Below are 57,455 nucleotides of genomic sequence, written 5' to 3' on the forward strand. Positions count from 1 at the left end.
ACGAGGGGTGGTGAAAGAAACTGCCAAGGAGCACGGATATCCAGAAAATAACTTCCGGTCAAGGGTCCGGACCGTTTTGAGCCCCTGCGGCGTGGGGGGGGGGGGTGGCAAAAACCCCCCCCCCCACCCCCCCCCGGGTTGCCCCCCCCCCCCCCCCCGGTGCGTCACCGAGGGCAATGTTGCATGATCATGCGAAGTGATGCATAGTCTTGCCATGTCCAAAGTCCTCACCTCCCTCCCCACCGGCGAGCGCGTCGGCATCGCCTTCTCCGGCGGACTCGACACCTCCGTCGCCGTCGCCTGGATGCGCGACAAGGGCGCCGTCCCCTGCACGTACACCGCCGACATCGGCCAGTACGACGAGCCCGACATCGCGTCCGTGCCCGGCCGCGCCTCCGCGTACGGCGCCGAGATCACCCGGCTCGTCGACTGCCGTGCCGCGCTGGTCGAGGAAGGGCTGGCGGCGCTCGCCTGCGGCGCGTTCCACATCAAGTCGGGCGGGCGCCCGTACTTCAACACCACGCCGCTGGGGCGGGCCGTGACCGGCACGCTGCTGGTACGGGCGATGCTCGAGGACGGGGTGCAGATCTGGGGCGACGGCTCCACGTTCAAGGGCAATGACATCGAGCGGTTCTACCGGTACGGGCTGCTCGCCAACCCGCACCTGCGGATCTACAAGCCCTGGCTGGACGCGGACTTCGTCACGGAGCTCGGCGGCCGCAAGGAGATGTCCGAGTGGCTGCTCGCGCACGGGCTGCCGTACCGGGACTCGACGGAGAAGGCCTACTCCACGGACGCCAACATCTGGGGCGCCACGCACGAGGCCAAGACCCTGGAGCACCTCGACACCGGCGTCGAGACGGTCGACCCGATCATGGGCGTGCGGTTCTGGGACCCGTCCGTGGAGATCGCCACGGAGGACGTGACGGTCGGCTTCGACCAGGGCCGCCCGGTCACCATCAACGGCAAGGAGTTCGCCTCCCCGGTCGACCTCGTCATGGAGGCCAACGCGATCGGCGGCCGCCACGGTCTCGGCATGTCCGACCAGATCGAGAACCGGATCATCGAGGCCAAGAGCCGCGGCATCTACGAGGCGCCCGGCATGGCGCTGCTGCACATCGCCTACGAGCGCCTGGTCAACGCGATCCACAACGAGGACACCCTGGCCGCGTACCACAACGAGGGCCGGCGGCTCGGCCGGCTGATGTACGAGGGCCGCTGGCTGGACCCGCAGGCGCTGATGATCCGCGAGTCGCTGCAGCGCTGGGTCGGCGCGGCCGTCACCGGCGAGGTGACGCTGCGGCTGCGGCGCGGCGAGGACTATTCGGTCCTCGACACCACGGGCCCGGCGTTCAGCTACCACCCCGACAAGCTCTCCATGGAGCGCACCGAGGACTCGGCGTTCGGCCCGGTGGACCGGATCGGCCAGCTCACCATGCGGAACCTGGACATCGCGGACTCCCGTGCGCGGCTGGAGCAGTACGCGGGCCTGGGCCTGGTCGGCACCGGCCACCCGACGCCGATCGGCGCCGCACAGGCCGCCTCGACCGGCCTGATCGGCGCGATGGACCAGGGCGGCGCCCAGGCGATCGCCTCGCGCGGCGAGGCCACGGACGAGGAGACGATGCTGGACCGTGCCGCGATGGAGTCCGGCACGGACTGACACCGGCCCCGGCCGTACACATCCGGGCAGCGGGCCCCGGCGGATTCCGTTCCGCCGGGGCCCGCTGCCGTGCGGCCGTGCTCGCGACAGCGGGCCGGGCCGGCGGGCTCCTCATGCCATGTTCCGGCAGGACGGACGCGGCTTCGACGTCACCGGCGGTTCACCCGCCGCTGATGAGGTGATCGTCGTCGGTGCTCCCCGCCGACCGGATCAAGGAGATTTCCATGCCCAGACAGCGCCTGTCCCGCAGTCACCTGACAGCCACCGGTGCGGTCCTCGTCGCCACTGCCACCGCCGCCGTCGCCCTCACGGCGACGGCCGGTGCGTACGGCACGAAGGAGCACGCGAGGGACGCCATCAAGGGCGGCAAGGCGAAGAACGTCATCCTGCTCATCGGTGACGGCATGGGCGACTCGGAGATCACCCTCGCCCGCGACTACACCGTGGGCGCGGCCGGCCGCCTGAACATGGACAAGTTCCCGCTGACCGGCGCGTACACGACCTACGCCGTGCACGCGGACGGCACACCGGACTACGTCACCGACTCCGCGGCCAGCGGCACCGGCTGGGCGACCGGCGTGAAGACCGTCAACGGGCGGATCTCCAAGACGCCGGGCACCGACAAGGCCGTGCCGACCATTCTGGAACTGGCGCAGAAGGGCGGCTACGCAACCGGCTCGGTGACCACCGCCGAGCTGACCGACGCCACCCCGGCCGTCCTCGCCTCGCACGCCACGGACCGCTCCTGCCAGGGCCCCGCCGACATGGCCAAGTGCCCCACCGACACCATCGCCAAGGGCGGCCCCGGCTCCATCGCCGAGCAGAGCGTCAACCACAAGGTCGATGTGCTCCTCGGCGGCGGCAAGCAGCGCTTCGACCAGAAGGTGACCGCCGGCAAGTACAAGGGCCTGACCGTCACCGAGCAGGCGCGGAAGCTGGGTTACCAGGTCGTCACCGACAACGCCTCCCTGAAGTCGGTCAAGGGCGGCAAGCCGGTGCTCGGGCTCTTCGCGCCCGGCAACGTTCCCACCGAGTGGACCGGCAGGACCGCCGCGGTCGGCGGGACCGCCCCGCAGCGCTGCGTGACGTCCAACCCGAACCGGCCCTCCGGCACCCCGAACCTCGCCGACCAGACCACCAAGGCCATCCAGCTCCTGGAGGCCAAGCAGAAGCGCCAGCACAGCAAGAAGGGCTTCTTCCTCCAGGTCGAGGGCGCGTCGATCGACAAGCAGGACCACGCGGCCGACCCGTGCGGCCAGATCGGCGAGACCGCGGCGTTCGACCGCGCGGTGAAGACGGCCCGCGCGTACGCCGCCAAGCACCCCGACACCCTCGTCGTCACCACCGCCGACCACGGCCACAGCAGCCAGATCGTGCCCCTGGAGGCCCAGCCGCCCGGCCTGTCCTCCACGCTGGTCACCGACGAGGGCCAGCAGATCAAGGTGAACTACTCGACCAACCCGCCCGGCGAGTCCCAGGAGCACACCGGTACCGAGGTCCGGATCGCGGCTCAGGGCCCGCAGGCCTACCGCGTCCTGGGCGTCACCGACCAGACCGACCTGTTCGCCACGATCCGCGAGGCGCTCCGGGTGCGCTGACCACTCGGGAAGACGTTCCCGGCCCCGTCGGCACGAGCAGCATGCCGGCGGGGCCGGGACGTGTACCGGGTCAGGCCGTCAGAGGTACGCCCGTGGCGCCGCACCCGCTCACAGCAGGCCGAACGACTTCAGCACCCGGCGCTGAGCCGATGCCCTGACCAGCTCTGCTCCATCTTTCAGCACTGTCAGGGCCTTCCCTGCTTGCACAGCGAAGTCCCTGGAATCTCCCCGGGACAGACGTGAAATTCCCCGAAGAGTCCCTGCGATGGTCGCGCCTCAGCGTGCCTTGGAGGCGCACCGAACCGCTTCATGGGTCTGCCCGTCTCCGGCTTCGGTGGCGGGGCAGGTCCACCGTGCCTTCTCTGAGTCGTCGACAGCGCTGAACCCCGAGACCAATGCATGACAAGTGCACCGACCTCGGACCGCACATACTCCACGCAGACCACGTCCTGCATCGCGGCAGTTACAGAACCGCCGGGATGAACATCGGACTGGTTACGCATCGCGGGTCTCCGAAGTGAGCGCTGCCGAAGCAGCGGACGTTCCGTCCCGTCGCCTGCGCGCCGAGAAGCTGCGCATGTCTACTGGCGAGGAGCATCGGAGTCCGGAGAAACAGCGCGCCGCGACGGCTCGGCCCTGACCCGGATCGGTCCCCCGACCGTGCGCGTCATCGACGCCGAGATCCGGCTTCACCACCGTCCTCGCCGCCCGCCCGGGACCAGCTCGTCCTCGCTACCGGCGTCATTTACGGCACCGACATCGCTCTCCTTGCGCGGGTGCTGGATGCGGCGGGCCGACGGCCGCAGGGCGTGGCGGGCAGCCGCGACAGGTCCGGAGGCCTCCAACCCGGCGCACCGCTTGAACAGGAGCGGGTTGGTCAGCCCCGCGAGCGACTCGCGCAGGGCGGCGTCGGCGGAGCGCCGGCTCTCCGGCCGGGCTGACGATCCGGCGTCTGCCAGGCGAAGTGCTGCAGGACGGCAGCGCTCGGCTCTCGTCGAAGCGGAGCGCGTGCTGGTGAACCGCCCGCCGCCCGCCCGCGCGGGGCCTGCGGCCGGCTCGCCGGAAAGCAGTTGCGCCGAACCTCTTGTCGGGTCGATCTGATCTCCTTAATGTGAACCTTCAAATCCCCGGAAAGTACGTGCAGAAAGCTCTGTTAGGGCAAATTTTTGAACGATCAAATACATCAGGCACCCGAAGCCGCAACCCCCGCGGCCCCCGGTCCAGCTCCCGCCCGCGGTCCGATGGTGGGCTACCTCGACTACGCCAGGGTCGGCCCGCTCTCCCGCCCGGCCGCCGCCGCGCTCGCCGACGCGACCGCGCTCGCCGCCCGCGTCGACCCCGCCGACCTCGACCGGCTGTTCGCCCTCGGCGACGCCGCCCTGGCCTCGGCGGCCCGGCTGCTCGACGCCCGTCCGCACGAAATCGCCCTCGCCCCGTCGACCAGCAACGGCCTGTTCACCGTGGCCGCCGCACTCCACGGCCCCGGCACCGTCCTGGTGCCCCGTGGCGAGTTCCCCGCCAACCTCTACCCCTGGCTCCGCTTCGCCGGCCGCGGCGGCCCCGCCGTCCGTCTCGTCGACCCGGCCGGGCAGCGGCACATCACCCCCGACCTCCTGCGCCGCCACCTCACTCCCGATGTCACCGCCCTCACCGTCAGCGCCGTCGACTCGCTCACCGGCCACCTGGCACCGCTCGCCGCCCTCAAGGAGGTCCTCGGGCCCGGCCGACTGCTGATCGTCGACGCCATCCAGGGCCTGGGCGCCGTCGCACTCGAAGCGGATGCCGCCGACATCCTCGTCAGCGGCGGCCAGAAGTGGCTACGGGCCGGCTGGGGAGCCGCACTGCTACTGATCCGCGACCGGTGCGCAGAGCGCCTGACTCCCGGGCTCGGTGGCTGGGCCGGCGTCGCGGAGCCCTTCGCGCCGCGGCATCCGGCGCAGCCGCTGCCCGGGGCCGCCGCCCACCTCGCCACCAACCCGGACTTCCCGGCCGCCGCGGCCATCGGCGCGGCGATCGACGACCTGGTCGGCCAGGGCGGACCGGCCGTCGTCGGCGGTCGCATCCGCGCCGTCCTCGACGAACTGCTGGATCGTGCACGCCAGGCCGGTGCCGAGGTCCTGCTGGACGGGCTCGGGCCCCAGGAGCGCGGCGGCATCGGCGCTTTCCGGCTGCCCGGTCATGATCCCGCCTCCGTCCACCGCGCCCTAGAAGCGGGCGGAGTCATCACCACCCGCCGCGACGAGTGGATCCGGCTGTCTCCCCACGCTTCGACCCCCGACGCCGCGGCGGACCTGCTCACCGAGGCGCTGCACGCCTTCACCCGCCCCACGTCCCACTCCATGTCCCACTCCCAGGAGCCCACATGTCCCACCAACTGAGCCGCCGCCGTCTGCTTCAGCTCGCCACCGCCTCCGTCGCCGGACTCGGCCTCACCGCCTGCGGCGACAACGGATCGGGCAGCGCCGGAGGCGACAGCGGCAGGATCACCGTCTGGAGCTGGACCACCGCGGCCGAGGGCCTGCGCAGCGTCGTCCCCTCCTTCGAGCGGGACAACCCCGGCATCAAGGTCGACGTCCAGGACGTCGGCAACCCGGCCATCTGGGACAAGATCACCGTCGGCCTCGCCTCGGGCGGCAAGGGCCTCGCGGACGTCCTGCACATCGGCGTCGACTACCTGCCCGGTTACCTGGACAAGTTCCCCGACGGCATCGCCGACCTGTCCAGGCTCGGCGCCGACAAGTACAAGGACGCCTTCGCCAAGGGTCTGTGGCCGACCGTCATAGGCAAGGACAAGGCCGCCCACGCCCTCCCGTGGGAGGTCAACCCGCTCGGTCTCTTCTATCGGCACGACCACTTCGAGAAGGCCGGTGTCGACCCCGCCGACATCAGCGACTGGAACGACATGACCGCCGCAGGGTCGAAGATCCTCGACGCCACCGGTGTCCGGCTGCTCGGGCTCGACAAGACCGGCGCCACCCAGGACATGGACTTCTTCCAGAACCTGATGCAACTCCAGGACGTCTTCTACTTCGACCAGGACGGGAAGATCACGCTCGCCTCCCCGGCCGCCGTCAAGGCCCTCACCATCATCAAGCGGCTCAACGACGCCGGCCTGATCGCCGACACCGCGGGCCAGGGCACCGAGAAGCGCCTGCTCAGCCAGGGGAAGCTCGCCACCTACGCGGAGGCGGCCTGGGCCGTGGAGTATCTGGCCTCCACGTTCCCCGAGCAGAAGGGGAAGTGGCGCTCCATGCAGCCGCCCGCCGCCGTTCCCGGGGGCAAGCGCAACGCCATCGTCAACTCCACCTACCTGACCGTCTCCGGCTCCAGCACGCGCCGCAAGGCCGCCTGGCAATTCATCGAGTACGCGCTCACCAAGCCCGCCCAGATCAACCGGATGTTCGCCTCCGGCGGCGTCTTCCCCGCCCTCAAGGCGGCGTACGACGACCCGAAGTTCAGCGCGCCGCACCCCTTCTACGGCGGCCAGAAGGTGCTGAAGCCCTTCGTCGAATCGCTCTCCGCCGACGCCCGGGCCACCAACTTCACCGGCGACTACGCCCGCGCCCTCAAGTTCGCCAGCGACGCCCAGAGCCAGGTGCTGATCAAGGGCGCCGACCCGGCCGACGCCCTCAAGAAGGCCGCCGAGCAGCTTGCCCAGCAGACCGGTCGGCAGCAGGCGGTCTGACCACCATGTCCCTCGCCCCGTCCGAACACGCTCCCGCCACCGCCACCCCGGCCGGCCGCGGCACCACCGACCGGACCGGCCGCACCCGCCCGGGCCGCCGCCGACTGCTGACCCCCACCTCCGTCCCGTACCTGCTGATCATGCCCGCCGTGCTGGGCTTCGCAATCTTCAAGGCGTACCCCATCGTCGCCTCGCTCTGGATCAGCCTCACCACCGGCAACGGCGCCGGTCGGCACTTCACCGGGCTCGACAACTACCAGCGCCTGCTGAACGACCCGCTGTTCTGGACCGCGCTGAAGAACACCGCGCTGATCCTGGTCGTCCAGGTGCCGCTGATGCTCGGCCTCGCCCTGCTCGTCGCCCTCGGCCTCAACTCCACCAAGGTCTGGCTGCGCCCGCTCTGGCGGCTCGGCGTCTTCGTCCCCTCGCTGACCGGTCTGGTCGCCGCGGGCGTGATGTTCTCCGTGATCCTCAACCGCGACGCCGGACTGTTGAACTGGGTCCTCTCCCTGTTCGGCATCGACCGGGTGAACTGGCTCGGCAGCCCCTTCTGGGCCCGCGTCGGCGTCGTCCTCGTCATCACCTGGCACTACACCGGCTACAACGCGGTGATCTACCTCGCCGGCCTGCAGGGCATTCCCCAGGAGCTGTACGAGGCCGCGAAGGTCGACGGCGCGGGACCGATCCGCCGCTTCGTCTCCATCACCCTTCCCCAGCTGCGCCCGATCCTGCTCCTCACCGTGGTGCTCTCCACCATCGGCACCCTGCAGCTCTTCGACGAGCCGTACGTCCTCACCGGCGGCGGCCCCGACAACGCCACCTTGACGGTCACCATGTACCTCTACAACAACGGCTTCAAATACTTCGACTTCGGCTACGCCTCGGCTCTCGCCTACGCGCTCGCGCTGATCGTGGCCGTACTCGGCTTCCTGCAGGTCCGCCTGATGGGAGAGCGCAAGTGAAGCGCCGCAGCCTCCTCCTCACCCTGCTCCTCGCGGGCGCCTTCGGGCTCTGCGTCGGTCCGTTCTACTGGCTCGCCATGGCCGCCACGCAGGAGAACAGCGACGTGTTCTCCTGGCCGCCGAAGCTGCTGCCCGGCGGTCACCTCATGGAGAACCTCCAGGGGCTCCAGGATTCCATCGGGCTCACCCGCGTCCTGTTCAACACCGTGCTGGTGGCGGGCGTTCAGACGGTCGGCGCGGTCGTCGTCTCGGTCCTCGCGGGCTATGCCTTCGCCAAGTTCGAGTTCCGCGGGCGCAATCTGTTCTTCGTCCTGCTGCTCAGCACCCTCGTCCTCCCCGACACGGTGATGCTCATCCCGATCTTCGAGATGATGATGAAGCTGGGCCTGATCGACTCCTACCAGTCCGTCATCCTCCCGGGCCTGGTCACCCCGTTCGGCATCTTCCTGATGCGGCAGGCACTGCGCTCCATGCCCGACGAACTCCTGGACGCGGCCCGCGTCGACGGCGCCGGCGAACTGCGGGTGCTGTGGCGGATCGTCATCCCGGTCAACCGGCCGGTCATCGCGGCGCTCGCGCTGTTCGTCTTCCTCGGCGGCTGGAACCAGTTCGTCTGGCCGCTGATCGCACTGCGCAGCCCCGACATGTACACGCTGCCCGTGGCCACCGCCACCCTGCAGGGCCTTGCGACCACCAACTACGCGCAGGTCCTGCTCGCCGCCGCCATCGCCGCCGTCCCCGTGATGGCCCTCTTCCTGGTCCTGCAACGCCAGTTCATCTCCGGCCTGCTGGCCGGGGCCACCAAGGAGTGACCACCATGACCACCGAAGCACCCGCGGTCCCGCAGCAGTCCGTCCCGGTCTGGCGCCCCAACACGCCGGCCGACGCGACCCCCGACACCGTCGTCCACCAGCAGCTCGCCACCGGGCTGCTCCACGGTGCCGACGCCCCGCTCACCGTCCACCTCACCGGGCTCGGCTGCGACCGGCTGGAGACTGCCCTCACCCCGGCCGGCGACGGTGTGGCCCTGATCGAGGTCACGGCGTCGGCCGCGGCCACCGTCCGCGCCGAATGGCGGATCCCCTGCGTCGGGGCCACCGCCTACTGGACCCCGGACACCAACGCCTCCCGCTGGCTGCCACCGTCCTGGGCCGCCCCCCGGACCGTCTCGCTCGCCCTGGGCGCCCCCGTCGCCAGTCTGGTCGGCGCCGACGACCGCGCTCTGTGCACCGCCGCCGCCGGCGAGACCTCCGCACCCGTGCGCGTCGGCGCCGGTGTGGTGGAGGAGAGCGGCGAGTTCGCCTTCACCGTGGAGCAGGACCTCACCCCGGACGGGCCGCCGCTGCGGCTGCGGATCGACCTCAGCGACCGCCACTTCGCCGCCACCCTGCAGGCCGTCACCGACTGGTGGGCCGAGGGCCTGGACCACCCCGGCATCGCCCCCGCCGCCCGGATGCCCGCCTACTCCACCTGGTACAGCCTCCACCAGAACGTCGACACCGCCGCCGTCGAGCGCCAGGCCGCCCTCGCCGCGGCCGTCGGCTGCGAGAGCATCATCGTCGACGACGGCTGGCAGACCACCGACCGCGCCCGCGGCTACGGCCACTGCGGCGACTGGGAGCCCAACCCGGCGGCCTTCCCGGACCCCGCAGCCCATGTCGCCGAGGTCCACCGGCTCGGCCTCGCCTACCTCCTCTGGTACGCGGTGCCGTTCATCGGCCGGCACAACGACGCCTGGGACCGCTTCCAGGGCATGATCCTGCGCGAGGAGCCCCACCTGGACGCGGCCGTACCCGACCCCCGCCACCCCGAGGTCCGCGCCTACCTGGTCGAGAAGGTCTCCCGCGCCGTCGAGCAGTGGGACATGGACGGTCTGAAGCTCGACTTCATCGACCGCTTCGCCGTCACCGACCCTCCGCCCGCCCCGGCCGGCGCCGACCGCACCGCCGTCCACGAGGGCGTGCTCCAGCTGCTCGCCGACCTCGACACCCGTCTGCGCCGCACCCGGCCGGACGTGATCGTCGAGCACCGCCAGCCGTACGTCAGCCCGGGGCTGTGGCCGTACGCCACCATGGTCCGCGCCATCGACTGCCCGCTCAGCCCCGCCGAGAACCGCCAGCGCACCGTCGACTGCCGGCTCACCGCGGGCCCGCTCGCCGTCCACGCCGACATGATCACGTGGCACTCCGCCGAAACGCCCGAGTCCATTGCCGTCCACCTCGTCAACGCCCTGTTCTCGGTGCCGCAGATCTCCGTCGACCTCGCCGCCCAGAGCCCTGACCAGCTCGCCACCCTGCGCTTCTGGCTCGGTGTCTTCCGCCGGTACGCCGATGTCCTCCAGCTCGGCGTCCTGGAACCCGTGCGGCCGGACCTCGGCTATCCCCTGGTCCGCGCCCGCGACCACCACACCACCGTGGTCGCACGCTACGCGCCGCTGCCCGTCGCCCTCCCGGACCGGCACGCCGCGGACGGCCCGCAGACCCTGCTCGTCGCCAACGCGGACGGCGACCCCGTGGTGCTCCTGACCGCCACCCGACCGGAACAGGACCTCGCCCGCGTCCAGGACTGCCATGGTGAGATCCTGTCCGAGACGGTGCTCGACCTCGTCGCCGGGGTCAACCCGGTGACCGTGCCGACCGGTGGCCTGCTCACCCTGACCCGCGAGCACTGACAACCGGGGGCTGGGGGCGGCCACCCCCCACCCCCCAGCCCGCCGACCACAGAGGAACGATGACCGCTCGACAGGTGACCATCGAGGATGTCGCACACGCGGCCGGAGTCTCCCGCCAGACCGTCTCGAACGCCCTCAACGCACCCCACCGGCTGCGCGCCACCACCCTCGCCCGGGTCACCGCCGCCATCGACGAACTCGGTTACCAGCCCGACCAGTCCGCACGCAGCCTGCGCACCGGCACCCGCAAGGTCATCGGCTATCCCGCCCCCGCCGACAACCCCGCCGACCCCAACCCCCTGATGGGCGGCTTCCTCCAGGCGCTGGTGACCGCCGCCGACGCCGTCGGCCACCGCATCCTGGTGTTCCGCTCCGACCCACAGCAGGGCGCCGGAGCAGTCGCCAGGTCCTTCAACGGCCTGATCGCGGCCCGCCAGGTCGACGGGTTCGTCCTCTCCGACGTCGTCCACGACGACCCCCGCGTCGACGTGCTCACCGAGGCCGGCTTCCCGTTCGCCGCCTTCGGCCGCACCGCCCCCGGCCGCCCGCAGAACTGGGTGGACATCGACTCCACCGCCGCCACCGCCGCCCTGGCCGGACTCCTGCTCGACCAGGGCCACCGCCGGATCTGCTACCTCAACTCCGCCGCGTCCCTGCCCTGGCTCGCCGACCGCAGGGCCGGCTTCCTGCAAGCCGCGGCCGCCGCCCCCGACGGTGCCTTCGAGGTCGGCGTCCCCGACGACGACCCGGCCGCGCTTTCCCATGCCGTCGAGCGCCTGCTCACCGGCCCCGACCGCCCGACCGCCTTGGTCTGCGCAAGCGACTGGCTCGCCCTGACCGCCTACCAGGCCGTCCGCGCTGCAGGCCTCGTCGTCGGCGACGACGTCGCCGTCACCGGCTTCAACGACATCCCGCTCTGCACGCTGCTCCAGCCCGCCCTCACCAGCGCGCGCCTGCCCCTGGCCGCCATCGCCCACGTCCTCGTCGACCGGCTGATCACCGCCGTCGAGGACCCCGCCGCCGTCCCGACGAGCGGGCTGCTGCTTCCTGCGGAGCCGGTCGTGCGCGGCAGCACGCCGGGGCGGTAGCGGCGGCCGCCGGCCGTCACACCAGCTCGGCGGCCTTGCGCAGCAGGACGACCGACCACCTGCGGTCCGTTCGCCCTTGCCAAGGCGACGGACCGGTTGAGCTCGACTACGGGCTGACGCCAATTGGAGCCGTGCGAGGTGCTCGCGGGGCATCGTCGAGGACGGCCGCTATGACCCACGTGATCGAAGCCCCCCACGCCGAGGACGCCGAGTCTCTGGGGCCTGTGCAGTTGAGAGCCTGGCTGCAGACGTATCCCAACGAGGAGGCAGGGATAGACGAAAGATGGATACGTGAGCACCGAGGCTCCTCCGCCACCCCGGAAGGGATCGCTCAGTGGCGGGAGTTCATAGTGGCGGCGAAGCAACGGCCGGACCTGCTGTTCTGCCGTGTCGTCCGCTCCGGTACGGAGATCGTCGGATTCCTCTGCGGCCGCCGGGACGACGTGGTCACCCTCGGGCCGATGTATCTGTTGAACGAGGCCCAGGGCGAAGGTGTCGGGGGGCGAATGATGAGCGAATTCCTGGCCTGGGCAGGAAGCGCACCCATGCGCCTATGGGTCACCGAGTACAACGAGCGCGCGGTCCACTTCTACGAGCGCTACGGATTCAAGGCCACAGGTGAACGAGAGATTTGGCGAGGAAGGCTGCCCAACGTGCGCATGATCCGCAACTCCACGTCGAGTGACAACCTCGGCTGAGCCGCCCGGTTCCGGACTCGCTGCGACGTGAAGGACAGCTTCGACCGGGTCGGGCTCTTCCACTTGGTGACTCGATGCCGTCTGCGGCACTGCCATGATCGCCCTGGCGCCCTACTTCCGCCCAGGGACTTTCAGCACTGCCCGAGGGACTCCTGAGGGGACTCTTCGCTGCCTGACGCGGCAAGCCCCTGAAAGCCCAGAAAGGGCCTCCGGCGCAGGCCAGAGGCCCTCTCGAAAGCAAAGCCGCAGGTGGCGGCCACCTCACCCAGGACGGCCGGGAACGCTGCCGTCAGGTGGTCGAGGCGGCCGTAGCTCCGCACATGCTCAGAGCAGGCCGAACGACTTCAGCACCCGGCGCTGAGCCGGTGTCGGCCGGGCGGGCCAGTAGAGGTAGCAGACGCCTCCCGTACCGCTTCTGACGTTGCCGTTCGCGTCGTAGCGCTTGGTGCGGAGCCAGATATTTTCCCACTCCCTGCGCTTGTAGACCCGGCGCACGGCCTCGTTGCTCGGCGAGGCCGGGTCGTTCGCGATCACGTCGCCGTCCGCGGTGAACCCGATCACGGTCATCAGATGGCCGGAGGTCCCGTATCCCGCGCCGGTCAGCTCCTCCTTGAGGAAGGACTGCGACGTTATGGCCGGGATGCCCGCGCGGATCAGCGTCTCCAGGTCCGCGAGCGAGTCCAGCCGGGTCACCGCCGCGCTCATCTCGTCGTACGTCGCGGCGTACGCGGCGTTGAACGGCCAGTTGCCGCAGCCCTCGTACTGATAGTCGTAGGTGAACCGGGCGGCGTGGCAGACCTGCGGGTCGGCCAGGCCGGGCTTGACCCAGGCGAGGTCCTCGGCGGTCGGGCGGCGTCCCCAGTACTCGATGATCATCTGCGAGGAGGTGGGGCTGCACCAGGCCTCGCCGCCGTTGTCGTACTCGGGGTACTGGCCCGCGTGGACGTTCTGCGAGTAGCGCGGCACCCGCAGCTCACGGGCGAGGCCGGGGATGCTGGCCGGCACGGTGAAGCGGTCCGGGATGTCGGACGCCATCGCGCCGAGCCGCCGGACGGTGGGCGTCAGGCGGCTGCCCGGGGTGCGGTGGAGGGTGAGCCGCAGCCGGTACGAGACCAGTCGCAGTCCGCTCGCGGGGTCGTCCACCGAGAAGGTGTCGGTCCAGACGGAGCTCTTGCCGTCGGTCTGGTCGTCGACGGAGGTACGACGGATGTCGCCGTCGCCGGAGGCCCAGCGGCCCATCACGTACCAGGGTGTCGAGGTGCTGTCCGAGTAGCGGCCCTGGAGCTCGATCTGGATCCAGGTGCCCGCCGGGGTCTCCGCGTTCCAGGAGGCGATCACCTCGGTCGCCGGGACGGTGGACCAGTGGACCGGAGAGGTCCAGGTCGCGTACTCCCAGGTGGCGGTCGTGCCGGTGTGCGGATCGGTGTAGTCGCTGCGCCCCTCGGCGTACCCGATCACCAGACCGGGGCGGCGGCCCGCCACGGCGCGCGTCCCGGCGCCGGAACCGGCGCGCCAGTCCGTGTAGGTGTGCCAGGAACCGTTGTCCACGGCAGGGCCCGCTGCCGTGGAGGCGTCGGACGGGACGGCGGACGGAACAGCGGCGGTCGCGGAGCCGGCGGACGACACCGCGCCGGCGGTGGCCGCTGCCGCGAGCGCGGCAGTCAGCACGGTTCTGCGTGAGGTCGGTCTGTTCATGGGCGAGACCCCCGGTCGTAAGCGGAGTGGGGCGGCAGGTGCACGACAGTGCGCCAACTATCGCGGGTCGTGGCCGGATCCGGCCAGCGATTCGACTCGCATCGGTAAACCAATATTGGTCTGGTCCACTGGCGTGACCTGCGGCTGCTCCGGAGCGGCTCGTAGGCTGGTGGACATGAACGACCTCTCGCCCCTCGCCGCGCGGCTGCGCGCCCTGCCGCCGTCCTGCGGACCGGTACGGCTGATCGCCGTCGACGGCCACGCGGGGTCGGGGAAGAGCACCTTCGCCGCCCGCCTGTCCGCAGCCCTCGACGACGCCCCGGTCCTGCATCTGGACGACCTGGCCGCCCACGGGTCCTTCTTCACCTGGGTGGACCGGCTGCAGGAGCAGGTGCTCGGGCCACTGGAGCGCGGCGAGTGCGCGCGGTACGCGCCGTACGACTGGACCGCGCGGCGTTTCGGAGCGCCGCGCGGGCTGGAGCCCGCACCGGTGGTCCTGATCGAGGGGGTCGGGGCCGGCCGCCGGGCGCTGCGGCCGCGGCTGGCCCGGCTGTTGTGGATGGATCTCGCCGCCGCGGAGTCCTGGGAGCGCGGCCGCCGCAGGGACGGGCCGGCGCTCTCGGAGTTCTGGGACGGGTGGACGGCGGCCGAGGCGGAGCACTTCTCGGCCGATCCCTCACGCTCCCACGCGGACGCCCTGGTACGGCAGTTGCCCGTGGGATACGAGTTGCTGGAGGGACCCGGAACGGAAGCAGGAGCGAACCATTCCGTCACCGAACGTGAGCGCAGCACTCCGTCGTATTGAATGGTGGGAAATCGCCTCGCAAGTGCCTCAACTCTGCTTGACCCGGGGGCGGTACAGGTCTTACGTTCTCAATGTGCGGCTTTTCGGAGCCCCCATGGACGCGAAGCCCCCGATTGTTCCCCCGTGATCGGGGGCTTCGTTCTGCCCTCGCGCCCCCTCCCCCACGCCGGTTCGACGGATTCCGCTCACCCTGGGTCACGGTCTCCCTTCCGCCTGCGGCGCACTTAGTCGCAAACTCCCTGCGCAGGTACGATGCCTCTCGGTGCGGTCAATTCCCGTCCGCGGCAAAGTGATTCGGCGCGCCCCGGTGGGCAGAATCGTGCGGCGGGACATCCTGGGGGCACGGTTTGTGGGGGACCAGATGGACATCGGCACGCAGGGCGCACAGGCCCCGGCCGACCTCGCCTGGCTGCGCGGCGTGGACGCCTACACGATGGGCGCCTACCCGCAGGCCGAGGAGGAGTTCAGGGCCGCGGTTCGCCTCGATCCCGGCATGGCGGACGGCTGGCTCGGCCTCCATGCGCTGAGGGTCGACACGACGACCGCGCTGCTGCGCATGTACCGCCATCGCGAGCGCTTCGGCGAGCAGCGCACCCGCCATCGGCGCACGCTCAACTCCTGGTACTGGCTCGGCTGGTGGGTGCAGCCGGTGCTGGAGAGCGCGCGCGATCTGCTGCTCGCGCACGCCTCGCACTGGCTGGACGGCCGCCATGTCCCCGAGCTGGACCGGGCGCTCGCGGGCCTGCCGCCGGTGGACGCGGACCCGCAGGTGCGTTTCCTGCATGCCTGCCGCTCGTATCTGGTCAAGGACTGGGAGCAGCTCGTACGCAACACCGAGCAGCTGACGGACGATCCGCTGCTCGGCATCGAGGCGGGGCTGTTCGGCGGCATGGCGCGGGTGCGGCTGGAGATGTACGGGCAGGCCGAGCCGCTGCTCTCCACCGCCCTGATGCGCTGTCGCAGCGAGCAGCCGCAGCGCAAGGAGCTTCGCTACTGGCTGGCCCGTGCGCACGAAGGCACCGGTCGCAGCGCCGCCGCCCTGCCGCTCTACCGGGCGGTGCACCGCATCGACCCGGCGTTCATGGACACCTCTGCGCGGCTCGCCGCCATCGCCGACTACGACGGCCTGGAGGGCTCCGACGAGGCCGCGGGGCTGGCCGCCGTGTCGCTGGCCGGGCTCGGCACGGACAACACCGTGTCGGAGGCCCAGCCGGAGGCTGATCCGCTGCTCGGCGCCGATCCGCTGGACGGCCGGGAGCTGCGGCCCGGCGGTGAGGGGCCCGGTCTTCCGGGCATCGGAATGCCGCCGCCGTCCGGCGGGGCCCGGCGCAGGGCGGCGGTGCCCGGACAGCCGCCGTCCCCGTTCCCGGCGGGGCCCAGCGATCCGGTGCTGCTCGCCGAGGCGCTGGCCGAGCTGGAGCGGATGGTGGGTCTGGAGCCCGTCAAGCGCCAGGTCAAGGCGTTGTCCGCGCAGCTGAACATGGCGCGGCTGAGGTCCGGCCAGGGGATGCCCGTGCAGCCGCCGAAGCGCCATTTCGTCTTCTCCGGCCCGTCCGGCACCGGCAAGACCACGGTGGCCCGCATCCTGGGCCGGGTCTTCTACGCGCTGGGGCTGCTCGGCGGCGATCATCTGGTCGAGGCCCAACGGGCGGATCTGGTGGGCGAGTTCCTCGGCCAGACCGCGGTCAAGGCCAATGAGCTGATCGACTCGGCGCTCGGCGGGGTGCTCTTCGTCGACGAGGCGTACAGCCTCGCCAACAGCGGTTACAGCAAGGGCGACGCGTACGGCGACGAGGCCCTGCAGGTCCTCCTCAAGCGCGCGGAGGACAACCGGGACCATCTCGTCGTCATCCTCGCGGGCTACCCGGAGGGCATGGACCGGCTGCTGGCCACCAATCCGGGGCTCTCCTCGCGCTTCACCACCCGGGTGGACTTCCCGAGCTACCGGCCGCTGGAGCTCACCTCGATCGGCGAGGTGCTGGCGGCGGAGAACGGCGACGCGTGGGACGAGGAGTCCCTGGACGAGCTGCGTTCCATCAGCGGCCATGTCGTCGAGCAGGGCTGGATCGACGAGCTGGGCAACGGACGGTTCCTGCGCACCCTGTACGAGAAGAGCTGCGCCTACCGCGATCTGCGGCTCTCCGGCTATGCGTCCGTGCCGGGCCGGGACGATCTGGCCACCCTGCGGCTGCCGGACCTGATGCAGGCGTACGGCGAGGTGCTGTCCGGCCGGGGGCCGACGGACCGGGGGCCGCAGGAGCCGCCGGGCCTGTGAGTCCCCGGTTGCCGGAGGGACCGGGCGACGGCCCCTCCGGCAACCCGGAAGGTGTTGCTAGCGGACCGACGCGGTGAGTTCGCCGTAGCCGGTCGTCGTGCTCGCGGGCTCTGCCGCCCGGCGCGGGACCCCGACCCGGTGGGCCGGGTCCCGCACCTCGCCGACGAGCATCTCCAGGACGTCCTCCATGGCGACCAGGCCGAGAATCCGGCCGGACGCGTCGGCGACCTGTGCCAGGTGCGTCGCCGCCCTGCGCATCACGGTCAGGGCGTCGTCCAGGGGCAGTTCGGCCCGTACGGTCGCCATCGGGCGCCATACGTGCTGGGGGACGGCCCGCTCGCCGTCCTCCAGGTCCAGGACGTCCTTGACGTGCAGATAGCCCATGAACGGACCGCCGCCCTCCGCGCACACGGGAAAGCGCGAGTAGCCGGTGCGTACGGTCAGCTCCTCGATCCGGTGCGGGGTGACGGACGGGTCCACGGTCACCAGGGAGGCTCGGCTGAGCAGCACGTCGGTGACCGGCCTGCTGCCCAGCTCCAGTGCGTCCTCCAGCCGCTCCTGCGCCTCCGGCTCCAGCAGTCCGGCCTGGCCGGAGTCCTCGACGAGCCGGTTGAGCTGCTCGCTGGTGAAGACGGCCTCCACCTCGTCCTTCGGTTCGACGCCGAAGATCCGGAGTACCAGCCGGGCGCAGGCGCCCAGTGCGGCGGTGACCGGGCGGCAGAGGCGGGCGAAGCCGACGAGTCCGGGGCTGAGCCAGAGCGCGGTCTTCTCCGGCGCCGCCATCGCGAGGTTCTTCGGGACCATCTCGCCGATGACGAGGTGGAGGAAGACCACGAAGACGAGTGCCAGGACGTAGCCGAGCGGATGGATGAGGCCCTCGGGCAGGTGGACCGCCTGGAAGACCGGCTCCAGCAGATGGGCGACGGTCGGTTCGGCGACGGCGCCGAGGGTCAGTGAGCAGACGGTGATGCCGAACTGGGCGGCGGCCATCATCTGCGGCAGGTTCTCCAGTCCGTACAGCACCTGGCGGGCCCGGCCCGACCCGGCCGCCGCGAGCGGCTCGACCTGGCTGCGCCGTACGGAGACGAGGGCGAACTCGGCACCGACGAAGAAGCCGTTCGCCAGCACGAGGAGCCCGGCGAAGAGCAGTTGGACCAGGCTCATCGCACGGCCTCCAGGAGCTCATGGGCCACCGGGGCCCCGGCACCGGCCGGCCCGGCCGTGCGCACGAAGCGGACCTTCTCGGCGCGGTAGTGGCCGACCTGGCGGACGGAGATCCGCCAGCCGGGCAGCTCGGCCCGGTCGCCGGGGGCGGGGATGCGTCCCAGCAGATCGGCGACGAGTCCGGCCACGGTCTCGTACGGTCCGTCGGGGACGTCGAGTCCTATCCGGCGCAGGGTGAGAACCCGGCAGCTGCCTTCGGCGTCCCAGGCCTGGCAGCCGTCCTCCGCGGTGGCGGGGGCCAGTTCGGGCCGGTCGGCGCCCTCGGCGTCGTGCTCGTCCCTGACCTCGCCGACGAGCTCCTCGATGATGTCTTCGAGGGTGACGACGCCGGCGGTGCCGCCGTATTCGTCGACCACAACGGCGATCGGCTGCTCATTGCGGAGTCGCTGGAGCAGCTGTTCGACGGGCAGGGTCTCCGGGACCAGCAGCGGCGCTACGGCGATCCGTCCGGCCGGGGTGCGCAGCCGGTCCTGGGCGGGCACGGCGAGCGCGTCCTTGAGGTGGATCATGCCGACGACCTCGTCGATCCGCTCCCGGTAGACGGGGAAGCGGGAGAGGCCGGTGGCGCGGGTGAGGTTGAGGACGTCCTGTGCGGTCGCCGAGGACTGCAGGGCGCTGACCTTCACCCGGGGGGTCATGACGTGCTGGGCGGTGAGCCCGGCGAGCGAGAGGGTCCGTACGAAGAGATCCGCGGTGTCCTGTTCGAGGGTGCCGGCCTCGGCCGAGTGCCGGGCCAGGGAGACCAGCTCCCCGGGGGTGCGGGCGGAGGCCAGCTCGTCGGTGGGTTCGACGCCCAGCAGTCGCACCAGCCGGTTGGCCACGGTGTTCAGCAGGCTGATCACCGGCCGGAAGACGGCGGAGAAACGGTGCTGGGGGCCGGCGACGAACCGGGCGACCTGGAGCGGCCGGGAGACCGCCCAGTTCTTGGGCACGAGTTCGCCGATCACCATCTGGACGGCGGAGGCCGCCATCATCCCGATCACCACGCTGATGCCGGGGACCGCGCCGTCGGGCAGGCCGGTCGCGGTGAGGGGGACCTCCAGCAACTGGGCGAGTGCCGGCTCGGCGAGCATGCCGACGACCAGTGAGGTGATGGTGATGCCGAGCTGGGTGCCGGAGAGCTGGAAGGAGAGTTCACGCAGGGCTTCGACGACGGTGCGGGCCCGCCGGTCGCCCTCGGCCGCGGCGCGCTCGGCGTCCGGCCGTTCCACCGTGACGAGCCCGAATTCGGCTGCCACGAAGAATCCGTTGGCGAGGATGAGAAGGAATGCCGCGCTCAGAAGCAGCAGGGGGGTGGTCATGCCGCCGCCTCCGGGGAAGGGGCGGCGCAGGTACTACCGGACGATCCGTCCATTGCTGGAAGGAGTCACTCCTTGGGTCGCAGGAAAGCCCCGCCGGTCTCGATTCTCGTGGACCTCTGGTCGCGGGGCGGGGTGCGCAGGGGCACCGCCGCCCTCCAGAGTAATCAAGAAGAGGCCGTGCGGGGCAGGGGGCTCAGCCGATGTCCGTTCCGGTGCCGTGGTTCTCGGCGAGGGCGCGGAGCGTACGGGCGTCGCGGATGGCCTGCTGCTTGGCGATTCCGGGCTGGATGCCGAGGGCGGGCATGCTGGTCCCGTCGCTCAGGTCGAGAAAGACCCAGGGGTCACCGACACGCAGGTTGACCCGGAGGATCTCCGCCCAGGACAGCCGGCGCGTCCGGGTGAGATTGACCACGGTCACCCCGTCCTCGTTCGCGACGACCTTCGGGCGGCTGAGCAGCGCGAGCACGCCGAAGAACAGCAGCGCCGTGAAGACGAAGCTGGCCCGCTCCCCCGGGCTCAACTGCTCCAGGGTCAGGGCGATGACGGTGATGACGACGAACATCGCCGCCCCCACGGTCAGCAGGACCACCCGGGTTCGGGTCGGCCGGAACGTGACCGGGAGGGTGGGGAGTTCGGGCCGGGGTGCGGGGGCGGACATGATGTTCTTCTGTCTTCCGGGTGGTCGCCCGGCCGTCAGAGGCGGCAGGCGTGGATGGCGGTGGTGAGGATGGCGCGGGCGCCGAGATCGTACAGATCGTCCATGATCCGCTGGGCCTCCCGGGCCGCGACCATGGAACGGACGGCGACCCAGCCCTCGTGGTGCAGCGGGGAGATGGTCGGCGACTCCAGGCCCGGGGTGAGGGCGACCGCGCGCTCCAGGTGCTCGACGCGGCAGTCGTAGTCCATCATCACGTAGGAGCGGGCGACCAGGACGCCCTGGAGGCGGCGGAGGAACTGCTGCACCTTGGGGTCGTCGTCGGGTGCGCCGGTGCGGCGGATGACGACGGCCTCCGACTTCATGATCGGCTCGCCGATGACTTCGAGTCCGGCGTTGCGCAGGCTGGTGCCGGTCTCCACGACGTCGGCGATGACCTGGGCGACACCGAGTTCGATGGCGGTCTCGACCGCGCCGTCGAGGTGGACGACGGAGGCGTTGACGCCGGCGTCGGCGAGGTGCTTGGCGACGATGCCCTCGTAGGAGGTGGCGATCGTCTTGCCGTCGAAGTCCTGCGGGCCCTCGGCCGTGCCGGGCTTGGTGGCGTAGCGGAAGGTGGAGCGGGCGAAGCCGAGCTGGAGGATCTCCTCGGAGTCGGCGCCGGAGTCCAGCAGCAGGTCGCGGCCGGTGATGCCGATGTCGAGGCGACCGGAGCTCACGTAGATCGCGATGTCGCGCGGCCTCAGGTAGAAGAACTCCACCTCGTTCTCGGGGTCGACGAGGACGAGCTCCTTGGACTCCTTGCGCTGCTGGTAGCCGGCCTCATGGAGCATCGCCATCGCAGGCCCGGAGAGTGAACCCTTGTTGGGGACGGCGATGCGCAGCATGAGGTCAGGTTTCCTTTGCGAGGAGGGAGTCTTGTACGGATGTGCGGAGTGCTACGTGGTGCTCAGGTCGTGCTCAGAGGTGGGCGTAGACGTCGTCGAGCGAGATCCCGCGGGCGACCATCATCACCTGGACGTGGTACAGCAGCTGGGAGATCTCCTCGGCGGCCGCGTCCTTGCTCTCGTACTCGGCGGCCATCCAGACCTCGGCGGCCTCCTCGACGACCTTCTTGCCGATGGCATGGACACCCTTGTCCACGAGCTCGGCGGTACGGGAGGTGGAGGGGTCGCCGTCGGCGGCCTTGAGCTGCAGCTCGGCGAAGAGCTCTTCGAAGGTTTTGTTCGCCATGATGGTCTTAGAGTAAGGGGTCCGTGCCCTGCGCTCAGCGCCAGGGCTCGCTGACCGTGCGCAGTGTGGCGGCGGTGGCGACGGCCGCGGTGACCGCTTCATGCCCCTTGTCCTCGTTGGATCCTTCCAGGCCGGCCCGGTCGAGCGCCTGCTCCTCGGTGTCGCACGTGAGTACGCCGAAGCCGACCGGGACCCCGGTGTCGACGGCGACCTGGGTGAGACCGTTGGTGACGCCGTTGGACACATACTCGAAGTGCGGGGTACCGCCGCGGATGATCACGCCGAGGGCGACGATCGCGTCGTAGCCGCGGCCCGCGAGGACCTTGGCCACGACCGGGAGTTCGAAGCTGCCGGGCACCCGGAGCAGGGTCGGCTCGTCGATGCCGAGCTCGTGCAGGGCGCGCAGGGCGCCGTCGACGAGTCCGTCCATGATCTTCTCGTGCCACTGCGCGGCGACGACCGCCACGCGCAGGTCGCCACAGTTGCGTACGGACAGTTCGGGTGCGCCCTTGCCACTCATGTCTCTCCTACCGCTCATTTCCGTGATCTCACTGGTTGCCGCAGGTCGACGCCGTGGCGGTGTCGAGCCAGGGCAGGTCGTGCCCCATGCGGTCGCGCTTGGTGCGCAGGTAGCGCAGATTGTGTTCGCCGGCCTGGACGGGCATCGGCTCGCGGCCGGTGACGGCGAGCCCGTGGCGCAGGATGGCGGCCGTCTTGTCGGGGTTGTTGGTCATCAGCCTGAGGCTGTGGACGCCGAGGTCCTTGAGGATCTGGGCGCCGGCCGCGTAGTCCCGGGCGTCGGCGGGCAGGCCGAGCTCCAGGTTGGCGTCGAGGGTGTCGATGCCGCGCTCCTGGAGTTCGTAGGCGCGGAGCTTGGACAGCAGTCCGATGCCCCGGCCCTCGTGGCCGCGCAGGTAGACGACGACGCCGCGGCCCTCCTCGGTGATCCGGCGCATGGACGCGTGCAGCTGGGGGCCGCAGTCGCAGCGCTGGGACTGGAAGATGTCGCCGGTCAGGCACTCGGAGTGGACCCGGACCAGGACGTCGTCGCCGTCGCCGAGGTCGCCGTGGACGAGCGCGACGTGCTCGACGCCGTCGGTGGTGGAGCGGTAGCCGTACGCGGTGAACGCGCCGAATCCCGTCGGCAGCCGTACTTCGGCCTCGCGGCGGACGGTCGGCTCCGAGCTGCGCCGGTAGGCGATCAGGTCCTCGATGGAGATGATCGTGAGGCCGTGCTTGCGGGCGAACGGGACCAGTTGGGGCAGCCGCAGCATCACCCCGTCCTCGCCGGCGATCTCCACGATGGCCCCGGCGGGCCGCAGTCCGGCGAGCCGGGCGAGGTCGACGGCGGCCTCGGTGTGGCCGTTGCGGACCAGCACCCCGCCGGAGCGGGCGCGGAGCGGGAAGATGTGGCCGGGCCGTACGAAGTCGCCGGGGCCGGCCTCGCCGCCGGCCAGCAGCCGGAGCGTGGTGGCCCGGTCGGCGGCCGAGATGCCGGTGGTGACGCCGTGGGCGGCGGACGCGTCGACGGAGACGGTGAACGCCGTGCGCATCGACTCGGTGTTGTGGTCGACCATCTGTGGCAGTTCGAGCCGTTCCAGCTCGTCGTTCTCCATGGGCGCGCAGATCAGACCGCGGCATTCGCTCATCATGAACGCGACGATCTCGGGGGTGGCCTTCTCGGCCGCGATGACGAGGTCGCCCTCGTTCTCCCGGTCCTCGTCGTCGACGACCACGACGGGCCGTCCGGCGGCGATGTCGCGGATCGCCTGCTCGACGGGGTCCAGGCGGAGGTCCTCGGCGGCGTCCTCGTGCTCCCGGTGCAACCAGGTGGGCTGGGCAGTCATGCCGTGGCTCCTTCCAGAGCGGGTGTCCGCGAACGCAGCCACCAGTCGCGCATGCCCCACAGGACGAGGGCGCCGTACACGACGTAGATGAGACCGGAGAAGGCGAGTCCGCTGTGGAAGTTCAGCGGTACGCCGACCAGGTCGACCAGCAGCCAGGCGAACCAGAACTCGACCATGCCGCGGGCCTGGGCGAGCATCGCGACGAGCGTCCCGGCGAATATGTACGCGTCCGCCCACGGGCTCCAGGAGAGCGAGGGGAACGCGGTGAACAGGCCGCCGACCGCGAGGGTGCCGAGTGCGGCGCCGCCCAGCAGGTAGCCGCGCTCGCGCCAGGTGGCGAACCGTACGGCGATGGAGCCGTCCTGGGCCTGCTGCCTGCCCCGGGTCCACTGCTGCCAGCCCCAGACGGCCACGGCGATGACGACGAGCTGCTTGCCGACGCTGCCCGCCTGGTGCACGGAGGCGTTGGCCGCGACCAGCACGACGCCGGACAGCAGCTGGGCGGGCCAGGTCCAGATGGAGCGGAGCCAGCCCAGGGTCAGCGCGATCAGACCGACGGTGTTGCCGATCATGTCGGACCAGATGATGTGCTGCCCGAAGACGGTGAACGCCTCCGAGTTCAGCCAGTGCAGGGCACTCACTTCACCGGCTCCTCGGGCTCCTGCGCGGGGTTGCCGAGCAGTCGCTCGACGTACTTCGCGATGACGTCCACCTCCAGATTGACCGGGTCGCCGGGCTCCTTGATGCCGAGCGTGGTCAGGGCGAGGGTGGTGGGGATGAGGCTGATGGTGAAGTAGTCGGGTCCGGCGTCCACCACGGTGAGACTGACGCCGTCGACGGTGATCGATCCCTTCTCCACCACGTAGCGGGTCAGCTCCGCGGGGAGGGAGATCTTCACGACCTCCCAGTTCTCCGAGATCCTGCGCTCGACGATGCGCCCGGTGCCGTCGACATGGCCCTGGACGATGTGGCCGCCGAGCCGGCCGCCGACCGCCATGGGGCGTTCCAGGTTGACCCGGGAGCCGGTGTCCAGGGCGCCGAGGCTGGACCTGTTGAGGGTCTCGGCCATCACGTCCGCGGTGAACTCGCCCTCGCCGAGGTCGACGACGGTGAGGCAGACACCGTTGACGGCGATGGAGTCGCCGTGCTTGGCGCCTTCGGTGACCACGGGGCCGCGGAGGCGGAATCGGGAGGCGTCGCCGAGCTTCTCGACGGCGGTGACTTCACCCAGTTCTTCGACAATTCCGGTGAACACTCAGTTTCCCTTCCGGGCAGGGCCGGGGACGGCGGTGATGCGCAGATCGGGGCCGATACGGACGGTCTCGGTCACATCGAGGCGCAACGCCTCGGCAATGGTGGAGATTCCGGCATCGGCGAGGGCCGCGGGGCCCGCGCCGAGGAGCACGGGGGCGAGATAGCCGACGACCTTGTCGACCGTTCCCGCAGCGACGAAGGCCCCGGCCAGGGTCGGGCCGCCTTCGAGGAGTACGGAGCGGACGCCGCGCCCGTACAGGGCACGGAGCAGGGCGGGGATGTCCAGGCCGGGGCCGGTGGCGGCGCGCGGCAGCCGCAGGACGGCCGCTTCGGGCAGGTGCCCGGCGTCGGCGTCCTCGGCGACGGCGACCAGGGTGGGCGCGGTGCCGTCGAGGACCCGGGCGCCGGGCCGTACGGCGGTGGCGCCGGTGTCGACGACCACCCGCAGCGGCTGCACGGCGTCCTCGATGCCGCGTACCCCGAGCTGCGGGTCGTCGGTGCGGGCGGTGCCGGAGCCGACCACGACGGCGTCGGCCTCGGCGCGCAGCCGGTGGACGTCGGCGCGGGACTCGGGCGAGGTGATCCAGCGGCTGGTGGCGTCGGCGGCCGCGATCCGGCCGTCGAGGGTCGCCGCGTACTTCCACAGGACGTACGGGCGGCCCAGGCGCACCGAGGTCAGCCAGGCCGCGTTGCCCGCCTCGGCCTCGGCCGCGAGGAGCCCCTGCTCGGCCTCGGTCCCGGCCGCGCGCAGGGTGTCGGCACCGCCGGTGGCCTGCGGATTCGGGTCACCGACCGCGTAGACGACCCGGGCGACCCCGGCCTCGATGAGCGCCTGGGCGCAGGGGCCGGTGCGGCCGGTGTGGTTGCAGGGTTCGAGGGTGACGTAGGCGGTACCGCCCCGGGCCCGGTCGCCCGCGCCGCGCAGGGCGTGGATCTCGGCGTGCGGTCCGCCGGCCCGCTGGTGGAAGCCCTCGCCGGCGTGGCGGCCCGCGGCGTCGACGATGACGCAGCCGACGACGGGGTTGGGGCTGGTGGAGCCGAGACCGCGGGCGGCAAGCGTGATCGCACGGCGCATGGCGGTGATGTCGGCTGCGGTGTCCACCGGGTCCTCCTGCCTCTTCGGGCACGGACTCCGGGGCCTGTCGATGACGACAGATGAAGCGGGAACGCCAACGGGGGAACGCCGAAAATGCCGGAAAACACGGATGGATCGGTTGCCCGAAGACCATCCGCCGACGGCGGCGTACCCGCGAAACGGCCCGCCGCGCACTGCCTCCCATCCGGACTTTAACCGTCGGTCCAGGAATCCCACCTGGTCAACCGGCCGCTGGATGCGGACGGGTCGCGGACTATAACCGCCGGTTCGGAATTGCACCGACCCCGGAGTGCGCTGCTGCTGGTACACGATCAGTGTGCCACGCCCGGCGGAGGACCATATGGGTGAGTGCTTGTGGACTGGCTCACAGGATGGCCGCGGCGAGGGGTGCGGCCGAAGAAGTTGACGCTTAAAGGTCCAGACCTATTGACGCACTGGTCCAGTCCTTTTAATCTCTGCGTCACCTCCGAGGAGCGGTCCCGCGGTGTGCGCGCAGCCGGGGCATCAACACGACCCACCCCCTTGCCAGTTGCGTTCTGCCGAACCTCCCCGGGAGGAACCGAACGTGCTGTCCCCCACCCGTGCGAGAGCCACCCTGCTCGCAGCCGGCGTAGCCGTCGCCGGACTGCTGATGGGCTCGCTCGCCGCCACCCCGTCGGCCGCCGCCGACCAGGAGTCCTGTCGCCCCGACGGGCTCTACGAGACCCCCGGTGTCGCCGTCCCCTACTGCTCGGTCTACGACACCGAGGGCCGCGAGAAGACGGGCGCCGACCACCAGCGGCGGGTCATCGGATACTTCACCGACTGGCGGACCGGCAAGGACGACAAGCCCGCCTACCTCGCCTCCGACATCCCCTGGGACAAAGTCACCCATTTGAATTACGCGTTCGCCCACGTCGACGGCGGCAACAAGATCTCCGTGGGCGCCGACGGGCCGGACAACGCCTCGACCGGCATGACCTGGCCGGGAGCCTGGCTCCCGGCGCCTCGGTGCAGGTCGACTTCGTCTACTACCTGCCCACCTCCACACCGTCGAACCGGACGGTGGCCTTCGGCGGGAAGTCGTACGCCCTCACCGCCGACCTGGCGCGCGGCACCACCCCGGTCGACCCCGGCGCGGGCACGTCCTCACCGTCGCCGGACCCCTCGACCGGCACCGGCCCGACGCCCGGTGGTGACTGCGCCGCACCCGCCTGGAGCGCGGGCTCCGAGTACGGCGCCGGTACGACGGTCAGCCACGGCTCGCACCAGTGGAAGGCCAAGTGGCGGACGAAGGGCGAGACGCCCGGCTCCACCGGTGACCGGGGTGCCTGGCAGGACCTCGGGGCCTGCTGCCCCCCTCCTCCCGTACCGCCCGGCGGTGACCGGATCGCCCCCGGTCGCCGCCGGGCTCACCCATGCTCCGCGGAACGGCGGCGCAGCGCCCGGCTGCGCCCCGAACGGGCCGCGGGGAGCGCAGTGTTCGGGGAACTCCCCGCCCGGCGGTTCAGCCGGACGGCGTGAACAGCTCGTCCTGAGCCGCCTCCCGGGCGGCGAGCAGCGCGCCGCGGAGCACCGCCGCGCCGCCCAGCCGCCCGGCCCTGACCTCGGTGCGCAGCGGTGACATCAGGGTCAGCCGCTCCTCGACCCGTGCCGCGAGCGCGTCTGAGCCCGCGTGGCCGACCTCGCCCGCCAGCAGCACACAGCCAGGGTCGAGGACCGAGGCGATGGCGGCGGCGCCGACCGCGAGACGGCCGGCGAGGGCGTCCAGGAACGCCTCGCCGTCCCCCTCCCCCGCCAGCGCGGCCCGCACGGCGAACGCCGCGCCCGGTTCCTTGTCCCCCTCGGCGGTGCCCGGAGGCACGGCGATGCCGTGGGCGGCGGCCAGTTCACAGACCGGGGCGGAGCCCACCAGCGCGTGGAACCCGCCGTCGCAGTTGACGGCCGACGGCGTGCCTGCGATGCCGGGCACCGGCAGGAAGCCGATCTCGCCCGCGCCGCCGGAGGCTCCCCGGCGGAGCTTCCCGTCCAGCATGACGGCGGCGCCGACGCCGTGGCCGAGCCAGAAGAGCACGAAGGTGTCGCGGTCGGCCGCCGCGCCGCCGCGGTGTTCGGCGACGGCGGCGAGATTGGTCTCGTTCTCGACCAGCACGGTCGCGGGCAGCCGTTGCTGGAGCACCCGCACCAGTCGCCGGTGCCAGGCGGGCAGCCCGGTGGTGTCGCGCAGCTCGCCGGTGGCCGGGTCGATCAGACCGGGCGCGCCGATGCCGACGCTGTGCAGCGGGCCGGCACCGGCCTCGCGCGCCGTGCGTTCCAGCAGTGCGGCGGCCTGTTCGGCGGCGGCCTCGGTGTCGGTGTCGCTGCCGATGGGCAGGGTGGCCTCGGCGAGCGTGGCGCCGAGGAGATCGGCGACGACCACGGCGACGCTGCCGGTGCGTACGTCGAGGGCGGCGAGATGGGCGCGGTCGGCGGCGATCCCGTACAGCCGGGCGTTGGGACCGCGGCGCTCGGCACCGGCCTCGCCGACGACGCGGATCAGACCGGCCCCCTGCAACCGGTCGACGAGGTCGGCGACGGTGGGCCGGGAGAGGCCGGTCAGGGTCTTCAGCTGCGTGGCCGTCAGCGGGCCGTCCTGCTGGAGCAGTCGCAGGGCGAGCCGGTCGTTGATGGCCCGTGCGGTGCTCGGTGATGCGGGCATGCCGGGATCCTTCCAGATCGCTGACGCACTGGATGCCCAGGCGCACTATTTATCAGGCAGGGTTCCTGATAGTTTACGGCGCGCACCGTGGAGACGGGCGCCGGGACCACCGGCAACAGAGAATTCCCCAGGGGAGGGCACGGAGGTATGACAGCGGATTCCACAGACACGGTCTTCGGCACGGAGCAGGTGAGGCGGGCCAGGTTCGCCGTCGCCGCCGTCTTCACCGTGCACGGCGCGGTGACCGGCAGCTTCGCCACCCGGGTGCCCTGGATCCAGGACCACGCCGGGGTCAGCGCCGGTCAGCTCGGCCTCGCCCTCGCCTTCCCGGCGATCGGCGCCTCGCTCGCCATGCCGCTGGCCGGTGCGATCAGCCATCGCTTCGGCGCCAGGACCGCGCTGCGCGGACTGCTCGCCCTGTGGACGCTGGCGCTGATCCTGCCCTCGATGGCGCCCAACCTGCTGACGCTGTGCGCCGCGCTCTTCGTGTACGGGGCGACGGCCGGTATGTCGGACGTGGCGATGAACGCCCTCGGCGTCGAGGTGGAGAACCGCCTCGACAAGTCGATCATGTCCGGGCTGCACGGGATGTGGAGCGTGGGCGCCCTGATCGGTTCGGCGGCGGGCACGGTGGCCGCGCATCTGGGCACCGACGCCCGGCTGCACCACACCCTGGCCGCCCTCGTGCTCACCACGCTCGGCCTGATCGCCTGCCAGGGCGTGCTGGACCTGCACAGCCGGCCGGACGAGGAGCCGCCGCCGCGCTTCACCCTGCCGCCGAAGTCGGCGCTGATCATCGGCGCGGTGGGCTTCTGCGCGGTGTTCGCCGAGGGGGCCAGCCTGGACTGGTCGGCGGTCTACCTCCGGGACGTCATGGACACCTCCGCCGGGCTCGCCGCGGCTTCCACGACCGCGTTCGCGCTGACCATGGCGGTCGCCCGGATCGCCGGCGACAAGGTCGTCGACCGCTTCGGCGCGGTCCGGACCGTACGGGTCGGCGGCGTCCTCGCCACGGTCGGCGGGATCCTCGTGGTCGCCTCGCCGGACGCGGTGCTCGCGATGTGCGGCTTCGGGCTCCTGGGCCTCGGTGTGGCGGTGGTCGTTCCGCTCGCCTTCGCGGCGGCCGGGCGCAGCGGCCCGAACCCGAGCCAGGCGATCGCGGGCGTCGCCACGATCACGTACACCTCGGGGCTGATCGCCCCGTCCGCGATCGGCTCGCTGGCCGAGGCGACCTCGCTGGTCGTCTCGTTCGGCCTGGTGACGGTGCTCGCGTTCGGTCTGGTGCTGGGGGCCGGGGTGCTGCGGGCGGGCGACCGCAGGCAGATGTCGTCCTCGGACGCCGGTGCCCCGAGCACGAAGTCCGCCGAGCCGCGTCCCTGACCGGCCGGGCCGGCGGACGGCCGGGGCCCGTTCCCCTCCGTCGCCCGCATCCGCCGTGCTCAGGGGCCATGGCCCGGCCGCGAGCACGCCACGATCCGGCATTACCATGGCGCTGATTATTTTTGCGGCAGCGACGTGCCCGGCGAGGCGCTCGGCTCCGCACCTACACAACAGGGAGCGACCATGGGCCTCGGCGTGCGCTGGACCTTGCACGGCGACGGAAAGACCCCCGCACCGGGGGCCGTGGTCCGGCCGGACGAACGGCTCTCCTGGCCCCGTACGTTCGGACTGGGCGCCCAGCACGTGGTCGCGATGTTCGGCGCGTCGTTCGTCGCCCCGGTGCTGATGGGCCTGGACCCGAACCTGGCGATCATGATGTCGGGTGTCGCGACGGCCATCTTCCTGCTGGCCACGCGCGGCCAGGTGCCCAGCTACCTCGGCTGCTCGCTCTCCTTCGTCGGGGTCGCCGCGACGATCCGGGCGAGCGGCGGCAGCAGCGCGGTGGTCACCGGCGCGGTCTTCGCCGTCGGTGTGGTGCTCTTCCTCGCCGGTCTCGCCGTGCAGCACTTCGGCGCCCGGATCATCCACGCGGCCATGCCGCCGGTCGTCACCGGTGCCGTCGTCATGCTGATCGGTTTCAACCTGGCTCCGGTGACCGCGTCGACGTACTGGCCGCAGGACCAGTGGACGGCGCTGCTGGTGATGCTGTTCACCGGATTGGCCGTAGTGTGCCTGCGCGGTTTCTTCTCGCGCATCGCGATCTTCCTCGGCCTGGTCTTCGGGTACGCGCTGTCCTGGGTCCTCGACCGGATCTTCGGCAAGATCCACTCCCCGGCCGGCGGCGCCGGGGCCGTGGACCACTGGCGGCTCGACCTGTCGGGCGTGGCCAAGGCCGACTGGATCGGGCTGCCCTCCTTCCACGCGCCGAGCTTCGAGTGGTCGGCGATCCTGGTCGCGCTGCCGGTGGTCATCGCGCTGATCGCGGAGAACGCCGGGCATGTGAAGGCCGTCGGCGAGATGACCGGCGCCTCGCTGGACGACAAGCTGGGCACCGCGATCGCCGCCGACGGCGCCGCGTCGATGCTGTCGACCGCGGTGGGCGGTCCGCCGAACACCACGTACTCGGAGAACATCGGCGTGATGGCCGCGACCCGGGTCTACTCCACCGCCGCGTACTGGGCCGCCGCCTGCTTCGCCCTGCTCTTCGGCCTCTGCCCCAAGTTCGGCGCGGTCGTCGCCGCCATCCCCGGCGGTGTGCTAGGCGGCATCACCGTCATCCTCTACGGCATGATCGGCCTCCTCGGCGCCCAGATCTGGCTGAACGCCAAGGTCGACCTGCGCAACCCGCTGAACCTGGTGCCGGCCGCCGCGGGCATCATCATCGGCGTCGGCGGGGTCAGCCTGAAGATCACCGACAACTTCGAACTGAGCGGGATCGCGCTCGGCACCATCGTGGTGATCACCGGCTATCACGTGCTGCGCGCCTTCGCCCCGGCACACCTCAAGACCCAGGAACCCCTGCTGGACTCGGGCACCTCGGCGTACGACGAACGGCCGGCGAAGGACGAGGCGTAGTACCGGAAGGGCGAGCTCGGCCGCCGCACAGCCGGCACGTGTCGCGGCCGTTCCCCCGTCGCGCTGGCCGGCATCAACGCGCACATCGGCCACGATCTGCCGCTCGCCGTCGTGGACGCCTGCCGCACACTCGGCTGCGCCCCGCCGGCCCTGGAGGACGAGTTCGACCGGGTGGGCGATCTCCTCGTGATGCTGGAGGAGCGGATCCGCGAGGATCTGATGCCGGGCCCCGATCTGCTGGAACTCGCGGACCCGCTCACCCATCTGCTCGGCTCGTGGAGTCTGGAGCGGGCCCGTGAGGCGGCCTGGTCGGCGGCGCTGGTGCTGTGGCGGCTGCGTGATGTGCCGCTGCTGGCCGAGGAGTTCAGAAAGCGGATGGACGCGGGAGCGGGGCTGGTGGGGCGCTGTCTGCTCACTCCGCATCGCTGACGGCGCCCCGCCCGGCCCTCAGAAACAGTCTCCGTACCAGTGGACCGCACCGGGTGCCGTGACCGTGGCCCGGACGGCGTCTGCGGAGGCGTGCAGCGGGCGTGCCATGCCCACCTGCTCCGCCACCGGCCGGGCGTCCGCCAGCAGGAACGACAGCGCCGCCCGGACCCCGGGAGCGTCGGGGAGCCGGACCCGGGCCCGGCCCAGGCCCGCCGCCCGGCCCCGTTCGCCGACGGCCGCGAACAGCTCGCCCAGACATTCGGGGGCGCCCGCGAATTCGCGCACCTCCACGCACTCCCCCTCGTACTGGGCCACCATCCAGCCGACGAGCGCTCCCGATCCGGGGTCCTCGGCCACGAGCGACCGGTCGAGCGGGCCGTACCAGGCGGGCACCCGCACCGCCCAGTCCTCCGGCGCCCGCAACGAGCTGAGCGGCCGGTTCGCGTTGTACGCGTGGTGCAGCGCGGCCACCTCGGCGGAGTCCCGCGCGGTGGCCTCGCGGATCCGGTACGTCCCGGCGGCGGGCGCGGGCGCGAGCGCCCCCTCGGTGTACGTGCTCTCGAACTCCTGCCATCCCGAGCCCCGGTAGACGCCGGGCGTCCCGGTGAACAGCAGCGACCAGGCGCACTGTTCGGCCCTCATGGTGTGCTCCGCCGCCACGAGCAGCCGCCGCACCAGCCCCTGTCCCCGCGCCTCGGGACGGGTGGCGACGCTGCCGATGCCGCCGACCCGCCGCGGAGTTCCGTCCGCGTCGCGGATCAGCCTCGGTACGTAGACGACGACCGCGTCGATCCCGTCCCCCGAGGCGTTCTGCGCGACGAAGGTGTGCCGGTGGCGGTCCGGGTCGAGGGCGTGCAGGGCGACGATCTGCGGGGCGTCGAAGCACCGCTGCCACAGGGCGGCCAGGGCCGGGTCGTCGGCCGCCGTCGCGGTCCGGATGACGGCGGTCACAGGGTCAGGTTCCCGTCCGTGCGCACCTTGTCGCTGTTCGCGGGCATCGCGCCGCGCTTCGTCCCGTCCTCCACGCACGAGGTGTGCAGGACCGAGTCCAGCGCACCGGGGGCGAGATGGAGCGTGCCGCCGGTGAAGCGGCTCCCGGTGGCCGCGTAGTGGTTGGTGCCGTCATCGATGCGGACATGGGCGGTGTCCGCGTCGGAGGCGGCGCTGCTGAGCGCGCTGATGTCCCAGGTCACCTTTCCCGGACCGGCCGCACGGCCGAGCAGCGCCTTGGCCTTGTTGCTGCCGGTGAGACGGGCGCCGCCGGTGACGGTGATGCGCTGGTCGCGCACGGCGCTGAGTTCGATGCCGGTGTTGTCGTAACTGCCGCCGTCGATCCGCAGATCCGCGGATCCGACCGAGAGCGGGGCCGCGTTCTCGGCGCCGGTGATTGTGCAGTCGGTGAAGTGGACGGGCCCCGCCCCGCGCAGGATCGCGCCGTCGACGCCCTTGAACGTGCAGCGTACGAAGTGCACGGGCGCGGTGACCGGGGTCTGTACGAGGACGGCGCCCGCGGGCGGCTCGAAGGAACAGTCGCTGATGGTGGTCGGCCGGGTGGAGCGGGCGGAACGCTGGGCGACGGCGAAGGTCTTCGCGGTGCAGCCGCGCACCTGGGCGCCGTCGGCGTTGACGGTGAGGGTGCCGGCCTGGTCGAAGGTGGGGCGCGCGATCACCGTGATGTCCTCGAGGGTCAGATCGGTGATCTTGGTGTTGGCGGTGAACCAGGAGCAGACATGTCTGCGCACGGTGATCCGCTTCGCGGAAATCCCCCACTGCGCACCGGAGTTGGCGATGTCCATCAGTCCGGAGTTGCCGTCGAAGAGCAGATCGTGCTCGTACTGCCCGTGCGTCGTGAAGGGGTTGCCGCCCGCGTCGTCGCCGTCGCCGTGGCAGTTCACGACGGTGCAGTAGGCGGAGGCGGTGAGGTCGTTGAGGTGGCGCACATTGCTGGTGGTGCAGTCCGCGACCCGCCCGTACAGGCAGTAGATCTGCTGGGTGAGATAGCCCGCGCCGCCGTACTCGACGGTGGGCGGGTTCTTCAGCGAGCACTCCTCGGTGCGGAAGCGGGTGCACCAGCGGCGCATGATGACCGGCCAGAAGGTGCCGGTGGCATGGATCCCGGAGACGTCGCAGCCCACCGCGTACTCGAAGCTGACGGGGTGCGAGCCGGTGTACTCGTCGGGGCCGGCGCCCTCGAAGACCATGTTGCGGATGTGCGTGTTGCGGACCGGTTCGACGCGGGTCCAGGTGAGGTTGCGGCCCGCGGCGAGTTCCCAGCCGTTGAGGTAGCCGATCCGGATGTGTCCCGCGTCGACGATCTCGGTGATCTCGACCAGCTTCTGCAGTTCGCGCTCGTCACCGCCGCCGCCCGCGGCCGGGTCGACCTGCACGGCCCACCACTGACCGACCTCGAACGCCTTGGCGTCGGGGACCGGGAAGGTGTCGGTGAGCTCGATGACCTTGCCGGAGAGCGCGTGCCTGACGGTGGTGTCGGTGACGGTGCCGCGGAAGGAGAGGACGGCGCCGAAGGGGTTGTCGTGGGTGTTCTTCTCGATGCCTTCGGTGCGTATGTGGTGGCCGCCGAAGTCGAGTTCGATGTTCGAGCGGTCGAAGAGGTGGCGTTGGGTGAAGAGGAGGTCGGTGTGGGCTTCGATGCGGTGGACGCTGTTGTCGGCGATCATGGCGTCGAGGGCGGCGTCGGCGGGGGTCTTCGCGTCGAAGTGGCCGAAGGTGCGGAAGTCGAGGGTTCCGGTGTGGAGCTGGTGCCAGCGGCCGGTGCTGTTCTTGGCGGGGGCGATGACGGTGCCGCCGTTGTGTGCGGCGTCGGACTTCTTGTGCCAGCGCACGGCCATGGAGCCGCCGTCGCCGGGGGTGCGGTAGCCGGCGATCAGGACCTGGGTGCCGTCGTCGAGCGGCTTGGTGTTCAGGGCGCGCAGTGCGGCGACCGTGTCGACGCGGAGCACATCGCCGGTGTGCGAGGGTGCGGCCTGCGCGGAACCGGCGGCCACGGCCGAACCGGCCATGACCAGACCGGCCAGACCCGAAGCCCGCAACAGATTCCGGCGGGACGAAGCGGAGGACGGAGCAGGGGACGAAGCATTGACGGACATGACGGAGGCGCTCCTCGCGTTGTCGATGCGTGCTCGGTGAGAACCGACTGCCGGTCGGTCGCGGTCAGATCGTGTTGAGGTACGGCGGCATGAAGCGCATACGCGGCATCTGGTCGGCCAGCACTCCCCCGTCGACGACGATGCGTGCCCCGGTGAGATACGCCCCGGCGTCCGAGGCGAGCAGCAGCAGCGCACCGACGCACTCGTCGGGCTGCGCGTACCTGCCGAGCGGGATGCGCTCGCGGTAGGCGGATTCGAAGGCCTCCCGGTCGAAGGGGAATTCGCCGTCGATGGGCGTCTCGACCATGCCGGGGGCGAGGGTGTTGGCGGTGATGCCGTGCGGGGCGAGTTCGACCGCCAGGGTCTCGGTGAGCAGTTGGGCGGCGGCTTTGGAGGCGTTGTAGTGGGCCAGGCCGGCCTCCGCCACCAGGGCGTTCTTCGACGTGATGGTGATGATGCGGCCCGCGACCGAGTCCGCCGTCATGTGTTCGGCGATGCGCTGGCTGAGGAAGAAGACGGCGTCGACATTGACCCGCATGATGTGCGACCAGCTCGCGGGGGTGATCTCGTTGAAGCGCTCCAGCGCCGCCGTGCCCGCGTTGTTGACCAGGATGTGCAGCGGTCCCGCCTCGGCGCGTACGGCGTCGACGAAGCCGGGCAGCGCGTCGATGTCCGCGAGATCCTGTCCGTACGTCCGGCAGCCGCGGCCGAGTGCTTCGATCGCCGCCGCGGTCTCGGCGACGCCCTCGGCACCGGGCAGGTCGACGAGGACCAGATCGGCGCCCGCCTCCGCGAGGCCCACGGCGAAGGACCGGCCGAGGCCCCGGGCGGCCCCGGTCACGACCGCGGTGCGGCCGGTCAGATCGAAGCGGTCGATCCCGCGGGGCGGAACGGCTGCGGTCATGGCGGGGGTTCCTCCAGGCGGAGAGGTACGGAGAGGCGGAGAGGTACGGAGGCGGAGGGGGTGGGTCGGGTCCGGTCCTGATCGCCGGACGGGTCCGGGCCGCCGCGCTGGGACACATGGGTGATGGCGCGGCGGCCCGGCTGCCGGTCGGTGCCGGGCGACAGGGGGATGACCCCGGCACCGTACCGGCAGGTTCGGGGGAACGGCCGGGTCAGCCGTTCAGGCCCAGCAGGTCCAGCGACGGCCGGTGGATGATCTCCTCCACCGCGTCCGCGTCGAGCGGCGGCAGTCCGGGGATGCCGGGGATCCGGGCGATCTCCCGCAGCCCCTTCACCGAGTCGTCGACCGTCGTGAACGGGTAGTCGCTGCCGAACATCAGCTTGTCGAAGACCCCGTAGTCCTGGACCAGCCGGAGGCTGTGCCAGAGCTGGAAGGGCCGGTAGTGCAGGGCGCTGATGTCCGCGTACACGTGCGGGTGCTTGCGGATGACCGCGATGCACTCGCCCTCGAAGGGGTGGCCGAGGTGGGCGAGGACCATCCGCAGTTCCGGGTGGCGGATGGCGACCGCGTCCAGGTGGCGGGGCATCGCCCACTCCAGCGGCGCGCTCGACACGAAGGTGGTGCCGGTGTGCACGAGCAGCGGGAGTCCGTGCCGTTCGGCGTACGTGTACAGCTCGTCGTACTCCTCGGCGGCCGGGTCGAAGCCCGCGTACATCGGCATCAGTTTGATGCCGCGCAGGCCCAGTTCCTGGTGGCCGTACCTGAGTTCGTCCTGCCAGCCGGGCTGGGTGGGGTCGAGGGACAGGTAGCCGATGAGCCGGTCGGGGTGCTGTGCGGTGTACGAGGCGACGGCGGCGTCGTCGACCCAGAGGCCGCTGCGCCGGGCCTTGCCGCCGACGACGATCGTGCGGGTGCCCTCGGGGGCGGTGGCGGCGTACTCCTCCCACTTCACCGTGAGGTCGACCTCGCCCGCGTGGGCGCGGGCGGAGTCGGACTTGAACGGGTCGGTGAAGTCGTGGCTGTGCCGGAAGAGATGCGAGTGGACGTCGACGATCATGTCCGGTTCCGCTTCTCCCAGCCGTCCGCGAACATGTTCCAGAAGCGGTGGCTGGGCGGGTGTTCCTCGAAGACCTCGTCGACGAGCTCGACACCGAGGCCCGGTGCGGTCGGCAGGCCGATGCGGCCGTCGACGATCGGGAGGGTGCCCTTGAGCGCGTCGAAGACGTAGTCCTCAAGGAGTCCGTCGAAGGTTTCGAGGATCTTGAAGTTGGGGATTCCGAGCGTCGCGTGCACCGAGACGGTGGTGCAGAGCGGCGAGTTGGAGTTGTGCGGGGCCACGAGCATGCCGTGGGTATCGGCGGTCGCGGCGAGCTTCCTGACCTCGGTGAAGCCGCCGGCCATGGAGAGGTCGGGCTGAATGATGTCGACCGCGTTGGTGGCGAAGAGCTGCTTGTACTCGTAGCGGTTGTGGAAGTGCTCGCCGCCGGAGATCGGGAACGCGGCGCGCTGCCGGAGTTCCGCGTAGCGCTCGATGTGGGTCCACGGCATCGGCTCCTCGAACCAGCCGATGTCGAAGGGTTCCAGCTCCCGCACCAGTCGGGCAGCGGTCGGCATGGCGAACCGGGCGTGGCCCTCGATGAAGAGGTCGATGTCCGGTCCGATGGCCTCGCGGACGGCGGCCACGAGGTCGACGGAGCGGCGCAGCTCGGCGCGCTCCAGCTCGTGCAGTCCGGGGCCGAAGGGGTCGAACTTGAGGGCGGTGAAGCCCTTCGCCACGGTCTCCTTCGCCTTGGCCGCGAAGGTCTCGGGCTCGCGTTCGCCGGTGTACCAGCCGTTGGCGTACACCCGTACGTCGTCCCGGCAGGCGCCGCCGGTCAGCCGGTACGCGGGGACACCGAGCGCCTTGCCCATCAGGTCGTACATCGCCTGGTCGAGGCCGGACAGGGCGACGCCGCCCATGTCGCCGCCGCGCAGGAAGTCGCCCTGGTAGACGCGGAGCCAGAGCTCCTCGATGTCGAAGGGGTCGGCGCCGATGAGATGGCGCTGGGCCAGCGCCTCGGTCAGCGCGCAGACCTCGCGGACGCGGTAGGGGTGGGTGATCTCGCCGATGCCGGACAGGCCCTCGTCGGTGTGGACCCGGACGTAGCCGAAGTCGCGCCAGGAGGTGCCGAGCATCAGGGTCTCGACACGGGTGATCCGTCCGGCGGGGCCGGCCGGGCGGGTGCGGTTGACAGTCAGCATCAGCGGGTCGCCCCGCCCATGGTGGAGGTGTTCTCCAGGTCGCGGGCGCCGCCGTCGGCGAGCACGGCCTTGACCGCGGCCTCGGTGCCCTCGACGAGACGGTCGACGTCCGCGTCGGTGTGCGCGTAGCTGATGTGGCTGCGCTTGAGGTTGAGCGGCAGCTCGAACAGGCCGTGGTCGAGGAGCTTGCGGCGGTAGCCGACGAACAGCGAGGCGTCGTTGTTCAGCAGGTCCGCGTAGGTGCGGGGGGCCTCGCCCGGCATGAAGTAGCTGACGAAGACGGAGCCGTAGCCGGTGACGACCGCGGGGACGCCGAGGCGCTCGTACAGTCCGGTCAGTTCGGTGCGGACACGCCCGCCGAGCCGGAAGACGTGCTCGTGGACCGGCTCCTCGCGGAGCTTGCGCAGGGTGGCGAGGGCGGCGGCGACGACGGACGGGTGGCCGTTGTACGTGCCGGCGAAGAAGGCGGGGGCGCCGGGACGGGTGGAGAAGAGGTCCATCAGGTCGGCCCGGCCGCCGATCGCGCCGACGGGGGCGCCGTTGGCGATGGCCTTGCCGAGGGTGGTGAGGTCGGGGGTGACGCCGGAGATCTTCTGCCAGCCGCCGATGTCGTGGCGGAAGCCGGTGATGACCTCGTCGAAGATCAGGACGCTGCCCGCCTTCGTGGTCTCCTCGCGCAGCGTGGTGAGGAACTCCTGGTACGGCAGGAGCGCCCCGACGTTGTGCGGGACGGGCTCGACGATCACGGCGGCGATGTCGGAGCCGTGCTCGGCGAAGGCACGGCGGACGGCCTCGCTGTCGTTGAACGGCAGGACGAGGGTGGCTTCGAGGACCTCGGGCAGGATGCCGGTCGAGATCGGGTCGTGGCCGCCGACCTTCTCGGGTGCGGAGATGACGTTGAGGCTGACGGCGTCGTGCCAGCCGTGGTAGCAGCCCTGGAACTTGACGACCAGGCGGCGGCCGGTGGCGGCGCGGGAGACACGCAGCGCGTGGAACGTCGCCTCGCTGCCGGTGCTGGTGAGCAGCACCTTCTCGATCGAGGGGATCAGCTCGGCGAGCTGTTCGGCGAGGAGGACCTCGCCCTCGGTGACGCCGACGCCCATGTGGCCGAGGGTGGCACCGGCCTCCGCGGTGGCGCGGGCCACGTCGGGGTCGTTGTGGCCGAGCAGGGGCGGGCCGAACGCCGAGTGGAAGTCGGTGTACTCGCGTCCGTCGGCGGTACGGAACCGTGCGCCGTCCGTCCCCGTGACGACCAGGTCGGTCAGTCCGGGAACACTGCGCTGACCGCTGTTCACGCCGCCGGGTACGACCTGGCGGGCGCGCTCGGCGAGTCGGGCTCCGGATTCGTTGCCTACCGGGCCTGAACTCATATCGCTTGCTCCTTGCGTCGAGAGTCGTCGGTCTTCGCAGGCCCTGCCCGGCCCGTGAGTCCCTGGCGCCATCCGCCCGGCAGTCGCCGCAGGAAGAGGATGATCCGTGGTGCTTGAGGTGGTGCTTGAGGTGGTGCTTCAGGTGGTGCGTTCGCTTTTTCTGAACACTGTTCTGTAGAGCAGAACAGTGCCTGGATATTACGTGCAGCTCCGGGGCCGGTCAAGACCCTTTCGGACCCCGGAAGGGCCGTTTCCGCGCTTTCTTCACAGAGAAAGCGCGTTCGAGCCTTCCCTGAGGCACTACGCTGTTCTGCTATGACGAACAGTGCTGCCCCAGAAGAACCGAAGTACTGGGTCAAGAGCGTGGCCAGGGCAGCGGACATCCTCGAGGCGCTCGCCGCCCCCGCACAGGGGAACGGCCTGAGCGTCACGGAGGTCGGCCAGGCCTGCTCCATCTCCAAGAGCGCCGCCTTCGGCATGCTCCAGACCCTCCGCGCCTACGGCCTCGTCTCGGACGACGGCGAGGGCATGAACCGCCGCTACCGGCTCGGCATGAGCCTGGCCAGACTCGGCGACCGGGCCCGCTCCCAGGTGTCCCTGCGCGGGGTCGCCCACCCGGTCCTGCGCGAGCTGACCCGGGCCACCGGTATGGCGTCCAGGCTCGCCGTGCCCGAGGACGGCCACGCGGTCGTCGTGGACCAGGTCGGGCTCGACCAGCGCGTCCGGCTCGATCTGCGGATGGGGCAGCGCGAGCTGCCGCACTGCACGGGCCTGGGCAAGGCGCTGCTCTCCGCCGTGCCGCCGGGCGAGGCGGCCGCGGTCGTCGAGCGGTTCGGGCTGCCCCGGCGCACCTCCCGCACGATCACCGACCCGGCGACCTTCCTGTCGCATCTGCGCGACATCGCCCGGGTCGGCTACGCCCTGGACGACGAGGAGGACGCCGAGGGCATCATCTGCATCGGCGCGCCGGTCTTCGACGACCGTTCGGTATGTGCGGGGGCGGTCTCCATCACCGGCCTCAAACTCGGCCTGCCGGCCTGGCGCTACCAGGAACTGGGCGGCCAGGTACGGGACGCGGCCCGCCGGATCAGCCTCTCGCTCGGCTGGGTCGACGACTCGGACGGTGCCTCGTCCGACACCGACACGTCGCATTCCGACGGAATCGGGTCTTGACCAAACGGCGTAACCCGCCGTAGGTTCCCTGCCAACCGCGGTGACACTCCATGGTCACCGGCGATTTACCCCTTCCGGCCTGGTTCCGGCGCCTGCCCATCGCGCCGTGGACATCCGGCGACCGGACCCTTTTCAGCCATCCGCCTCATGGCAGTCCCCCGCAGGAACGCTCCCTCACTTATCGCACTTCTCGGAAGGCGAAGTCCGCATGAGCGTTCCGCACCACCACACCCCCGCTTCGTCCCGCCGGAATCTGTTGCGGGCTTCGGGTCTGGCCGGTCTGGTCATGGCCGGTTCGGCCGTGGCCGCCGGTTCCGCGCAGGCCGCGCCCTCGCACACCGGCGATGTGCTCCGCGTCGACACGGTCGCCGCACTGCGCGCCCTGAACACCAAGCCGCTCGACGACGGCACCCAGGTCCTGATCGCCGGCTACCGCACCCCCGGCGACGGCGGCTCCATGGCCGTGCGCTGGCACAGGAAGTCCGACGCCGCACACAACGGCGGCACCGTCATCGCCCCCGCCAAGAACAGCACCGGCCGCTGGCACCAGCTCCACACCGGAACCCTCGACTTCCGCACCTTCGGCCACTTCGACGCGAAGACCCCCGCCGACGCCGCCCTCGACGCCATGATCGCCGACAACAGCGTCCACCGCATCGAAGCCCACACCGACCTCCTCTTCACCAAACGCCACCTCTTCGACCGCTCGAACATCGAACTCGACTTCGGCGGCCACCACATACGCACCGAAGGCATCGAGAAGAACACCCACGACAACCCCTTCGGCGCCGTCCTCTCCTTCCGCGGCACCGTCACCGACACCACCGTCGAGCACACCCTGGGCGCGGCGATGCCGGACCTCTCGGACCTCTTCGAGGTCGGCGACTCGTCGAAGTTCGCCGTCGGCCAGTGGTGGGCCGTGGAGATCGACGCCCTGGCGGGGAAGTACGAGAAGGAGATCCAGCGTCTCGTCCAGGTCACCGATGTCGTCGACCCGACGCACATCCGGGTCAACTACCAGATCGGCTGGGACCTGGCGGCGGGCCGCACGCTGACCTGGACCCGGGTCGAGCCCGTCGACCGCGCCCACGTCCGCAACATGGTCTTCGAGGGCTGGGGCGAGGACGAGATGACCGGCTCGCACCCGGTCGCCTACGAGTACGCGGTGCGCTGCGACGTCTCCGGGATCGAGGCCATCGGCACCTTCTGGCCGGTGGTGATGCGCCGCTGGTGCACGTACTACCGCACCGAGCAGTGCTCGCTGACCAACCCGAAGTCCGTCACCTACGGCGGCGCGGGCTACCTCACCCAGCAGATCTACTGCCTGTACGGGCACGTGGAGGACTGTCACACCTCCAACGCCCGTCACCTCAACGACTTCACGGCCTCCGCCTACTGCTACGTCACCAACTGCCACGGCGACGGTGACGACGAGGGCCCGTTCGTGACGCATGGCCAGTTCGAGCACGACCTCGTCTACACCGGCAACTCCGGGCTGATGACCTTCGCCAACTCCGGTGCCGCCTGGGGCGGCAGGGCCAAGCGGATCACCGTGCGCCGGCACGCCTGCTCCTGGTTCGTCGCCCGGGTCAAGATCACCGATCTGACCCTGGAGGACGTGCTGGTCATCGGCAAGAAGTCCCTTGCCGGCTCCGGAATGCTCTGGGTCAACGCCGACGGTGTGCAGATGCGCGGCTGTACGGCCACAGGTCCGCTGATCGTCTCCCGGGCCTCGGACCTCTCCGCCCGCCCCAATGTGATCGCCGACTCCTCGTTCGCGTTCGCGGCGGGCGCGGAGATCACCCAGGCCAATGTCACCGCGCCGCTCACCATCCAGCGCAGCACCCTCAAGGGCGTCGACGGCGCGGTCCTCAACGGCACCGGACCGCTCACCCTGGACCAGTGCACGCTGACCGGTTCCAAGGACACCGCCCCGGTCTCGCTCGCGCACGCCGACATCACCGTGCTCGGCGGCGAACTCCGCGACACCGGACTGAAGCTGACCTCGGCGAAGGACCAGCGGCTGCGCGTCGACGGAACGCGTCTGGGCGGCACCAACAAGGACGCCGCCCTGCTCGCCCGTACCGGCTCCGGACGGACCGTCGACTGGCAGCTCACCGGCCTCGACTCGACCGCGCCCAAGGGCACCGCCCATGTGCTGGTCACCGAGGGCCCCAACCGCTACCGGGCCACCGGCTCCACCTTCACCGGCGGCCGGCTCGAACTGCGGCCCGCGGCGTTCGGCGGCACCTCCAGCCATCTGCTGCACACCGGCTGCGTCGAGGACGGCACCGAGCGCACCGCGCTGCCGGACGAGGGCGACCGCGTCGCCCACACCGCAGCCACGCTGCGGTTCTGACCACCTCGGGGCCTCTCGTTCGGATCAGGCCGGGCTCGCGGGGTCCGGCCTGATCCGAACGAAAGACCCCAACCCATCGAGCACCAGGGATTCCCGTGTCCACGCATACCCCGATCACCGACCGGCCCGTACGGGTCGCGCTCGTCGGCGCCGGCAACCGCGGTCTGACGTACGCCGAGTGGATCAAGGCGCACCCCGAGCGCGCCGAGCTCGTCGCCGTCGCCGATCCGCGCCCCGCGGCGCGGGCCGCCGCCGGCGCACCCGTCGAGTTCGACGACTGGCGGCCGCTGGTCGAGAACCGCATCGCCGACGCCGTCGTCGTCGCCACCCAGGACCGCTTCCATGTGGAGCCGGTGCTGGCGCTGGCCGAGGCCGGTTACGCGATCCTCGCCGAGAAGCCCCTCGCCCCGACCGAGGAGGAGACCCGGCGGATCGTCGAGGGCGTGGAGCGGTCCGGGGTCCTGTTCGCGGTGTGCCACGTCATGCGGTACACCCCGTACACCGACCTGGTGAAGGAGGTCGTGGACTCCGGCGTGCTCGGTCAGCTGGTCTCCCTCGACCATCTGGAGCCGGTCGGCTGGTGGCACTACGCCCACAGCTATGTGCGCGGGCCGTGGCGCAGCGAGAAGGACTCCTCCCCGATGCTGCTCGCCAAGTCCTGCCACGACCTGGACTGGATCACCTACGTGATGGGCGGCCGGATCGAGCAGGTGTCGAGCTTCGGCGGACTGAAGCACTTCCGGCCGGAGAACGCTCCGGCCGGGTCCGCCGGGCGCTGTCTCGACTGTGCGGTCGAGGCCGACTGCCCGTACAGCGCGCTGAAGCTGTACATGCCGACGCTGCGCGAGAAGGGCGCGGTCTGGCCGGTCACCCATGTCACCGAGGCGACCGACGAGGCCGGTCTCGTCCAGGCGCTGCGCGAGGGCCCGTACGGCGTCTGCGCGTACCGCAGTGACAACGACGTGGTCGACCACCAGGTCCTCGCCATGCAGCTGACGGACGGGGTGACCGCGACCTTCCAGATGGTGGCGTTCACCGAGCAGACGCACCGCCAGACCCGGATCTTCGGCTCGCACGGCTGGCTGATCGGCGACGGCGAGCGGGTCACGGTGCAGGACTTCCGGACCGGCGAGTCCACCGTCCATGAACTCGGCACGTCCGGTTCGAACGCGGCCGACGGGCACGGTGGCGGGGACGCCGCGCTCGTCGAGGCGTTCGTCACCGCCGTCGCCACGGGTGATGCCGGGGCGGTCCGCTCCGGTCCCGCCACCTCGCTCGGCAGTCATCTCGCGGCGTTCGCCGCCGAACGTGCCCGGCACACCGGCACCGTCCAGACGGTCCCGGCGCAGTGACTCCCCCTGAAGGGCCTGTCGTTCGGACCGGACCGGGCTCCCCCTCTTCCCGCCCCACCCTCACGTCCTCGGAGGACCACCTCATGTCCCGTCTCCTCACCCGCCGTTCCAGAGTCCGTGCCCTGGCCGCCCCCGTGCTGGCCACCGCGCTCGCCGCCGGTGTGCTGGCCGGCTGTTCCGGCAGCGGCAGCGACGGCAACACCGTCACCATGTGGACCTACCCGGTCATCTTCGACGAGGCCAAGAACAAGGCGTACTGGGACGGCCTGATCAAGGCGTTCGAGAAGGAGCACTCGGGCGTCGAGGTGAAGGTGGAGACCTTCCCGTGGGCCAACCGCGACACCGCGCTGGCCACCGCGATCGCCTCCGGCAAGGGCCCGGACGCGGTCTACCTGATCCCCGACCAGCTGCCGAAGTACGCCAAGAGCATCGTCCCGGCCGACGACTACATGCCGGCCGACGCCAAGTCGGACTACACGGACTTCGCCCTGAAGTCCGTCACGGTCGACGGCAAGGCCCTCGCCACCCCGATCCTGACCAGCGCCAACCCGCTGATCTGCGACAAGCGGGTGTTCGCCGCGATCGGCGAGAAGACCTACCCGACGAGCTGGGCGGAACTGGAGGCGCTGGCCCCGAAGCTGAAGGAGAAGGGCTACTACGCCACCACCTACTACGGCGACACCCAGCAGACACTCAACATGACCTTCTACCCGCTGCTGTGGCAGGCCGGCGGCGACGTCTTCTCCGAGGACGGCAAGAACGTCACCTTCAACGACGCGGCCGGTGTCAAGGCCCTGACGTACCTGAAGAAACTCGTCGCCGGCGGCTACACCGACAAGGACCTGGTCACGACCACGCCCAAGCTGGAGCAGACCCCGACCGCCAAGGGCAAGGTCGCCTGCACCTGGCAGAACACCCCGGCGGACGTCGAGCCCTTCTGGGGCAAGGAGAACATCGTCGTCCAGCCGCCGATGAAGGACGCGAAGTCGGTCGGTTACGGAACGGTCGGCGCGCTGTCGATGCTGAAGGGCGCCGACAAGAAGAACACCGGTGACTGGCTGAACTTCGTCGCCGAGTCGAAGAACGCGGCCGGCCTGCAGAAGGCCGCGGGTTACTTCCCGGCCCGCAAGTCCGGCGGCGACCTGTACCCGGGCGACGCCCTTCAGACGGCGGTCGGCGCCACGCTGCCGAGCATGACCGTGGGCCCGCTCCAGGACAAGGCCCGTGAGGTCCAGGGCGTGCTCGCGCCGGAGATCCAGGCGGCGCTGCTGGGCAAGAAGAGCCCGCAGGAGGCGCTGAACGCCGCGCAGAAGGCCGCTCAGGCGATGCTCGGCCGCTGATCGGGCGGGTTCCGGGATCCGGCCGCACCCGGATCCCGGAACCGCCCTCCCCCGGGCTTCGCCCCCCGATCCCCCGTAATTCCCCCGTACCGCAAGGAGATCCCCGTGGCAGTCGTCGCGGAACCAACCCGCCGGGGCCGTCGCAGCGGGCCGCAGGCGCGCCGCGAGGCCCGGATCGGCCTGCTCTTCGTCCTTCCGTGCTTCCTGCTCTTCCTGGCGTTCCGGTTCGGTCCGGGCATCGCCGGGGTGCTGATGAGCTTCACCGACTACACCCTCACGGGCGGCGGCAGCTTCATCGGGCTGGACAACTTCACCCGCCTCTGGGACGACCCGCTGTTCTGGCAGGCGCTGAAGGTCACGGTCCTCTACACCGTGCTCGCGGTGCCGGGCACGCTCGTCGCCTCGGTGTCCCTGGCGCTGATCACCCGCCGCGCGTTCCGCGGCGCCAAGTTCTTCCGGTCGGTGTTCTTCCTGCCGGTCGTCACCTCGCTGGTGCTGGCCGCCACCGTCTTCGTCTGGATCTTCTCGACCGGTGGGCCGTGGTCCACCCTGATGAGCTGGTTCGGGATGTCCGAGGGCTCCTGGCTCTCCGACGACGTGCTGGTGCTGCCCGCGCTCGCGATCGTCGGCGTCTGGTCCCGCTTCGGGTACGGGATGCTCATCCTGCTGGCCCGGATGCAGGACATTCCGCGTGAGCTGGAGGAGGCGGCCCTCACCGACGGCGCGGGCCCCTGGCAGCGGTTCCGGTACATCGTGCTGCCGCAGCTCAAGCCCGCCCTGTTCTTCCTCGCCGTGATCGAGACGACGGCGTCGTTCCAGGTCTTCGACGCGGTCTACACGATGACCGGCGGCGGCCCCGCCAACGCCAGCTACACGCTCGTCTTCCAGCTCTACGACGCGGGCTTCAAGTACTTCGACCTGGGTTACGCCTCCGCCATCGGCGTCGCGCTCTTCGCGCTGACCGTGGTGGTCGCGGTGATCCAGCGGCTCGTGATCGGGAAGGACCAGTGACCATGACCGCAGCACCCGCAGAGACCGAGACCCCGCCCGCGCCGAAAGCCCCCGCGGCCCCCGACCGGGCCGCGCGCCGCGCCGAACGCAAACTGCGCAAGCTCTCGGAGCAGGACACCGTCCCGTACGGCATGCGGCCCACCCGGGCCGGCCGGATCGGCCGCGCCGTGCTGCTGACGGTGGCCGCGCTCGTGACGGTCTTCCCGTTCTACGCGATGGTCGTGCTCTCCCTGAAGCCGTCCGCGGCGGTCGAGTTCCCCGGCAGTCTGCTGCCGTGGCCACTGACCGGCGAGGCGTACGACACCGTCATGAACTCCCAGGACGTGCCGCGCTGGCTGTTCAACACGCTGATCTACTCGGTCGTCTCGGTCGTCGGCGTGCTGCTGCTCGCCTCGCTCGCCGGGTACGCCTTCGCCAAGAAGCGCTTCCCGGGCCGGGAGACGATGTTCTGGTCGTTCCTGTCGATGGTGATGGTCCCGTACCACGTCACGATGATCCCGACCTTCGCGATGATCGCGAAGCTGGGCGGCGTGGACACGTACTGGGGTCTGATCGTGCCGACCCTCGCCAACGCCCAGGCGGTGTTCCTGATGCGGCAGTTCATCCAGGGGCTGCCGGACGAACTCTTCGAGGCGGCCCGGCTCGACGGCTGCAACGAGTGGCAGATCTTCTACCGGATCGTGCTGCCGCTGCTGAAGCCGATCCTGGCCACGCTCGGCGTCTTCGTCTTCCTGTGGCACTGGAACGACTTCCTGTGGCCGCTGGTCATCGGCCAGTCCACCGACATGCGCACCCTCACCGTCGGCATCGCCTCGCTCCAGCAGCAGAACGTGCCGCTCAATGTGGTGCTCTCCGGCTCCGTCATCGCGTTCGTGCCCATCTTCGCCGCGTACATGGTGGGCCAGCGCTACTTCACCGAGGGCGTCACCGCGTCCGGAATCAAGGGATAGCCACCAATGTTCACCGATGAGGCCGCACTCGAAGAGCGGCTCGCCACCCCCTCCCCCGCGCTCGTCGCCGATCTCGGCCGCCTAGAAGGCGATCTGCTGGTGCTCGGCGCCGGCGGCAAGATGGGCCCCAGCCTGTGCCGGCTCGCCCGCCGGGCGCTGGACGCCGCGGGCCGCCAGGACGTGACCGTGTACGCGGTCTCCCGCTGGTCCGACAAGGCCGCCGCGGACGAGCTGGAGGCCGCCGGGGTCTCCACCGTGGCCTTCGACCTGATGGACCCGGCCGCCGATCTGGCCGAACTGCCGGACGCCGGGAACATCGTCTTCATGGTCGGCGCCAAGTTCGGCTCCGCCGGGGCCCCCTCGCACGCCTGGGCGGTGAACGCCGCGATGCCGGACCGGGTGGCGCGCCGCTGGTCGGGGGCACGGATCGCCGCGTTCTCCACCGGCAATGTGTACCCGCTGGTGCCGGTCTCCTCCGGCGGCTGCACCGAGAGCGACCCGGTCGGCCCGGTCGGCGAGTACGCCATGTCGTGCCTGGGCCGGGAGCGGATCTTCGGCCACGCGGCGCTGACCCGCGGCACCAGGGTCGCCAACATCCGCCTCAACTACGCGGTCGACCTGCGCTACGGTGTCCTCGCCGACATCGCCTACCGCGTACAGGCGGGCGAGCCGGTCGATGTGACGACCGGTCACGCCAATGTGGTGTGGCAGGCGTACGCCAACGAGGTCGCCCTGCGCTCGCTGCTGCACGCCACCGACGGCGAGGCGTTCACCCTCAACCTCACCGGCCCCGAGACCGCTTCGGTGCGCCGCATCGCCCAGTGGTTCGGCGAGGAGTTCGGCAAGGAGCCGGTCTTCGCCGGCGAGGAGGCGCCCACCGCGCTGCTCTCCGACGCGAGCCGCTGCCACGCGCTGTTCGGCTACCCGGATGTCGCCCTGCGCACCCTCGTCGAGTGGCAGGCCGGCTGGCTGCGCCGCGGGCTGCCGCTGTCCGGCAAGCCCACCAAGTTCCAGGTCCGTGACGGAAGGTTCTGATCCACTCCATGTCCACTCCCTCCCTCGTGTCGACCCCCGCCCTGGCCGCGCTCGCCCACGGTGCCGTGATCCCCGCGCACCCGCTCGCCCTGCACGACGACGGCTCCTTCGACGAGCGCCGGCAGCGTGCGCTGACCCGCTACTACCTCGCCTCGGGCGCGGGCGGCGTCGCCGTCGCCGTGCACACCACCCAGTTCGAGATCCGCGAACCGGAGGTCGGCCTGTTCCGGCCGGTCCTGGAGCTCGCCGCCGAGACGATCGACGCCGAGGCCGGTCGGCCGTTCATCAAGGTCGCCGGTGCCTGCGGCTACACGGCGCAGGCCGTCTCGGAGGCCGAGACCGCCGCCGAGCTCGGCTACGACGCGGTACTGCTCAGCCCGGCCGTGCCCGGCGCGGACGAGAAGGGGCTGCTGGAGCGGGCGCGGGCGGTCGGCGAGGTGCTGCCGGTGATCGGCTTCTACCTACAGGAGGCCGTCGGCGGACGGTATCTGTCGCCGCACTTCTGGTCGTCGTTCACCGATCTGCCGAACACCGCCGCGGTGAAGATCGCCCCGTTCGACCGCTACCGAACCGCCGATGTCGTACGCGCCGTGGCCGCCGCGGACCGGGCCGACGAGGTGGCGCTGTACACCGGCAACGACGACGACATCATCGGTGATCTGCTCACCCCGTACGAGACGGCGGGCGGCACGCAGCGCTGGTTCGCGGGCGGGCTCCTCGGCCAGTGGGCCGTGTGGACCGGCTCCGCGGTGACGCTCCTGGACGATGTCCGCAGGGCGCGCGGCGGGGACCACGAGGCGATGGTGCGCTGCCTGGCCCGGCGCCCCGAGCTGACCGATGCCAACAGCGCGGTCTTCGATGTGCGCGGCGCGTTCCGCGGCTGCATCGCCGGGGTGCACGAAGTGCTGCGCCGGCAGGGCCTGTTGGCGAACATCCGGTGCCTGGACCCGGCCGAGACGCTCTCGCCCGGACAGGCCGAGGAGATCAGCCGGGTGGCCGCGGCCTACCCTTGGCTGACCGATGACGCCTTCGTTGCGGAGCACCTCGATGCCTGGCTCTCCTGATCCTGCCGATCGCTCCCGCGTGGTCGTCGCCGTACCGCCGGACCTGCGGGCCCAGTTCTTCACCGCCGAGGTGTGGCGGAAGCTGGAGCGGGCGGCCGAACTCACCGTCGTCGACGACCACTCCGACCGGGCGGCGGTCGCGGCCGCGCTGCCCGGGGCCCGTGCGCTGATCACCTCGTGGCGGGCGCCCCGGGTGGACAGCGAACTGCTGTCCCACGCCGACCGGCTGGAGCTGGTGGCGCACACCGGTTCGGCGGTCGCGCCCTATGTCACCGAGGAGGTGTTCCGGCGCGGCATCCTGGTCACCCAGGCCGGTGACGAGATGGCCCGCCCGGTCGCCGAGGTGGCCCTCGCGTTTACGCTCTCGCTGCTCCACCGCGTCCACCGCTTCGACCACGCGCTGCGGGGCGGGCTGGAGTGGGCGGCGGCGAGCGAGGCCCCGCCGCGCCACGAGATCCACGGCAGCGACATCGGCGTGATCGGTGCCTCCCGCACCGGGCGTGCCTACATCGCCCTGGTACGGGCGATGGGGGCGCGGGTGGGCGCCACCGACCCGTACCTGTCCGATGCGGACGCCGAGGCGCTCGGCGTGGAGTCCGTACCCTTGGAGACGCTGCTCTCGCGCAGCAGGATCGTGGCCGTGCACGCCCCGGTCACCGAGGAGACCCACCGGATGATCGGCGCCGAGCAGCTGGCGCTGATGCCGGACGGGGCGGGTCTGGTGAACACCGCCAGATCGTGGCTGGTCGACGAGGACGCGCTCCTCGCCGAGCTGGCCCGGGGCCGGCTGGACGCGGCGATCGATGTCTTCGACGACGAGCCGCTGCCCACCGGCCACCCCTTCCGTTCCCTGCCGAACGTGCTGCTCACCCCGCACCAGGCGGCGGGCAGCGTCGAGTGCCGGCAGCGGCTCGGCGCCAGCGCGGTCGACGAGGTGCTGCGGCTGCTCGCCGGACACCCGCCGGTCCACGCCGTCTCCGCCGACGCCCTCGCCCGCCTGCACTAGGCCCTGGTGCGACAAGGCCCCAGATGGCCCCAACCCCCGTACCGTTCAGGAGATTTCACTTCATGCGACTGATGCGCATCGGCGAGCCTGGCCACGAGCGCCCGGTCCTCGTCTGCCCCGAGGGCCGTCACTACGACCTGTCCGGCATCACCGACGACATCGACGGCGCGTTCCTCGCCGCGCTCGCCGACAATCCGCATCTGGTGCCCGCCGAGCCGGTGCTCCCGGAGATCGACATCACCGGTCAGCGGATCGGCGCGCCCGTGGCCCGGCCCTCCGCGCTGCTCTGCATCGGCCAGAACTACGCCGCCCACGCGGCGGAGTCGGGTGCCGAGCCGCCCGAGCAGCCGATCCTCTTCTACAAGTCGCCGAACACCGTCGTCGGCCCGTACGACGACGTCCTGATCCCGCGCGGCTCGAAGAAGACGGACTGGGAGGTGGAGCTGGCCGTCGTCATCGGCCGTCGCGCCTCCTACCTGGACTCCCCCGCCGACGCCGCCGCGCACATCGCGGGCTACGCCGTCAGCAACGACGTCTCCGAACGCGCCTTCCAGCTGGAGGAGTCGGGCGGCCAGTGGTCCAAGGGCAAGAGCTGCGCCACGTTCAACCCGCTGGGCCCGGTGCTGGTGACCGCCGACGAGGTCAGCGACCCGCAGCGGCTGCGGCTGCGCAGCTACGTCAACGGCGAGCCGCGGCAGGACTCCAGCACCGCGGACATGATCTTCAGCGTGGCACATCTGGTGCACCATCTGTCGCAGTACCTGGTGCTGGAGCCCGGCGACATCGTCAACACCGGTACCCCGCAGGGCGTGGCGCTGTCCGGTCGTTTCCCCTACCTGGGCCCGGACGATGTGATGGAGGTCGAGATCTCGGGCCTCGGCCGGCAGCGCAGCGTCTGCCGGCCCGCATAACGGAAGCCGCAAGGCGGCTCAGTCCTCCGGGAGTTCGACCGGGGCGATGTCGTCGAAGACGTCGCCGGGGCCGGGGTTCGTCGCATCGGTCGCGCCGCCGAACTGGGTCATCACGCCCCAGACGGCGTTGAGCGCGGTCTGTACGGCGCCCTCGGCCCATCCGGCCGTCCAGGAGATGTCGTCGCCCGCGAGGAACAGGCCCCGGCGGTCGGCGGGCAGCCGGTCCTGCATGAAGTGGGTGAACAGCCGCCGCTGGTAGCGGTAGTGGCCCGGCAGATTGGCCTTGAACGCCCCCATGAACCACGGCTCGTTCTCCCAGGAGACGGTCACCGGGTTGCCGATGATGTGCTTCCTGATGTCGATGTCCGGATAGATCTCGCCGAGCGACTTGAGCATGACGTCCATGCGCTCGTTCGGGGAGAGCGGCAGCCACTTCAGACTGTCGTCGCACCAGGTGTACGAGAGACAGATGACGGCGGGCCGGTCGGGGCCGTCGTCCAGCAGGTACGTCCCCCGGGTCATCCGGTCGGTGAGCGTCATCGACATGGTGTCCCGCCCCGTGGCCGCGTCCTTGTCCAGCCAGAACGGCCGGTCGACGGGCACGAAGAGCTTGGACGACTCCATGTAGTGGGTGCGCTCCATCGCCGTCCAGTGGTCGATCGGGAAGAGCGCGTCGTCGCAGTCGATCTTCGAGAGCAGCAGCCAGGACTGCCCGGTGAAGATCGCGGCCGGGTAGGTGCGGATGTCGCCGGTGGCGTCGGTGACGGTGATCCGGTTGCCGGCGGTGCGGTTCAGCCGGGTCACGGCGGGGCGCGGCTCGCCTTCGTGCAGCGAGGACAGGGACGTGCCGAGCGGCCAGTGGACGATCTTCTGCGGCTCCCGGTCCCAGAGCCGCAGCGGGAGCTGCTGGCTGCCGCCGACGATGCCGCGGTGGTGGTCGTCCGCCTCGGTGTAGACGACGCGGAGGATCTCCAGGATGGAGTTGGGGAAGTCGGTGTCCCAGCCGCCGGTGCCGAAGCCGACCTGGCCGAAGATCTCCCGGTGCCGGAACGACTTGAAGGCGTCGGAGTCGCAGAGGAATCCGTAGAAGGTCTGGTTGTCGAGCTTCTGGACGAGCTTCGCCCAGATCTCCCGGATGCGCGGCACGTCGCGCTCGCGCATCGCGCGGTTCATGTCGGAGAAGTCCGCGCCCTCCTCCAGGCACCGGTTCCAGGCGTCCATCACATCGCGGTAGACCTGCGGCAGGTCGTCGATGGTCCGCGCGTAGTGCGACTCGCCCTTGAGGTCGACGACGGTCGACGGGGTGGCCGCGGAGAGCGGGTTGGGGAACGGCCTGGTCTCCAGGCCGACCAGGTCGATGTAGTGCTGGAGCGCGGTGGAGGACGGCGGGAACCGCATCGCGCCCATCTCGGCGGTGAGTTCCGGGTCGCATCCGTCGAACCCGACGGTGCGCAGCCGGCCGCCGATCTCGTCCGCCTCGTAGACGACGGGCTTGAGCCCCATCTTCATCAGCTCGTACGCGGCGACGATGCCGGAGAGTCCGCCGCCGATGACGGCGACCTCGGTGCCGTGTTCGGTCGCGGGTATCTGGCCGATGCCGGCCGGGTGCGCCAGGAAGTCGTCGTACGCGTAGGGGAAGTCCGGTCCGAACATGGTGATCGGCTCGGTGGCGTCGGTGTGCTGGACGGCGTTGGGCACCGTGGACGTCATGGGGCAGGGACTCCTTGCGCGAATGAAGGTGGAACGGAGGGGTGCGGGCTCAGAGGCTGTCGGGTGACCTCCGATCGGAAAGCGGACGCGGTCTGGTGCGTGCGATTCCAAGGCGCCGGGATGTCCTCGGATGGGGCCTCCCCTGCTCGAACGAAGTTGAGAGTTCGGGGAAGGAGCTACTAGGGCATTTCAGCAACGCGGGAAGCGTGCGTGCCAGACCTTGGCTGCCCGATTGGAGGTCACCCGACAGCCTCTCAGACGAGGGAGCCGTACAGACCGGGGCGGCGGTCGTGCAGATACGGGTTGGCGGCGCGCGAGGCACTCAGGAAATCGGGGTCGACCTCGCCGACGGCCAGTTCCTCGCCGCGTCCGGCGCGGGTGCGGACGGTGCCGTCGGGGCCGGCCAGGCAGCTCAGCCCGACGAACTCGAACTCGCCTTCCGGGCCGGTCCTGTTGACGTACGCCACGTACATCTGGTTCTCGAAGGCACGGACCGGCACGACGGACTCGGCGACGAACTGGAAGGGGTGCATCTGCGCGGTGGGCACCAGGAGCAGATCGGTGCCCGCGAGGGCGTGCGCGCGGACGTTCTCCGGGAACTCGACGTCGTAGCAGATCATGATCCCGACGCGTACGCCGTCCAGTTCGGCCTGGACCACGGTCTGCTCGCCCGGGGTGAACCACTCCTGCTCGAAGCCGCCGAAGAGGTGGGTCTTGCGGTAGTTCGCGAGCGCCGCCCCGCCCTCCCCGATGAGCTGCGCGGCGTTGAAGATCCGCTCGCCGGCGCGCTCCGGGTAGCCGTAGAGGACGGCGAGCCCGTGCCGTGCGGCGATCTCGCCGACGGCCAGGGCGGACGGCCCGTCGGCCGGCTCGGCCAGCCGGGGCACATCGGCTCCGATGGCGTATCCGGTCAGGAACAGTTCGGGGCAGACCAGCAGTCGCGCCCCGGCGTCGGCCGCCCGCCGTGCGGCTTCGCCGAGCGTCTCGATGTTCTCGTCCACGTGCCCGGGTCGTCCGGAGCTCTGGAGCAGGGCGGTGCGCAACGGCGGCATGGCTGACCTCGGACGGTGCGGGCGGGGCGGGGACGTATCGACGGTACGGTCCGCCGCTCGCGCCCGACAAGGCGCGAGCGTTGCGCGTACACCGTCGATCCATTGCGCGCCGACAGCCACCGGCGGCGATTCATTGCGTGGGGCGTCTCCGCAGGTCAACAGGGTGACCCAGGTCTCACGCGGGACAGCCGGCAGGCCCGCCCGGCACCTACTCCGGCGCGCCCGAGGAGTACCGGCGCAGCAGTGGCGACAGCACCAGCACGGACTTCGTCCGCTCCACGTACGGCTCGCCCGCGATCCTCTCCAGGACCTGCTCGAAGTGGCGCATGTCCGCGGCGAAGACCTGCACGATCGCGTCGGCCTCGCCCGTCACCGTGGACGCCGAAGCGATCTCCGGATAGCGCGCGAGCCCCTGCTTGATCGCCTCCGGCGAGGTGTTGCGGCTGCAGTAGATCTCGATGAACCCCTCGGTCTCCCAGCCCAGCGCCGCCGGGTCCACCCGGACCGTGAAGCCGGTGATGGCGCCCTCGGCGCGCAGCCGGTCCACCCGGCGTTTCACGGCGGGCGCGGACAGGCCGATCATCGCGCCGATGTCGGCGTAGGAGCGCCGGGCGTCTTCGGCGAGGGCGTGGACGATGCGTTCGTCGAGGTCGTTCAGGCGCACTTCGGGCGGGTCACTTCTCTGCGATGGCCGGTGTCGGAGGCGGCGCGGGCCGCCCCCGAAGTAGACCATGGCGCGCCCGGCCGGGCGCGCTCACCGCAGGGCGTGACCGGTCAGAACGGGAACCGCGAGCGGCCGTGCTGCACCGAGATCCACTTCTGGCTGGTGAAGGCCTCGACCATCGCGTCGCCGTTCAGCCGGCCGAGGCCGGAGCTCTTCTCGCCGCCGAAGGGGACGATCGGCTCGTCGTGGACCGTGCCGTCGTTGATGTGGATCATGCCGGTGTGGATGCGCTGCCCGACCCGTACGCCGCGCTCGATGTCACCGGTGTGCACCGCACCGCTCAGGCCGTACGGGGTGTCGTTGGCGATCCGTACCGCCTCGTCCTCGCCGTCGAACGGCACGAGGAGCGCGACCGGCCCGAAGATCTCCTGGGACAGGACGGGGGAATCGGCGGCCAGCCCGGTCAGCACGGACGGGCTCACCAGATTGCCGTCGGCCCGGCCGTGCAGCAGGGCCGTCGCACCGGCCGCCACGGTCTGCTCGACGAGCGAGGAAATGGCCTCGGCCTGCGAGGAGTTGATCAGCGGGCCGATCACGGTCTCCGGGTCGGCCGGGTCGCCGACCGGCAGCGAGGCGACCTTGGCGACGAACTTCTCGGTGAACTCCTTCTCCACCGCCCGGTCGACCAGGATCCGGTTGGCGGCCATGCAGACCTGGCCCTGGTGCACGTACCGGCTGAACACGGCCGCGTCCACGGCGTAGTCCAGATCGGCGTCGTCGAGGACGATCAGCGCGCTGTTGCCACCGAGTTCGAGCACGGCGCGCTTGAGGTTCGCCGCGCAGACCGTGGCGACGTGCCGCCCCACCTTGTCCGAGCCGGTGAAGGAGATGACCTGCGGAACGGGGTGCTCCAGCAGCGCGTCACCGATCTCGGCGATGTCGGTGACCACGACGTTCAGCAGGCCGGCCGGCAGCCCGGCCTCCTCGAACACCTTCGCCACCAGCGTGCCGCCGCAGACCGGGGTGTTCTGGTGCGGCTTGAGCACCACCGCGTTGCCGAGGGCCAGGGCGGGGGCGACCGACTTCAGCGACAGCAGGAACGGGAAGTTGAAGGGGCTGATGACGCCCACGACGCCGACGGGCACCCGGTAGACACGGTTCTCCTTGCCCTCGGTCGGCGAGGGCAGTATCTGCCCGGCGGGCCGCAGCGCGAGCTGGACCGACTCCCGCAGGAACTCCTTGGCGAGGTGCAGCTCGAAGGCCGCCTTCAGCCGGGTGCCGCCCAGTTCCGCGACGATCGCGTCGCCGATCTCGGACTCGCGCTCCTCGACGATGCGCAGCGCCCGCTCCAGCACCATCCGCCTGGCGTACGGGTTGGTGTCGCCCCAGGCCCGCTGGGCGTCCTGCGCGGACCGGTAGGCCTGGTCCACCTCGTCGGCCGTGGCGACCGTGATCGAGGCGAGCTTCTCACCGTTGTACGGATTGAAGTCGATGATGTCCCAGGAGCCCTTGCCCGGCCTCCACTCTCCGTCGATGTACTGATGAGCCAGGTCGGTGAAGAAGGACATGAGATCCCTTACCACGGAGGAACGGGCAGTTGATTGGGCTTCATGTTACTTACATTCCAATGGGGTTGAACCGGATAGTCGCGTCGGCCGGGGCCGGAACCGGACATCCGTGCCATCCGGTGAAAGCACCCGAAAACGCCGGTGCCCCTCCGGGCCCGAACGGCCTGGAGGGGCACCGGCGTTGCGGCACTTCGGGATCAACTCCAGCTGGCGTGCAGCGGCTTGCCCTCGGCGTATCCGGCGGCGCTCTGCACCCCGACGACCGCCTTCTCGGCGAACTCCGCCAGGGAGGCCGCACCGGCGTAGGTGCAGGAGGAGCGGACGCCCGCGATGATCGAGTCGATCAGGTCCTCGACGCCGGGCCTGGCCGGGTCGAGGAACATCCGCGAGGTGGAGATGCCCTCCTCGAAGAGCGCCTTGCGGGCCCGGTCGTACGAGGACTCGTCCGAGGTGCGGTTCTTCACGGCGCGCGCGGACGCCATGCCGAAGGACTCCTTGTAGAAGCGGCCGTCGGCGGACTGCTGGAGGTCGCCGGGCGACTCGTACGTTCCGGCGAACCAGGAGCCGATCATCACGTTGGACGCGCCCGCGGCGAGCGCCATGGCGACATCGCGCGGGTGCCGGACGCCGCCGTCCGCCCAGACGTGCTTGCCGTACTTCTTCGCCTCGGCGGCGCACTCCAGAACGGCGGAGAACTGCGGCCGGCCCACACCGGTCATCATCCGGGTGGTGCACATGGCGCCGGGGCCGACACCGACCTTGATGATGTCCGCGCCGGCCTCGACGAGGTCGCGCACGCCCTCGGCGGCGACGATGTTGCCCGCGAC

The 57,455-nt window shown here is 71.0% G+C and carries 47 protein-coding genes, 2 pseudogenes and 1 riboswitch (1 of these 50 running past the window's edge); of the genes and pseudogenes, 26 read left to right on the top strand and 23 right to left on the bottom strand.

The genetic code is table 11. The annotated features are described in order from the left end of the window. Positions 1–214: 214 nt before the first annotated feature. From argG to ACFVX4_RS10110, 9 genes are all read left to right on the top strand, one after another. Positions 215–1,663 (top strand): argininosuccinate synthase, encoded by a 1,449-nt coding sequence (argG, locus tag ACFVX4_RS10070; RefSeq protein WP_385326796.1) that lies wholly within the window; start codon positions 215–217, stop codon positions 1,661–1,663. Between the two features lie 224 nt (positions 1,664–1,887). Continuing rightward, a complete protein-coding gene (locus tag ACFVX4_RS10075; protein ID WP_389974040.1) occupies positions 1,888–3,261 on the top strand; it encodes an alkaline phosphatase in 1,374 nt (457 codons plus the stop codon). Positions 3,262–4,502: 1,241 nt separating this feature from the next. Continuing rightward, the gene (locus tag ACFVX4_RS10080) at positions 4,503–5,639 is read left to right on the top strand and encodes an aminotransferase class V-fold PLP-dependent enzyme (RefSeq protein WP_389974043.1); all 1,137 of its coding nucleotides are present in this window, start codon (positions 4,503–4,505) and stop codon (positions 5,637–5,639) included. Further along, entirely contained in the window at positions 5,624–6,946 is a 1,323-nt protein-coding gene (locus tag ACFVX4_RS10085) for an extracellular solute-binding protein (RefSeq protein ID WP_389974046.1), read from the top strand. The genes ACFVX4_RS10080 and ACFVX4_RS10085 overlap by 16 nt, the downstream gene beginning before the upstream one ends. 5 nt (positions 6,947–6,951) lie before the next feature. Next, positions 6,952–7,908 (top strand): carbohydrate ABC transporter permease, encoded by a 957-nt coding sequence (locus ACFVX4_RS10090; RefSeq protein ID WP_389974049.1) that lies wholly within the window; start codon positions 6,952–6,954, stop codon positions 7,906–7,908. Next, a complete protein-coding gene (locus ACFVX4_RS10095; RefSeq protein ID WP_072483389.1) occupies positions 7,905–8,720 on the top strand; it encodes a carbohydrate ABC transporter permease in 816 nt (271 codons plus the stop codon). Before ACFVX4_RS10090 ends, ACFVX4_RS10095 begins: the two co-directional genes overlap by 4 nt. Before the next feature lie 5 nt (positions 8,721–8,725). Beyond that, a complete protein-coding gene (locus ACFVX4_RS10100) occupies positions 8,726–10,579 on the top strand; it encodes a glycoside hydrolase family 36 protein (protein WP_389974053.1) in 1,854 nt (617 codons plus the stop codon). A 59-nt stretch (positions 10,580–10,638) separates the two neighbouring features. After that, the gene (locus ACFVX4_RS10105; protein WP_389974056.1) at positions 10,639–11,667 is read left to right on the top strand and encodes a LacI family DNA-binding transcriptional regulator; all 1,029 of its coding nucleotides are present in this window, start codon (positions 10,639–10,641) and stop codon (positions 11,665–11,667) included. Between the two features lie 170 nt (positions 11,668–11,837). Further along, a complete protein-coding gene (locus ACFVX4_RS10110) occupies positions 11,838–12,365 on the top strand; it encodes a GNAT family N-acetyltransferase (protein WP_389974059.1) in 528 nt (175 codons plus the stop codon). A gap of 324 nt (positions 12,366–12,689) precedes the next feature. Here ACFVX4_RS10110 and ACFVX4_RS10115 read toward each other — a convergent pair whose 3' ends face one another. Then, entirely contained in the window at positions 12,690–14,060 is a 1,371-nt protein-coding gene (locus ACFVX4_RS10115) for a peptidase C39 family protein (RefSeq protein ID WP_389974062.1), read from the bottom strand. Positions 14,061–14,235: 175 nt separating this feature from the next. Here ACFVX4_RS10115 and ACFVX4_RS10120 point away from each other — a divergent pair, with 175 nt between their 5' ends. Then, positions 14,236–14,865 carry a uridine kinase gene (locus ACFVX4_RS10120; RefSeq protein WP_389974064.1) on the top strand — a complete coding sequence of 210 codons (630 nt, stop codon included), beginning with the start codon at positions 14,236–14,238 and terminating at the stop codon, positions 14,863–14,865. 361 nt (positions 14,866–15,226) lie between these two features. Then, entirely contained in the window at positions 15,227–17,140 is a 1,914-nt protein-coding gene (locus ACFVX4_RS10125) for an AAA family ATPase (protein ID WP_389974066.1), read from the top strand. A gap of 57 nt (positions 17,141–17,197) precedes the next feature. Here the strand turns inward: ACFVX4_RS10125 and ACFVX4_RS10130 are convergent, their stop codons facing one another. The 10 genes from ACFVX4_RS10130 to ribD all read right to left on the bottom strand — a co-directional run bounded on the left by ACFVX4_RS10130 (position 17,198) and on the right by ribD (position 25,756). Next, entirely contained in the window at positions 17,198–18,304 is a 1,107-nt protein-coding gene (locus ACFVX4_RS10130) for a hemolysin family protein (protein WP_389974069.1), read from the bottom strand. Further along, on the bottom strand, positions 18,301–19,665 hold the full coding sequence (locus ACFVX4_RS10135) for a hemolysin family protein (protein WP_389974071.1): 1,365 nt from the start codon (positions 19,663–19,665) through the stop codon (positions 18,301–18,303). Before ACFVX4_RS10135 ends, ACFVX4_RS10130 begins: the two co-directional genes overlap by 4 nt. 193 nt (positions 19,666–19,858) lie before the next feature. Next, entirely contained in the window at positions 19,859–20,323 is a 465-nt protein-coding gene (locus ACFVX4_RS10140) for a PH domain-containing protein (RefSeq protein WP_389974073.1), read from the bottom strand. 35 nt (positions 20,324–20,358) lie between these two features. Beyond that, complete coding sequence (gene hisG / locus ACFVX4_RS10145; protein WP_189547690.1) at positions 20,359–21,207, bottom strand: ATP phosphoribosyltransferase; 849 nt, start codon at positions 21,205–21,207, stop codon at positions 20,359–20,361. Between the two features lie 73 nt (positions 21,208–21,280). Further along, entirely contained in the window at positions 21,281–21,553 is a 273-nt protein-coding gene (locus ACFVX4_RS10150; RefSeq protein ID WP_389974076.1) for a phosphoribosyl-ATP diphosphatase, read from the bottom strand. A 34-nt stretch (positions 21,554–21,587) separates the two neighbouring features. Then, complete coding sequence (gene ribH / locus ACFVX4_RS10155; RefSeq protein ID WP_266422233.1) at positions 21,588–22,073, bottom strand: 6,7-dimethyl-8-ribityllumazine synthase; 486 nt, start codon at positions 22,071–22,073, stop codon at positions 21,588–21,590. Between the two features lie 28 nt (positions 22,074–22,101). Next, the gene (locus ACFVX4_RS10160; protein WP_385550381.1) at positions 22,102–23,400 is read right to left on the bottom strand and encodes a bifunctional 3,4-dihydroxy-2-butanone-4-phosphate synthase/GTP cyclohydrolase II; all 1,299 of its coding nucleotides are present in this window, start codon (positions 23,398–23,400) and stop codon (positions 22,102–22,104) included. Continuing rightward, positions 23,397–24,041, bottom strand: coding sequence for a nicotinamide riboside transporter PnuC (locus ACFVX4_RS10165; RefSeq protein WP_384755341.1), 645 nt, complete (start codon positions 24,039–24,041; stop codon positions 23,397–23,399). Before ACFVX4_RS10165 ends, ACFVX4_RS10160 begins: the two co-directional genes overlap by 4 nt. Then, positions 24,038–24,655, bottom strand: a complete 618-nt coding sequence (locus ACFVX4_RS10170; RefSeq protein WP_266422224.1) for a riboflavin synthase — start codon at positions 24,653–24,655, stop codon at positions 24,038–24,040. The genes ACFVX4_RS10165 and ACFVX4_RS10170 overlap by 4 nt, the downstream gene beginning before the upstream one ends. Further along, on the bottom strand, positions 24,656–25,756 hold the full coding sequence (ribD, locus tag ACFVX4_RS10175; RefSeq protein WP_389974080.1) for a bifunctional diaminohydroxyphosphoribosylaminopyrimidine deaminase/5-amino-6-(5-phosphoribosylamino)uracil reductase RibD: 1,101 nt from the start codon (positions 25,754–25,756) through the stop codon (positions 24,656–24,658). 160 nt (positions 25,757–25,916) lie between these two features. After that, positions 25,917–26,047, bottom strand: a riboswitch (FMN riboswitch). 268 nt (positions 26,048–26,315) lie between these two features. On the opposite strand from ribD, the pseudogene ACFVX4_RS10180 reads away from it, so the two are divergent. Together ACFVX4_RS10180 and ACFVX4_RS10185 are read left to right on the top strand one after the other, a co-directional pair. Continuing rightward, positions 26,316–26,720: pseudogene (locus ACFVX4_RS10180) on the top strand (chitinase); the annotation flags it as partial. Positions 26,721–26,740: 20 nt separating this feature from the next. Continuing rightward, the gene (locus ACFVX4_RS10185) at positions 26,741–27,253 is read left to right on the top strand and encodes a chitinase C-terminal domain-containing protein (protein ID WP_389974083.1); all 513 of its coding nucleotides are present in this window, start codon (positions 26,741–26,743) and stop codon (positions 27,251–27,253) included. Here ACFVX4_RS10185 and ACFVX4_RS10190 read toward each other — a convergent pair. Then, positions 27,237–28,427: an ROK family protein gene (locus ACFVX4_RS10190; RefSeq protein WP_389974086.1), complete on the bottom strand. Its 1,191-nt coding sequence runs from the start codon at positions 28,425–28,427 to the stop codon at positions 27,237–27,239. The genes ACFVX4_RS10185 and ACFVX4_RS10190 overlap by 17 nt on opposite strands. A gap of 147 nt (positions 28,428–28,574) precedes the next feature. Here ACFVX4_RS10190 and ACFVX4_RS10195 point away from each other — a divergent pair, with 147 nt between their 5' ends. From ACFVX4_RS10195 to ACFVX4_RS10205, 3 genes and pseudogenes are all read left to right on the top strand, one after another. Then, complete coding sequence (locus tag ACFVX4_RS10195; RefSeq protein ID WP_389974089.1) at positions 28,575–29,807, top strand: MFS transporter; 1,233 nt, start codon at positions 28,575–28,577, stop codon at positions 29,805–29,807. A gap of 183 nt (positions 29,808–29,990) precedes the next feature. Next, positions 29,991–31,382 carry a uracil-xanthine permease family protein gene (locus ACFVX4_RS10200; protein WP_389974092.1) on the top strand — a complete coding sequence of 464 codons (1,392 nt, stop codon included), beginning with the start codon at positions 29,991–29,993 and terminating at the stop codon, positions 31,380–31,382. Positions 31,383–31,442: 60 nt separating this feature from the next. Continuing rightward, positions 31,443–31,811 (top strand): annotated as a pseudogene (locus ACFVX4_RS10205) (DUF5995 family protein); the annotation flags it as partial. A gap of 18 nt (positions 31,812–31,829) precedes the next feature. Here ACFVX4_RS10205 and ACFVX4_RS10210 read toward each other — a convergent pair. From ACFVX4_RS10210 to ACFVX4_RS10235, 6 genes are all read right to left on the bottom strand, one after another. Beyond that, positions 31,830–32,762 carry a GNAT family N-acetyltransferase gene (locus tag ACFVX4_RS10210; protein ID WP_389974094.1) on the bottom strand — a complete coding sequence of 311 codons (933 nt, stop codon included), beginning with the start codon at positions 32,760–32,762 and terminating at the stop codon, positions 31,830–31,832. Further along, positions 32,759–34,918: a peptidase C14 gene (locus ACFVX4_RS10215; protein WP_389974097.1), complete on the bottom strand. Its 2,160-nt coding sequence runs from the start codon at positions 34,916–34,918 to the stop codon at positions 32,759–32,761. The genes ACFVX4_RS10210 and ACFVX4_RS10215 overlap by 4 nt, the downstream gene beginning before the upstream one ends. A gap of 64 nt (positions 34,919–34,982) precedes the next feature. Then, on the bottom strand, positions 34,983–35,822 hold the full coding sequence (locus ACFVX4_RS10220) for an SDR family NAD(P)-dependent oxidoreductase (RefSeq protein ID WP_389974100.1): 840 nt from the start codon (positions 35,820–35,822) through the stop codon (positions 34,983–34,985). A 211-nt stretch (positions 35,823–36,033) separates the two neighbouring features. Continuing rightward, the gene (locus ACFVX4_RS10225) at positions 36,034–36,879 is read right to left on the bottom strand and encodes an amidohydrolase family protein (protein ID WP_385326752.1); all 846 of its coding nucleotides are present in this window, start codon (positions 36,877–36,879) and stop codon (positions 36,034–36,036) included. Next, a complete protein-coding gene (locus ACFVX4_RS10230; RefSeq protein ID WP_389974103.1) occupies positions 36,876–38,063 on the bottom strand; it encodes a mandelate racemase/muconate lactonizing enzyme family protein in 1,188 nt (395 codons plus the stop codon). Before ACFVX4_RS10230 ends, ACFVX4_RS10225 begins: the two co-directional genes overlap by 4 nt. Continuing rightward, positions 38,063–39,433 (bottom strand): aspartate aminotransferase family protein, encoded by a 1,371-nt coding sequence (locus tag ACFVX4_RS10235; RefSeq protein ID WP_389974105.1) that lies wholly within the window; start codon positions 39,431–39,433, stop codon positions 38,063–38,065. Before ACFVX4_RS10235 ends, ACFVX4_RS10230 begins: the two co-directional genes overlap by 1 nt. 315 nt (positions 39,434–39,748) lie before the next feature. On the opposite strand from ACFVX4_RS10235, the gene ACFVX4_RS10240 reads away from it, so the two are divergent. The 10 genes from ACFVX4_RS10240 to ACFVX4_RS10285 all read left to right on the top strand — a co-directional run bounded on the left by ACFVX4_RS10240 (position 39,749) and on the right by ACFVX4_RS10285 (position 51,634). Next, positions 39,749–40,606 (top strand): IclR family transcriptional regulator, encoded by an 858-nt coding sequence (locus ACFVX4_RS10240; protein WP_389974108.1) that lies wholly within the window; start codon positions 39,749–39,751, stop codon positions 40,604–40,606. 208 nt (positions 40,607–40,814) lie between these two features. Further along, a complete protein-coding gene (locus ACFVX4_RS10245) occupies positions 40,815–42,965 on the top strand; it encodes a peptidase C14 (protein WP_389974110.1) in 2,151 nt (716 codons plus the stop codon). Positions 42,966–43,060: 95 nt separating this feature from the next. Further along, a complete protein-coding gene (locus ACFVX4_RS10250) occupies positions 43,061–44,317 on the top strand; it encodes a Gfo/Idh/MocA family protein (RefSeq protein ID WP_389974113.1) in 1,257 nt (418 codons plus the stop codon). Positions 44,318–44,400: 83 nt separating this feature from the next. After that, positions 44,401–45,657 (top strand): ABC transporter substrate-binding protein, encoded by a 1,257-nt coding sequence (locus tag ACFVX4_RS10255; protein ID WP_389974116.1) that lies wholly within the window; start codon positions 44,401–44,403, stop codon positions 45,655–45,657. 105 nt (positions 45,658–45,762) lie between these two features. Then, entirely contained in the window at positions 45,763–46,668 is a 906-nt protein-coding gene (locus ACFVX4_RS10260; protein WP_389974119.1) for a carbohydrate ABC transporter permease, read from the top strand. Between the two features lie 2 nt (positions 46,669–46,670). Further along, a complete protein-coding gene (locus tag ACFVX4_RS10265) occupies positions 46,671–47,618 on the top strand; it encodes a carbohydrate ABC transporter permease (RefSeq protein WP_389974122.1) in 948 nt (315 codons plus the stop codon). Positions 47,619–47,624: 6 nt separating this feature from the next. Next, positions 47,625–48,653, top strand: coding sequence for an NAD-dependent epimerase/dehydratase family protein (locus tag ACFVX4_RS10270; RefSeq protein WP_389974125.1), 1,029 nt, complete (start codon positions 47,625–47,627; stop codon positions 48,651–48,653). A gap of 8 nt (positions 48,654–48,661) precedes the next feature. Continuing rightward, positions 48,662–49,717: a dihydrodipicolinate synthase family protein gene (locus ACFVX4_RS10275; protein ID WP_389974128.1), complete on the top strand. Its 1,056-nt coding sequence runs from the start codon at positions 48,662–48,664 to the stop codon at positions 49,715–49,717. After that, complete coding sequence (locus ACFVX4_RS10280) at positions 49,701–50,723, top strand: hydroxyacid dehydrogenase (protein WP_389974131.1); 1,023 nt, start codon at positions 49,701–49,703, stop codon at positions 50,721–50,723. The genes ACFVX4_RS10275 and ACFVX4_RS10280 overlap by 17 nt, the downstream gene beginning before the upstream one ends. 62 nt (positions 50,724–50,785) lie before the next feature. After that, positions 50,786–51,634, top strand: a complete 849-nt coding sequence (locus tag ACFVX4_RS10285) for a fumarylacetoacetate hydrolase family protein (protein WP_389974134.1) — start codon at positions 50,786–50,788, stop codon at positions 51,632–51,634. Positions 51,635–51,652: 18 nt separating this feature from the next. On the opposite strand, the gene ACFVX4_RS10290 is transcribed toward ACFVX4_RS10285, so the two are convergent. From ACFVX4_RS10290 to ACFVX4_RS10310, 5 genes are all read right to left on the bottom strand, one after another. After that, entirely contained in the window at positions 51,653–53,344 is a 1,692-nt protein-coding gene (locus tag ACFVX4_RS10290) for a flavin monoamine oxidase family protein (RefSeq protein WP_389974137.1), read from the bottom strand. A gap of 254 nt (positions 53,345–53,598) precedes the next feature. After that, the gene (locus ACFVX4_RS10295) at positions 53,599–54,396 is read right to left on the bottom strand and encodes a carbon-nitrogen hydrolase family protein (RefSeq protein WP_389974140.1); all 798 of its coding nucleotides are present in this window, start codon (positions 54,394–54,396) and stop codon (positions 53,599–53,601) included. Between the two features lie 208 nt (positions 54,397–54,604). Beyond that, entirely contained in the window at positions 54,605–55,060 is a 456-nt protein-coding gene (locus ACFVX4_RS10300) for an Lrp/AsnC family transcriptional regulator (RefSeq protein ID WP_189543760.1), read from the bottom strand. Between the two features lie 110 nt (positions 55,061–55,170). Further along, positions 55,171–56,628, bottom strand: a complete 1,458-nt coding sequence (locus tag ACFVX4_RS10305; RefSeq protein ID WP_266422024.1) for an aldehyde dehydrogenase family protein — start codon at positions 56,626–56,628, stop codon at positions 55,171–55,173. 197 nt (positions 56,629–56,825) lie between these two features. Then, positions 56,826–57,455, bottom strand: the 3' portion of a protein-coding gene (locus ACFVX4_RS10310; RefSeq protein ID WP_389974143.1) for a GuaB1 family IMP dehydrogenase-related protein. The gene runs 837 nt beyond the window's last position; 630 of the gene's 1,467 nt are visible here — the last part of the coding sequence; the start codon falls outside the window, past its right edge; the stop codon is at positions 56,826–56,828.

The sequence above is a fragment of the Streptomyces sp. NPDC058240 genome, assembly GCF_042882135.1.
Lineage (GTDB): Bacteria > Actinomycetota > Actinomycetes > Streptomycetales > Streptomycetaceae > Streptomyces.

Coding starts and splice junctions, on each gene's coding strand:
- ACFVX4_RS10270 (WP_389974125.1), top strand. CDS start 47,625: ATGTTCACCGATGAGGCCGCACTCGAAGAGCGGCTCGCCACCCCCTCC.
- ACFVX4_RS10275 (WP_389974128.1), top strand. CDS start 48,662: ATGTCCACTCCCTCCCTCGTGTCGACCCCCGCCCTGGCCGCGCTCGCC.
- ACFVX4_RS10280 (WP_389974131.1), top strand. CDS start 49,701: ATGCCTGGCTCTCCTGATCCTGCCGATCGCTCCCGCGTGGTCGTCGCC.
- ACFVX4_RS10240 (WP_389974108.1), top strand. CDS start 39,749: ATGACGAACAGTGCTGCCCCAGAAGAACCGAAGTACTGGGTCAAGAGC.
- ACFVX4_RS10230 (WP_389974103.1), bottom strand. CDS start 38,063: ATGCTGACTGTCAACCGCACCCGCCCGGCCGGCCCCGCCGGACGGATC.
- ACFVX4_RS10235 (WP_389974105.1), bottom strand. CDS start 39,433: ATGAGTTCAGGCCCGGTAGGCAACGAATCCGGAGCCCGACTCGCCGAG.
- ACFVX4_RS10080 (WP_389974043.1), top strand. CDS start 4,503: ATGGTGGGCTACCTCGACTACGCCAGGGTCGGCCCGCTCTCCCGCCCG.
- ACFVX4_RS10305 (WP_266422024.1), bottom strand. CDS start 56,628: ATGTCCTTCTTCACCGACCTGGCTCATCAGTACATCGACGGAGAGTGG.
- ACFVX4_RS10100 (WP_389974053.1), top strand. CDS start 8,726: ATGACCACCGAAGCACCCGCGGTCCCGCAGCAGTCCGTCCCGGTCTGG.
- ACFVX4_RS10295 (WP_389974140.1), bottom strand. CDS start 54,396: ATGCCGCCGTTGCGCACCGCCCTGCTCCAGAGCTCCGGACGACCCGGG.
- ACFVX4_RS10085 (WP_389974046.1), top strand. CDS start 5,624: ATGTCCCACCAACTGAGCCGCCGCCGTCTGCTTCAGCTCGCCACCGCC.
- ACFVX4_RS10130 (WP_389974069.1), bottom strand. CDS start 18,304: ATGAGCCTGGTCCAACTGCTCTTCGCCGGGCTCCTCGTGCTGGCGAAC.
- ACFVX4_RS10225 (WP_385326752.1), bottom strand. CDS start 36,879: ATGATCGTCGACGTCCACTCGCATCTCTTCCGGCACAGCCACGACTTC.
- argG (WP_385326796.1), top strand. CDS start 215: ATGTCCAAAGTCCTCACCTCCCTCCCCACCGGCGAGCGCGTCGGCATC.
- ACFVX4_RS10120 (WP_389974064.1), top strand. CDS start 14,236: ATGAACGACCTCTCGCCCCTCGCCGCGCGGCTGCGCGCCCTGCCGCCG.
- ACFVX4_RS10135 (WP_389974071.1), bottom strand. CDS start 19,665: ATGACCACCCCCCTGCTGCTTCTGAGCGCGGCATTCCTTCTCATCCTC.
- ACFVX4_RS10090 (WP_389974049.1), top strand. CDS start 6,952: ATGTCCCTCGCCCCGTCCGAACACGCTCCCGCCACCGCCACCCCGGCC.
- ACFVX4_RS10265 (WP_389974122.1), top strand. CDS start 46,671: ATGACCGCAGCACCCGCAGAGACCGAGACCCCGCCCGCGCCGAAAGCC.
- ACFVX4_RS10190 (WP_389974086.1), bottom strand. CDS start 28,427: ATGCCCGCATCACCGAGCACCGCACGGGCCATCAACGACCGGCTCGCC.
- ACFVX4_RS10220 (WP_389974100.1), bottom strand. CDS start 35,822: ATGACCGCAGCCGTTCCGCCCCGCGGGATCGACCGCTTCGATCTGACC.
- ACFVX4_RS10160 (WP_385550381.1), bottom strand. CDS start 23,400: ATGACTGCCCAGCCCACCTGGTTGCACCGGGAGCACGAGGACGCCGCC.
- ACFVX4_RS10140 (WP_389974073.1), bottom strand. CDS start 20,323: ATGTCCGCCCCCGCACCCCGGCCCGAACTCCCCACCCTCCCGGTCACG.
- ACFVX4_RS10290 (WP_389974137.1), bottom strand. CDS start 53,344: ATGACGTCCACGGTGCCCAACGCCGTCCAGCACACCGACGCCACCGAG.
- ACFVX4_RS10195 (WP_389974089.1), top strand. CDS start 28,575: ATGACAGCGGATTCCACAGACACGGTCTTCGGCACGGAGCAGGTGAGG.
- ACFVX4_RS10110 (WP_389974059.1), top strand. CDS start 11,838: ATGACCCACGTGATCGAAGCCCCCCACGCCGAGGACGCCGAGTCTCTG.
- ACFVX4_RS10215 (WP_389974097.1), bottom strand. CDS start 34,918: ATGTCCGTCAATGCTTCGTCCCCTGCTCCGTCCTCCGCTTCGTCCCGC.
- ACFVX4_RS10115 (WP_389974062.1), bottom strand. CDS start 14,060: ATGAACAGACCGACCTCACGCAGAACCGTGCTGACTGCCGCGCTCGCG.
- hisG (WP_189547690.1), bottom strand. CDS start 21,207: ATGCTGCGCATCGCCGTCCCCAACAAGGGTTCACTCTCCGGGCCTGCG.
- ACFVX4_RS10200 (WP_389974092.1), top strand. CDS start 29,991: ATGGGCCTCGGCGTGCGCTGGACCTTGCACGGCGACGGAAAGACCCCC.
- ACFVX4_RS10075 (WP_389974040.1), top strand. CDS start 1,888: ATGCCCAGACAGCGCCTGTCCCGCAGTCACCTGACAGCCACCGGTGCG.
- ACFVX4_RS10105 (WP_389974056.1), top strand. CDS start 10,639: ATGACCGCTCGACAGGTGACCATCGAGGATGTCGCACACGCGGCCGGA.
- ACFVX4_RS10150 (WP_389974076.1), bottom strand. CDS start 21,553: ATGGCGAACAAAACCTTCGAAGAGCTCTTCGCCGAGCTGCAGCTCAAG.
- ACFVX4_RS10255 (WP_389974116.1), top strand. CDS start 44,401: ATGTCCCGTCTCCTCACCCGCCGTTCCAGAGTCCGTGCCCTGGCCGCC.
- ACFVX4_RS10125 (WP_389974066.1), top strand. CDS start 15,227: ATGGACATCGGCACGCAGGGCGCACAGGCCCCGGCCGACCTCGCCTGG.
- ACFVX4_RS10245 (WP_389974110.1), top strand. CDS start 40,815: ATGAGCGTTCCGCACCACCACACCCCCGCTTCGTCCCGCCGGAATCTG.
- ribH (WP_266422233.1), bottom strand. CDS start 22,073: ATGAGTGGCAAGGGCGCACCCGAACTGTCCGTACGCAACTGTGGCGAC.
- ACFVX4_RS10285 (WP_389974134.1), top strand. CDS start 50,786: ATGCGACTGATGCGCATCGGCGAGCCTGGCCACGAGCGCCCGGTCCTC.